The sequence below is a fragment of the Enterobacter sp. Lyrl_3 genome (assembly GCF_051948675.1).
Lineage (GTDB): Bacteria > Pseudomonadota > Gammaproteobacteria > Enterobacterales > Enterobacteriaceae > Enterobacter > Enterobacter cloacae.
The window spans coordinates 56,732-114,402 of sequence record NZ_JAYJLI010000009.1 but is presented as its reverse complement, the minus strand read 5'-3'; the positions used below and the strand labels follow the sequence as shown (position 1 = coordinate 114,402).

The window sequence follows — 57,671 nt, the reverse complement described above, 5'->3', positions numbered from 1 at the left end:
TGACAAACTCCTCGCCTCCCCAGCGGAACACGAAATCCTCTTTCCGGCTACAGGCCTCCAGGGTACGTGAAAGTGCGATGAGCACTTCATCCCCCTTCAGATGACCAAAAACGTCATTGATATTCTTAAAGTGATCGGTATCCACCAGCAGTAAACTGAATTGCTGCTGTAGAGGAAGGTGCGTAAGATTCATTTGCTCAGCGATAATATAGAACTGTCGCCGGTTGAGCAGGCCCGTCATGGCATCCTGTAACGCGGCATGTTCCAGCTCAAGCTCCAGCCTTTTTTGCTCGGTGATGTCATGGATAATGCACAACATCAGTTTATCCCCGTAGATCTCAATTGGTCCGGCATAGGTCTGAACATGGCGGGTTGAACCATCGGCAAGGCGGTGCACAAAGTTGAGTGGCTTATGCCCACCCGGCAGAGCGGCGATTTCGCTCATCACTGGGATCACATCGCGCCCCAGAGTGTTGATCTCCCAGGTATGCTTGCTGCACATCTCCTCGTGCGAGTAGCCATAAAAATTAAGCGCGGCGAGATTGGCATCAACAATTTGGCCGTCGCGAGCAGGGTCGATCAGTAACATCGGGGCGCTGTTTGTCAGAAAAAAGCGAGCATAGAATCCTTGCTTTTTTCGCTGGTAAGTAGCGGAGCGGCTCGCTTTAAGCCCGGTCGGTGCCGGATGTGAAATCCCTTCAAAAACGATAATGTCGCCGTACGGCGCATGTTGGGTCAGCGAAAGACGACAGCTCAACGCGGTTTCATGCCCGTCGCGCCAGACTGTCCAGATCTCGATAATCTCCTGGTCCGTTTTCAGCTCAGGGATATACATCGACAGCACGTCTTGCGCATTGGCTGAGAAAGCGCCTTTTCGCAGATCATCCAGCGTTTTATCCCCCATCACCTGAACCGCGGCCGTATTCGCAAAAATAATATGGCCAGAAACGGGGGAGATCAGCCACACGGGGGTTTTAATGACATTCAGCGCATCAAAATAATTTTGCGACATAAGGAATTCCTGTACATCGGCACAATATGCCTGACGATCACGACGGAATCGACTCGCGTGGACTCCTCTGAACCATACTCCAGTTAACCCTGTGTAGCATGATTTTTTTGTGAAACAAAAGCGGATTCCGAATGAATTTTACCAATTGGTATAATCTGTTTCTGTGAATTAATCTGCAGCAGTAGCCACGGGATCTGTTCGGCAGGCAAAGGTCTGGCGAACAGAAAACCCTGCAAATAATCACACCCGAGCTCTGTTAACACCGCTCGTTGCTCTTCTGTTTCGATCCCTTCGGCAACAACATACATCTCCATGGTCCGGGCAATATTAATAATGGTCTCCACCAGCTTGCGGCTTTTCTCATTTTCCAGCATTGACGTCACAAAGCTTTTGTCGATTTTGAGCTCTTTTGCCGGAAGCACGCTGAGCATAAGCAGATTAGAATAACCGGTGCCAAAATCATCAATAGAGACGGTGATCCCGGCCTGGTTGAATGCACTCAGTAATTCGATACTGCGGTCGAGATTTTTAAGGGCAGTGCTCTCCGTGACCTCAAGGATGAGCCGGGAAGGTGAAAGATTATATTTCTGCAACAGAGACGATATGGTCTGAAAGATATCCGGCTGTTCAAACTGAACAGGGGATAAGTTAAAAGACAACGTCCAGTGGGCAAAACCTTGTTCAGTCCAGAAATGCAGCTGACGGCATGCGGCCTCAATCGCCCAGTTACCCACGGGAATAATTAATCCCGTCTGTTCAAGCGAAGGTAAAAACAGATTCGGCAGTAGCACGCCTTGTTCGGGATGTCGCCAGCGAAGAAGCGCCTCAAAGCCGTGGATAGTTCTCTCTTCAGCGTGCCAGGTGGGTTGATACCACAGCTCAAACTGATCGCGCTCAAGCGCCTGCGTGAGTTCCTGCAAAAAACCGGGGTTAGCCGGGATCGCCGTCGACATCTCTGTCCGGTAGACCGCCCAGTCGTTTTGGCCTTGCTTTTTAACGTACTGCATTGCCGCATCTGCTTTTAGCTTTAACTCATGCAGCGTTTCGCCATCCTGCGGATAACGACTGACGCCTGCGCTGAGCGTTGTACTCAGCGTATGCCCGCATACGGAAAGCGGGCGGCGCACATCGTCGAGCAGCGTTGAGAGGAGGGACTGGAGTTTGTCGTCATCACATTCTGGAACCAGCAGAATAAAAGCATCGCCCCCCAATCTTGCCAGGGTCATCTCACGGGTAAGCCTCGCCGTGATGCGCTGCGCAATGGTGATTAACAACTCATCCCCGACGTTATGTCCCCAGGTGTCATTAACCTGTTTAAAGTGATCAACGTCGAGGAAGATCACGGCAAATTGTTTATTGCTAAGCAACGCGCTGCGCAGGCAATCCTGCATGCGTAGATCCATCTGGTGGCGATTAGCAAGGCCGGTAAGGGCATCAAACCGTGCCTGTAGTTCAAGCTGTCGATTGAGCGCCTGAAGGTTGTCCGTGAGCCGGTTGGTACGCCAGTGGGAATCAATGAGTGAGATAATCAACATCATGCCGAGCAGGCACAGCGTGGTGACCGACACCCCTATCGATAATCCCAGTTCGCTGATACCGCCGGGTAGGGTATGAGCCATATCACTGAACTGAGCGGCCCGCATGCCAGTGTAGTGCATGGCACAGATGGCAGCGCCCAGAACTAAAGCGGCGAGAATGCGATTGATAAAGATCCCTTTTCGCTGATGCCGCAGGTGAAAGGCCAACCAGAGCGCGGCACCGGAGGCCATTACGGCAATTAATATGGATAAACCGATGATGGGGTGATCCCAGATGATGGGGCTGTCCAGCATCAGTGCGGCCATACCGACATAGTGCATTGATACCACGCCTGCGCTCAGAATTAAGGTAGAGATAAGCAGTCTGATGGGCGAAAGGCGAGCGCCCGTCACGGCAATATTCATTGCCAGCATAGACGCCACCACCGCGACGCCCATTGAGGCGAGGGTTAACCAGAGGTTGTAGCTCATGATCATGGGCATTTTCATCGCTAACATACCAATGAAATGCATCGACCAGATCCCGACGCCCAGCGTAAGCCCTCCGGCAAAACGCCAGAACAGAGCGGCCTTCCCGCTGGAAAGCGGGATTTTCCCTGCATTCTCCAGGGCCACAAACGAGGCGATAAAGGCCACAAGATAAGAGATGGCTATTAACACTGGGTCCCACGATACATTGAGCATTATGCAATCCCACGCCAAAGGGGTTACTGATTTCGCCAACCGGGACAGATCTTTATCTGGCTGCGTGCAGGCGAGTTCAAACAATATTAGTTATAGGGTACGTAAAACGGCCCGCACTATTAAAACGCAAAACTGTATGCAATATAAAATATATTCTCAGTTCTAACTTGTTAAGCACAGCTAAACAAGGGCAGTTAATTGCAACAAATTCTCTAAAATAGGGTGGTGATTAACCCATTTAGCCGCAGGTGATGGTATCGCTTAAGTTCGTGTCAGACCAGTATCACAGTATCCATGGCACAATATTTCCCACAATACGCTTTTTTTATCTCACTTAAGTTAAATTGCAGGTTGCTAACTGCGAAACGACAAAGCACCGCTATTCGTGAGGACAAACGCCAGCATGGATGCTATAAACCTTAATGCCGACCAAAATATTAAGTTGTGGGAATAATCATGCTAAAAAATATTAGTGTCAGAACCTTCATTGTCTATTTCCTTTTGTCTCTTTTTTTGCTAAACGCAGCTGTCGTCTTTCTATTTACCGGCGCATCGTCACTCTTAATAACGCTCAATGTAATAAATGTGATTGCTCTTTTTTTACTCTGGATTTACATGACCCAATATCTTGTGACACCGATCAATACTGTGAAAAAAAGTATTGAAGAAGTCACGGCAGGGAATCTTGGCGTGACAATCCCCGAGTTTGGCAACAACTGCGCAGGGCGTTTAATTCCCGGGATTAACAGCCTTTCGGGCAATATTGCAACACTGGTCCGGGAAATCAGGGCGTCGTCACAAACCGCCATGACCTTATCGGATCAACTCTCCGCACGCAGCGCGCAGCTATCGGTGAAAACGGAGCAGCAATCGGCTTCGCTGGTGCAAACCGCAGCCAGCATGGAGCAGATGGCTGCGAGCACCAAAAACAATGCTGATAACACCCGACTCGCCAGTGAACAGGCCAATCAGGCAACGCTTCAGGCGCGTAAGGGGGGCGAGTTGATGGGGCAGGTTGCTCACAATATGCAATCGATCACCGAATGCGCACAGCAAATGACGGAAATCATCTCGATGATCGACGGCATTGCCTTCCAGACCAATATCCTTGCGCTTAACGCGGCCGTTGAGGCGGCAAGGGCGGGAGACCACGGAAAAGGCTTCTCTGTGGTCGCGGAGGAGGTGCGAAATCTGGCACACCGCAGCGCGGAAGCGGCGAAGAACATCAAAACGCTGATTGAAGTCACCAGCAATAACGTTACACAGGGCGTGACGGTAGTGTCAGAAGCGGAAAAAAACATGCATGAGATTGTGGCTGGCTCCGGCAATGTCAGCCGTCTGATGGATGAAATTTCCAGTTCCACATCCGAGCAGGAGAAGGGAATTTCACAGATTACGCTGGCATTATCAGAACTGGAAAGGGTTACACAAAGCAATGTGGCGATGGCGGAGGAACTTAACGGATCCTCTGACGTGCTGCGCAATCAGGTTATCGAACTGCAGTCACGGACACGCAATTTCCGGCTCGACGGGGGATACGCGGCTGATAGTTCGTTATCTACACCGGTTGTTCCGCTGGCGTTCCCGCAGCGACAAGGACATTCCGCCTGAAGGGACGCCGCCGTTATCCGTACAATTCCCGAGCGATTTCAGCGCCATGCGGAACATAGTGGTTGCGTAACCTCTGCCGAAAGCTAGACTGACAACGAAAAGCTAAAAGGTGGAGGCGTTGTGGAGAGCATAAAAGGGTCTGAACTGAACGTTCCTGACGCAGTGTTTGCGTGGGTGTTTGACGGTAAAGGCGGTGCCCGGCCGCTGGAAGACAACGACGTGATCGATCACGCGCATCCCTGCTGGTTACACCTGAACTATACCCATCCGGACAGCGCTGAATGGCTGGCATCCACCCCTTTACTGCCAAACAACGTGCGTGATGCGCTGGCAGGGGAAAGCCTGCGGCCACGCGTGAGCCGGATGGGGGACGGTACGTTGATCACGCTTCGCTGTATTAACGGCAGCACGGATGAACGTCCGGATCAGCTGGTGGCGATGCGCGTCTATATGGATGATGGGCTTATCGTTTCCACTCGCCAGCGTAAAGTACTGGCGCTGGATGACGTGGTAAACGATCTGAAAGAGGGCACCGGGCCGACCGACTGCGGAAGCTGGCTGGTGGATGTCTGCGATGCGCTTACCGATCACGCGAGCGAGTTTATCGAAGAGTTGCACGATAAAATTATCGATCTGGAAGATAACCTGCTCGATCAGCAGATACCGCCACGCGGTTTCCTGGCGTTACTGCGCAAGCAACTGATTGTGATGCGTCGCTACATGACGCCACAACGTGATGTATATGCCCGTCTGGCCAGCGAGCGTCTCAGCTGGATGAATGATGACCAGCGCCGTAGAATGCAGGACATTGCTGACAGGCTGGGGCGCGGGCTGGATGAAATTGATTCCTGTATTGCCAGAACCGCAGTAATGGCGGATGAGATAGCACAGGTGATGCAGGAGTCGCTGGCCAGAAGAACCTACACGATGTCGCTGATGGCAATGGTCTTTTTACCCAGTACCTTTCTGACCGGTCTGTTTGGCGTAAACCTGGGCGGCATTCCCGGCGGTGCTTATCGCTACGGCTTTACCGCGTTTTGCGTCATGTTAGCTGCTTTGATTGGCGGTGTTGCATGGTGGTTGCATCGTAGTAAATGGTTGTAAATTTACGCTTTTTCCATCTTTTACGCGGATCAAAACGCTCTTTTAATTGAGCAAAGTCAATAAACAGAAACCGTGTAAGGTGCATTATTACTCCCGCAGGTGAATGCAACGTCAAGCGATGGGCGTTGCGCTCCATATTGTCTTACTTCCTTTTTTGAATTACTGCATAGCACAATTGATTCGTACGACGCCGACTTTAATAGTCGGCTTTTTTTTGCCTCCCGTTTCTCAGGGTCTACCCTAAAAGGGTCAATCCAAAAAACTGGAGGGAAAGATGAACCATCTACTCGCGCTGCAACGACTGCATTCACGGCAGTCCGATCCGGTCCCGACCGACCCAACGCCCATGCCCGATCCCATTCCGCGTCCGCAGCCTATGCCCGACCCGCCGCCCGATGAAGAACCGATTAAATTGTCGCATCGAACCTTGAGATCTGCGAGGATACGCGCCATCTGACCGCAAAGATGACCACGAGAGACTATTGTGACCGCTTTTTCTACCCTGAATGTTCTGCCTGCCGCCCAACTCGATAACCTCAACGAGTTGGGATACCTCACGATGACGCCTGTTCAGGCGGCCGCATTACCCGCCATTCTTGAGGGGCGCGATGTTCGCGTACAGGCAAAAACCGGCAGTGGGAAAACGGCAGCGTTCGGTCTTGGACTGTTACAGCATATTGATGCCACTCTGTTCCAGACCCAGTCTCTGGTTCTGTGCCCGACCCGCGAACTGGCTGACCAGGTCGCGGGTGAGTTGCGTCGTCTGGCGCGCTTCCTGCCCAACACCAAGATCTTAACCCTCTGCGGCGGACAGCCGTTCGGGGCGCAGCGTGATTCGCTCCAGCATGCGCCTCATATTATTGTCGCGACACCTGGCCGTCTGCTGGATCATCTGCAAAAAGGCACCGTTTCACTGGATGCCCTGCAAACGCTGGTGATGGATGAAGCGGACCGTATGCTGGACATGGGCTTCAGCGACGCGATCGACGAAGTGATCCGCTTCGCGCCGGAAGATCGTCAGACATTGTTATTCTCTGCGACCTGGCCTGACGCTATCGCTGCGATCAGCGGTCGTGTACAAAAAAATCCGCTGACGATTGAAATCGACAGCGTGGATGCGCTGCCTGCCATCGAGCAGCAGTTCTTTGAAACCTCGCAGCAGGGCAAAATCCCGCTTCTGCAGAAATTGCTGAGCCAGCACCAGCCTGCCTCCTGCGTGGTGTTTTGTAATACCAAAAAAGATTGCCAGGCGGTGTGTGATGCCCTGAATGCCGCCGGGCAAAGCGCGCTGTCATTGCATGGCGATCTGGAACAGCGCGATCGTGACCAGACGCTGGTTCGCTTCGCGAACGGCAGCGCCCGTGTGCTGGTTGCAACCGATGTCGCCGCACGCGGGCTGGACATTAAATCGCTGGAGCTGGTTGTTAACTACGAACTGGCCTGGGATCCAGAAGTACACGTTCACCGCATTGGGCGCACCGCACGTGCCGGAAACAGCGGGCTGGCCATTAGCTTCTGCGCGCCGGAAGAGGCGCAGCGTGCCAATATCTTGTCTGAAATGCTGCAGATAAAGCTTAACTGGGTGAACACTCCGGGGAACGTTCGCGTTGTGCCACTCGAAGCCGAAATGGCGACGCTGTGCATTGATGGCGGTAAAAAAGCCAAGATGCGTCCAGGCGACGTATTAGGCGCGCTGACAGGGGACATGGGACTGGATGGCGCCGATATCGGCAAGATTACCGTTCATCCGGCACACGTATATGTGGCAATCCGCCAGGCGGTTGCGCATAAGGCATGGAAGCAGCTGCAAAACGGGAAAATTAAAGGCAAAACCTGCCGGGTCAGATTGCTGAAATAAGCGGCAGAAAAAACGCGTCTCAGACGGACTCTGAGACGCGACAGGATTATTTCACTTCAAGTACGTTCAGGCGCAGCTCGTCAAACTGATTATCATCCTCTTCCGGCTGCCAGCCCGCTGGCTGCATGGGGATCTCTTCCCGGTCAAACGCCAGATCGCCGCCATTCACCACCTCTGAATCATGGTTGATGCCTTTGAAGTCAAACAGCTCAACATCCGCAAGGTGAGAAGGCACCACGTTCTGCATTGCGCTGAACATGGTTTCGATGCGCCCTGGATAACGTTTATCCCAGTCACGCAGCATGTCACCAATGACCTGGCGCTGCAGGTTCGGCTGAGATCCACACAGGTTACATGGGATAATCGGGAAAGCTTTCGCCTGGGAGAAGCGTTCAATGTCCTTCTCGCGGCAATAGGCGAGAGGGCGGATGACAATGTGTTTGCCGTCATCGCTCATCAGCTTAGGCGGCATGCCTTTCATCTTCCCGCCGTAGAACATGTTCAGGAACAGCGTTTGCAGGATATCGTCGCGGTGATGACCCAGCGCAATTTTGGTGGCGCCCAGCTCCGTCGCGGTCCGGTACAGAATGCCACGACGCAGACGAGAGCAGAGAGAGCAGGTGGTTTTACCCTCCGGGATCTTCTCTTTTACGATACCGTAGGTATTTTCTTCGACGATTTTGTACTCAACACCCAGCTTATCGAGATATTCCGGCAGGATATGCTCAGGGAAACCCGGCTGTTTCTGGTCAAGGTTTACGGCCACCAGGGAGAATTTCACCGGCGCGCTCTGCTGAAGATTACGCAGGATCTCCAGCATGGTGTAGCTGTCTTTACCCCCTGACAGGCAAACCATGATGCGGTCGCCTTCTTCAATCATATTGAAGTCTGCAATGGCTTCGCCCACATTACGGCGCAGCCGCTTCTGCAGCTTGTTCAGGTTGTACTGTTCTTTCTTTGTATTTGATTGATTGTCTTGCATTTATTGCTACCTTCGGAGCCAGCAGGGGCAAAAGTTTTCAGCGTGCCGGCTAATCGTTAAGCATCAGCACCTGTTCGCCATTCATTTTCCACGCATTCTATGCCGCAACTGTCTGGCTATGAAAGATGGGTTAACGCCGGCAGTCAATGCCAGCGGGCAAAAGTATGTCGCGTATGGTACGGATTCCGGCGGCGAATACCAGCACGTTTTACAGCGATGAAGGATCTTGTGCCGGCTTGCGGTAAAACGTAATCGGCTTTCTGTTCGCCATCAGCGAGACGTGGTCGTTAAAACAGATAACATACGGTGGGTAAGGGCAGGCAAGCTCCGCTCAATAAAATGGCGGAGCCAGTAAAACGGAAGGACAGATCAGGTGGTTACTTTTCTACAATCTCTTTCACATCCGATTGATGGATCTGATGAATGCTGCCATCTGCATCTTTGTATGAAATTAAACCGGTGTCTTTATCTCGCTCTGGTTTTCCATGTGTGGTCATCATATGTCCATCTTTGGTCGATATAACATAATCACTTGAGCACCCTGTTATTGCTAACGCGACACCTAATGCCAAAAATGCAAAAATACCACCCTTCATATTAACCTCTAATTAACTTTATAGTTACAATCGTTTTAATACAGCATTATTTAACAACAGTGAATTGCAACGCTTCGTCAACGAAAGGGAATTTCCATTTTAAGCAAAAAAGAGCAATAAACGGCCACAGCGTACCCGTATATGTGGCGTTTAATCTTGTGCTTCTATTTGAAATCCGTTTTTTATAGATGTAATCCTTTATGACTATTTCACGTTGCTCTTCATTCGCATCAGTATTGATTTAACTTGTATCGCTGCTTATTATCTTGCGTTTTAGCGTATGGGAATGTGAAGCTCGCATGCGACTTTACTGACGTGCTGGCAGCTAGGATTAGACAATCACTGGCGAACGATTCCCTTAAGATGATATCCCACTGGAAGGGTTGAAAGTGTTTAATTTAAGTACTTTTGGTTTTATGATTTTATTGTGCTCAGGGTGTAGTTCTGATGTGGTTATCACTCCTCCGGAAAAACCGGTTTATAAGCCAATGCCTGATATAACGCAATCTGTAACACCGTCTCAGCAACGGGCGATCATGGCTGGTGAACGTCCCGACTGGACAGACAGAGCACCGGTCACCACGACCAGGCGTTATTGATTTCTGCTTATCATCTTCAGGCTGCATAGCGCAGCGATTTCATAAGTAGTAGATAACAACCCAGGACCTCACGATGGGGTCCTGCATGCTGATACGTAGTTTTAGCGTGACCTGCACGAATAGCCACTTAAACTGCACTGTGTTGAGAGTCTATTCATCTTCAGGCTATTAAGCTGTTTTCCCCGTACAAAGCAGGAGGGAAACGGTGATGGCTGTTTTAAAAGTATGTCTTTTAGTTGGGTGCTTCCTGGCGGGTTGTGTCTTATATCTTCATCTTTTTACATCAATGAAGGAAGCATGCATAAAAGATACGGCAGGAGAAGTGTTTCACGTGCGTCAGGTTGAAAATGCTACTGATTGTCAGTCTTTTAACTGGAGCACGTATATACAGTGTGGCTACTTTTAGTCGTAACTATAACAAATGTTCAACATGCACAAAGCGAAAACTTATATGCGTTGAAAGAAACTGCAATCAGTAAATATTAAGATTTATCTGCTTCTGTTTTATTCATTTCTTTGTGGGTTGGGATATGTTAACGGATGGTTGGATAACAGGGTGGAATAAAGTTAAAAATAAAATAAACATAATGAACGGAACAGGGCAAAAAAATATTTTTCGCGAGTGGTTAGATATTCGTTGAAGTAACACAACATACCCTTAATACCGTTGTGCAGTGGTTCCTTTAAAACTGTACGTTATGCTCAACGGCTCTCATTATTAAGGCTCCCGTATGCAAACTGACAAAGACCTTTCCACCTGGCTCACGTTTCGCCGTCTTTGGCCTATAATATCGCCTTTTAAGTAAGGGCTATTGGTTGCGGCATTAGCATTAATGATAAATGCCGCCTGCGATCCTTTTATGCTGTCTTTGCTAAAGCCGTTAATGGATGATGGCGTGGGCAAAATGGACCGCTCTGTCATGTTATGGATGCCGGTTGTGGTTATCGGATTGATGACGCTACGCGGTATTACCAGCTTCATCTCCAGCTATTGCGTTTCCTGGGTCTCGGGCAAAGTGGTGATGGATGTGCGCCGGAAATTGTTCCGCCATTTGATGGGCATGCCTGTGTCGTTTTTTGACAAACAGTCAACCGGGACGTTGCTGTCGCGTATTACCTATGATTCCGAACAAGTCGCATCTTCGTCATCAGGTACGCTGATAACGGTCATCCGTGAGGGCGCGTCAATTATCGGCTTGTTCGCCATGATGTTCTACTATAGCTGGCAGCTCTCAATCATCCTGATTGTACTGGCACCTGTTATATCCGTGACTATTCGTATGGTGTCCAAACGCTTTCGCACTATCAGTAAAAGCATGCAGAATACGATGGGGCAGGTCACGGCGAGTGCTGAGCAGATGCTTAAAGGCCATAAAGAAGTATTGATTTTCGGCGGTCAGGACGTTGAAACAAAACGCTTTGATAAGGTCAGCAATAAGATGCGTTTGCAGGGAATGAAAATGATGTCCGCATCGTCAATCTCCGATCCTGTTATTCAGCTTATTGCTTCCCTGGCACTTGCGTTTGTTCTTTATGCTGCCAGCTTCCCGAGTGTTATGGCGACCCTGACGGCGGGAACGATTAGCGTCGTTTTCACATCGATGATTGCATTGATGCGGCCTCTTAAATCCCTGACCAATGTGAACGCACAGTTCCAGCGCGGGATGGCCGCTTGCCAGACGCTGTTCACTATTCTTGATTCCGAACAGGAAAAAGATGAAGGTAAGCGTGTACTTGAACGCGCAAAAGCGGACGTGGCGTTTCGCAATGTGACGTTTACCTATCCGGGACGTGAGGCCCCAGCGCTACGCAATATCAGCCTGAACATACCTGCCGGTAAGACCGTTGCCCTTGTCGGACGTTCCGGCTCGGGTAAATCAACCATCGCCAGCCTGATGACGCGATTTTATGATATTGATGAAGGTGAAATTCTGCTGGACGGCCACGACCTGCGAGAATATACCCTTCAGTCGCTTCGTAACCAGGTGGCGCTGGTTTCGCAAAATGTCCACCTGTTCAACGACACGGTTGCCAACAACATCGCCTACGGTCGTAAGGAGCAGTACACCCGTGACCAGATCGAGAATGCCGCGCGTATGGCAAATGCGATGGACTTTATCAACAAGATGGATAACGGTCTTGATACCATCATCGGTGAAAACGGGGTACTGCTTTCTGGTGGGCAACGGCAACGTATCGCTATTGCACGCGCACTGTTGCGGGACAGTCCAATACTCATCCTTGATGAAGCAACGTCAGCCCTGGATACGGAATCGGAACGCGCTATACAGTCTGCACTCGAGGAACTGCAAAAGAACCGTACGTCACTGGTGATTGCGCATCGTCTGTCGACTGTCGAAAAAGCTGACGAAATCATTGTTGTTGAAGATGGCGTTATCGTTGAACGCGGAAGCCATGCGGAATTGGTGACTCACAATGGGGTGTACGCACAGCTTCACAAAATGCAATTCGGTGCGTCAAACAGTTAAGTCACATTCACGCTTTTACCCCGCTTGCAAAAGCGGGGTATCCCGTAATGTCACCCAAACCTGATTCATGCGCAAGATACCGTATAATGCCTTCTCTGAATACGCTTACATATCCTGTGATTGGACCTAACACATTGAATAAATTTTGTTTTTTTCTGCTGCTCTGTACTGCTATCGGCAGTCTCTTTTCCGCCTGGCCCGTAGCCATATGGTTCCTGCTCATTAACGTCCTGACTATGGTTATTTACGGCGCCGATAAAATGGCAGCACGGAAAGGAATGCGCAGAATACCTGAAGTAACCTTACTGGTCTTCGGCGTTGTGGGCGGGTGGCCCGGCGCCATTATGGGTCAACAGATCTTTCGCCATAAAACGCAAAAGCAGCCGTTCAAAACCTGGTTTTTGATGTCTGTGGTCGTGAGCATCTTGGCCACGTTGGCGCTGTATCATTTTGGTTTTGTTGTTCGCTATTGAGCATCATTACTGCCAATAGTAGTAGGCCAAATCCTGGTGGGTTGCTGTTTTTTGTCCGTTCTGAATAATACGTGCAACAACACGGACGACAGCATCTCATGAAAATAAAATGTATTATGCTGGCAGCGCTGATGTTTTATTCAGCGCCTGGCTGGTCGACGTTTCAGGAGCGGGAATATAATACCTGGTATATAAAAAATGCCGTTCTTTATGACATGACGCAGACGTCGGAAGGTTTTCCGGTAATGGTCAGCGTATCTCAGCCCGGGAAAAAATCCGCTAATCTGGTGGTTTCATACATCACCGAAGGTCAATGCGGAAAAAATACGCTGCCGCTTAATGTGAATGGTAAAGTGCTGCCCGCCAGATATTACTGTGTTCAGGTTGGGTCGAACAGAATTGAACATTTTTCAGTGGTCGATGCAACCAGCGTCAATGCCCTGGTGACGCATCTGAATTCAGATTTCACCCTTCTCCTGCAAAACGATATCAAGATTTGGGCCGCAAATATCAAATCGCCGAAATACGGTCTGACACCGCGTTTTTAAAATCCTGCTACGCTTGTTTGTGGTATCAGGAGCATGAACATGAAGAACAAAGATGAACAAACCGGGTTAGTTGGGCTGGCGATTGGTGCTGCCGTTATCGGGCTTGTTTCGGCACAGAAACCGATCGATCGTAACAGCATTGTTGATGAACTGCTAAGACTCGGCAGGCAAAAGGGTGACGGCGTGGAGGATGAGGTGTTCGTCAAGGCCGCTGAGCTGGTAAGAAAAGGGGTGTAAACGATGGCAGAAATCCGTCATGCCCGATGCCATTGTGGTGCAGTGGCATTCACCGTTGCGTTAACCGATGGGTTAAATACCGCCCGTCGCTGTAGCTGTTCTTTTTGTCGGATGAGAGGGGCGGTTGTGGTCTCTGCACCGTTAACCGGTATAACCGTCACCAAAGGCGAGGATAAACTTACGGAGTACCGCTTTAACACCGGTACAGCCCGGCATTTCTTCTGCTCGGTCTGCGGGATTTATACCTTCCATCAGCGGCGTTCTAATCCCAATGAATACGGTGTAAATGTCGCCTGTTTTGAAAACGTCTCTCCGTTCGATTTCCCGGAAGTGACGGTGATGGATGGGGTTAACCATCCTGCGGATGGCGAAAGTGGAGTCTTTGGCTATCTCTCTTTTCGCAAACGCGCGCCAACGCAAGCGTCCTAGCCGCCTGGCCACATTGTGCTAACGCTGGCTATAGTGGGAAGTGGGTATCTTAAAGAGGAGACATTATGCTTAGTGTTGAAAAAGACGACCCACGTGAGGCGCCTGAATCAGGGGATAAAAAGCCTCAGCCCGTGAAAAAATAGCATTCACGAAGGGTATCACGGCCACCGGCACTGCTGGTGGCTTTTTGTTTTCAAAGGCTCACTGTTAATGCCTGTCGAGATGATTTAAGAGCGTGCCGAGGTGCCCAACAATATCGCGGAAATCGAAAATTAACGCCATCCACAAACACGCTAAAAGAGCCAGTAGGGCAAGGGATACACGACCAAACAACACAGTTATCCTTAATGATGAGGGGGATATCTGCGCAGTCTAACCCGCAGTCTTTCAACTTATCCTCAACAATCTCGCGATAGCGTGCTGTTGTGCGACTAACCTCAAAAAAAGTGAGCCCGCATGATGCTGCGGGCTCTGATCATCAGAACTGGTAAACCAGGCCTAATGCAACGACATCATCGGTACCGATACCGTTGTTTTTGTAGAAGCTGTCATCTTCATCCAGCAGGTTGATTTTATAATCCACATAGGTGGACATGTTTTTGTTGAAGTAATAGGTTGCGCCTACGTCGGCATATTTAACCAGGTCCTGATCGCCCTGACCGTTGCCCAGGTCTTTACCTTTCGACTGCAGGTAGGAAATTGCCGGACGCAGACCAAAATCGAACTGGTATTGTGCGGTAACTTCGACGTTCTGGGTTTTATTCGCCACGGCGCTTTCATTGTCGCCGTAAGGGGTCATATTGCGGGTTTCAGAATACATGGCCGCCAGATAGATATTGTTGGCGTCATATTTCAGACCCGCGGTCCAGGCATCCGCTTTATCCCCGCCCGCGGTGGTATTTCTCACCTGATCGTTGGTACGGTCGGAAGAGGTATAGGCCGCCCCCGCTGAAATTCCCATACCGAAATCATAGGTGGTAGAAATACCGAAGCCGTCACCGTTCTCATGACGCGTGTCGCGACCATTATTGGTCCCTTCCTGGTTATTGCTGGCATCTTCGTTATTACCCTGATACTGCAGAGCAAAGTTCAGACCCGGCACCAGGCCATAGAAATCGGTGTTGCGGTAGGTTGCTACGCCATTGGCACGACCGGTCATAAAGTTATCGGCATAGGTGTAAGAGTCGCCGCCGAACTCTGGCAGCATATCGGTCCAGCCTTCCACGTCGTACAGAACGCCATAGTTACGGCCGTAGTCAAAGGAACCGTAGTCACCCACTTTCACACCGGCGAAGGCCAGACGTGTCCAGGACTGGTTGTCAGACCCTTCGGTGTTATTTGCCTGAATGTTGTATTCCCACTGTGCGTAGCCGGTCATCATGTCGTTGATCTGGGTTTCGCCCTTGAAACCCAAACGCATATAGGTCTGATCGCCGTCTTTAGACGTGTCATCAGAGAAGTAGTGCAAACCATCTACTTTTCCGTACAGATCTAATTTATTGCCATCCTTATTATAAATCTCTGCTGCATGCGCAGCGCCAGCCATTAACAGAGCCGGAATCATCAGGGCCAGTACTTTTCTTTGCATTATGGTATTCCTTTGCGGTTGTTTTTATTTAATTACCTGTTGAACTTTCCTTTGCGGAGAGTTGTCACATGCTAAATCACTCCGCTGAAAGAGTAATAAATTATAATTGTTACGAAGTGAGTAAAATCTAAAGGGAATTCTTCTGCGGTAATGTTAATTTGTTTGATGAATGTTTTAGTGAAAAACATAATAAATTAAAATTATTAATCATGCAGTAAATCAGGTAATGTCTGCCCCGTTATATGCCTTTAAGATTATTATCCATAATTCCCATGAATATCATTTATTCATTTAACGTGATGCTCAGGGATTATTTGGTCTGGCCCGGTGTGAATACACCGGGCTTTTTTTATGGCATAAAAATGCCCGGACAAGCCGGGCATGGGGATTATTCGCTGGTGGATTTTTCCGCTTTCCCGGCCATTTGCGCCAGGAAGTCGTACCGTTTTTGCAGATCGGCGGCGGCATCTTTCCACAACTGCTCAGCCACTTCTGGCTGTTGCGCATTGAGGCGACGGAAGCGTTGCTCCTGCAGCAGTGTCTCAGCCAGGGCATCTGACGGAGGGCGTGAATCGAGCGCCAGCGGCAGCTTGCCTTCCTCTGCCCGGCGAGGATCAAAGCGGTACAGCGGCCAGAAGCCCGTGGCGGTCAACTGACGCATCTGGTCGTGGCTGAGCGCCAGATCGTAACCATGCTCTTCGCAAGGGCTGTAGGCGATGATAAGCGATGGGCCCGGATACGCTTCCGCCTCCTGAATCGCTTTCACCGTCTGGTTAAGCTGCGCGCCGAGTGAGATTTGCGCAACGTACACGTGGCCATACATCATCATGCTGACGCCGAGATCTTTACGCGCCTTGCGTTTCCCGTGTTCGCCAAATTTTGTTACCGCTCCTAACGGCGTGGCTTTTGATGCTTGTCCGCCGGTATTGGAATAACACTGGGTATCCAGCACCAGGATGTTCACGTTCTCGGTCAGGCTCAACACATGATCCAGCCCGCCAAAGCCAATGTCATACGCCCAGCCATCGCCGCCAATCAGCCAGATCGATTTTTCAACCAGGGCGTCAGCGTCGGTCACCAGTTGTTCTGCGCCGTCAACGCCCTGAAGGGCATTACGAAGCGCCGTAACCTGTTCGCGACGAACCTCAGGGGTGGCTTCAGCGTGCAGCGCAGCGTGCAGGTCGGCAGGGATGTTATCGGCAAACTGATCCAGCAGGCGCATCACGCGTGCGCGGTGCTGATCCACCGTTAAGCGGAAGCCAAGACCAAATTCGGCGTTATCCTCAAACAGCGAATTCGCCCATGCCGGGCCGCGACCGTTGGCGTCGGTGGTGTATGGGGTGGACGGCAGGTTACCGCCATAAATAGACGAACAGCCGGTCGCGTTGGCGATCAGCATCCGGTCACCGTACAGCTGCGTCAGCAGTTTGATGTACGGTGTTTCCCCGCAGCCGGAGCAGGCGCCAGAGTATTCGAACAGCGGCGTGATCAGCTGTGAGGTACGGATATCAATACGTTCCAGCTTGCTCCGATCGATTTCCGGCAGGTTCAGGAAGAAGTCATAATTCACTTTCTCTTCTTCCACGTGTTCCAGCCGCGACATCATATTGATGGCTTTGATATCCGGGTTCTGTCGGTCTTTGGCCGGGCAGACCTCAACGCAGAGGTTACAGCCGGTGCAATCTTCTGGTGCAACCTGCAGAACGTATTTCTGTCCGCGCATATCCCGGGATTTTACATCCAGCGAATGCAGGCTGGATGGGGCCGATTCCATCGCGTCCGGAGAAACGACTTTGGCCCGGATGGCAGAGTGCGGGCACGCTGCCACACAGTGATTGCACTGGGTACACAGCTCTTCCTTCCAGATTGGGATCTCTTCGGCGATGTTGCGTTTTTCCCAGCGGGTGGTGCCCATCGGCCAGGTGCCATCCGGCGGCAGGGCGGAGACGGGAAGGGCATCGCCCAGCCCCGCCAGCATGGCCGCCGTTACGGTTTTAACAAAATCTGGAGCCGCATCAGAAACCACCGGAGGACGGTTCGGGCTACTGGCATTCACCGGCTGGAGCGGTACTTCAGACAGCGACTCGCGCGCCAGCGCCAGTGCCTGCCAGTTGCGTTCAACCAATTCCTGGCCTTTACTGCTGTAACTTTTGGCGATCGCGCCCTGCAGTTCCATTAAGGCGCTGTCGCCCGGCAGAATGTTTGTCAGGTGGAAGAACGCCATCTGCATGACGGTGTTGATGCGCGCGGCAAGACCACATTCGCGGGCAATCTTCGCCGCGTTAATGACAAAAAGCCGCGCTTTTTTCTGATTAAGCACCGCCTGCACTTCCTGCGGCAGGCGCGCCCAGACTTCATCCGCACTGTACGGTGTGTTGAGCAGGAAAATACCGCCAGGTTTGAGACGTTCGGCCATCTGGTATTTATCGATAAACTGCAGCTGGTGACAGCCGACAAAATCAGCCTGCGAAATGAGATACGCCGAGCGGATAGGGTGTTCGCTGACGCGCAGATGGGACACGGTCAGCCCGCCGGCTTTCTTGGAGTCATAGACGAAATAACCCTGTGCATACCACGGTGTGGAATTACCGATGATCTTGATGTTATTCTTGGTTGCCGAAACGCTGCCGTCGCTGCCCAGACCGTAGAACAACGCCTCAAGTTTCGCGCCGGAGGGCAGGGTGTTTTCCGGCAAGGCCAGTGAGAGATGAGTGACATCGTCATAAATACCGACCGTAAAGCGAGGCTTCGGCTTCGTTTCATTCAGCTCATTAAACACCGCCAGCACGCAATCCGGACCGAACTCTTTGGATGACAAACCATAACGTCCGCCAATGACACGCGGCAGCGTTTCGCGCTCGCCGTTACTGAAGGCTTCCGCCAGTGCGGTCATGACGTCCAGATACAGCGGTTCTGCGTGTGCGCCAGGCTCTTTGGTACGATCGAGCACGGCCACGCTTCGTGCGCTCTCCGGCAGCGCAGAGAGCAGATGTTTCGCTGAGAACGGGCGGAAGAGGCGAACTTTCAACACCCCAACTTTCTCGCCGCGCGTCAGCAGTTCATCCACGACTTCTTCACAGGTGCCAATGGCTGAACCCATCAGCACAATCACGCGTTCCGCCTGTGGATGGCCATAATATTCAAACGGTTTATATTCCCGTCCGGTGGCGGCAGCGAAATCGTTCATCGCCTGTTCCACATGGTTGTACACCGCGTTGTACCACGGGTTCGTCGCCTCGCGGGACTGGAAGTAAGTATCCGGGTTGGCCGATGTCCCGCGGATCACCGGATGTTCCGGGTTGAGTGCGCGGGCGCGATGGGCATCAATGTCCGCCTGCGGCAGAAGCGAGAGAAGGGTGTCGTCTGCCAGCGGCACGATTTTGTTGATTTCGTGGGAGGTGCGGAAACCATCAAAGAAGTGAATAAACGGCACGCGGCTTTTCAGCGTCGCGATATGGGAAATTAACGCGAAATCCTGGGCCTCCTGGACGCTGCTGGCGCACAGCATCGCGCAGCCGGTCTGACGCACGGCCATCACGTCGGAGTGATCGCCAAAAATGGAGAGCGCGTGGGTAGCAACGGTTCGTGCCGCGACGTGCAGGACAAACGGGGTAAGTTGACCGGCCAGTTTGTACAGCGTCGGGATCATCAGCAGCAATCCCTGCGAGGAGGTGAACGATGTGGAGAGCGCCCCCGTCTGTAGCGCACCATGCACCGCGGCAATCGCACCCGCTTCGGACTGCATTTCGACGACTCTCGGGACATCGCCCCAGACATTTTTTAACCCGTTTCCTGCCCAGGCATCTGCCTGTTCGGCCATTGTAGAACTTGGCGTAATCGGGTAGATGGCGATAACTTCGCTGGTGCGAAACGCGACTGACGCGACTGCACCATTACCGTCAATAGTTTGCATAGGACGACACCCTTATATTGCGCAAAAAAAGAGGGGTCCGTAAACCTGGTCAGACCCTGAATATTATTCCCTTATTTTAGCAAAGGCCGGATTTTGCGATTTTCGCATTTGTGTCCTCGGTATTCTCACCATCAATGAGTAGATCAAACTTTAGGTGAAAAAATTGCGAGAAATTGTTTCAGCAGCGCATAAATACGCACTTCCGCTCTCGACGGCACGGGATGTGATGCCTATTATGCATAGGTTTCGCATTATTCATGGGGGAGAGAGAGCATGCGTTCAGCGTTTTGGGTAGGGTGTGCCGCGTTATTGCTGTCGGCCTGTAGTAACGAACCTGTTCAGCAGGCCACGGCGGCACACGTGACACCGGGAATGAAAGCCGCGATGTCCAGTTCTGGACAAGCCAACTGCGCGATGATTGGTGGCTCACTGTCGGTTGCCCGCCAGCTCGATGGCTCTGCGATCGGGATGTGCGCCTTGCCAAACGGCAAACGCTGTAGTGAACAGTCGCTTGCCGTTGGATCCTGCGGTAGCTACTGATTATTCAGCGCGTTTAAACATCAGCGTTTTGTCGGCTGTCGCCAGCGTTAACTGGTCTTCAGTCAGGTCGACCTGCGCTCCTTTGCGCAGCATGTCGCCGATGGCCTGATCCAGCTCGTTCAATTGTGGTTCGGTACAGAGTTTGCGCGTCATCGCCAGCCCTTTAACCTTAAGTTCCCCTTCGGACAATTTTCCCTGTCCGTTGAAGCGGTTACACATCACGCCGGAAATGCTGATGTTATTAACCAGGCTGATATCGGGCAACGCGCTAAAACTGATCTCAGGTTGCGTTGTCGTGGCCTTCACGGCTTTCCCGTCCACATTTTCCAGCACAAAGCGGTGGTTCTTAAGCTGCTCCGGCTGAACAGACGCTTTACCCGGATTAACGCAGCCGGAGAGGACAAGACTGATAACACTTAACGCAATGAGTTTTTTCATTTTTCTTCTCGAACTATAAATACTGTGAATCATTTACCAGTGTAACGATACGCTGGCGTGCGTTAATGGGGTTTATCTGAAAGTGCGGGAAGAAGACCGGGCAACGCAGCGGTTGCCCGGGACAAGATCAGTGAGATTTAAACCCGGCGGCCGTCATCAGCATGCGGAAGAACATACTGACAGCCGCCAGCGCCAGTACGCTGCTGCCCCAGATAATGGCCAGCCACAGCAATCGTTTCCAGACAGGCTGTTGCATCAGTGATAACCCTCCCCATGCTGTACTTTTCCGCGAAATACGTAGTAACTCCAGAAGGTGTAGACCAGAATCACGGGAATGATCAACAACGCACCTACCAGCATAAAGCCCTGACTTTGTGTCGGCGCGGCCGCCTGCCACAGGGTGATCGACGGTGGAATAATATGCGGCCAGATGCTGATCCCAAGCCCGCTAAAGCCGAGAAAAATAAGCCCCAGCGTCAGGATAAATGGCCGGTTATGGCTTTGCCGATTATTCAGGCAGCGCCACAGATACAGGCTCAGCAGGACGACCAGAGCCGGAACCGGCAACAGGTAAAACAAATTAGGTAGCGTAAACCAGCGCGCGGCGATGGCCGGGTGCGCCAGCGGGGTCCAGAGACTGATCGCCGCGATAACGGCCAGCAGCACAATTAAGAGCGTTTTAGAAACTTCGCGCATCCGCTGTTGCAGGGCATTTTCACTTTTCATCACCAGCCAGGTGGCGCCCAGCAGCGCATAGGCCACCACCAGACCCGCGCCACAGAACAGGTTAAACGCGGTAAACCAGTCAAAGGGACCGCCGGTATAGGCACGCCCGGTGACGGCAAACCCGTTTATGACGGCACCCACCGTCACGCCCTGGGTAAACGTCGCCAGAAGTGAACCGCCAATAAAGGCTTTATCCCAGAACGGACGGTGCGCTGGCGTTGCTTTAAAACGAAACTCAAACGCCACGCCACGAAAAATAAGACCGATCAGCATTAATGTCAGCGGAATGGTGAGGGCATCGATAATCACCGCGTAGGCCAGCGGAAAGGCACCGAAGAGGGCAGCGCCACCCAGCACCAGCCAGGTTTCATTCCCGTCCCAGACCGGGGCGACGCTGTTGACCATCACATCGCGATCGTCCGGGTTTTGCGTCATCGGGAACAGAATGCCGATCCCCAGATCAAAACCGTCCATCACGATATACATTAGCGTCGCGAAGACGATGATGACAAACCAGATAATGGAAAGATCGATACCCATTATGGCTGCTCCTTATTGCCAGTGGTAACTGCGGAAAGCGGGCGTGCCGGACGTCCATCGGCCTCGGTGGCGAACGATTCGTGAGGCTGAGGTCCTTTTTTAATCAGGCGCACCATATAGCTGTAACCGACGCCGAAGACCGAGGTGTAAACGACGAAGAAAGCCAGCAAACTGACGCTCATATGCAGATCGCCATGGGCGGATACCGCATCCCGGGTACGTTGAAGCCCATAGACGACCCACGGCTGGCGTCCTACTTCGGTGGTCACCCATCCGGCCAGTATGGCGATCAACCCTGAAGGCCCCATCAGCAAAGCAAACCACAGGAAGGGGCGCGAGGTGTAAACGCGCTTTTTATAACGCAACCAGAGCGCCACCACGCCGAGCAGCAGCATCAGCATGCCTAAGCCCGCCATAATGCGGAACGACCAGAAGACAATGGTGGAATTTGGACGATCTTCCTTCGGGAACTCCTTGAGCGCCGGAACCTGTTTATCCAGACTGTGCGTCAGGATAAGGCTGCCAAGAGCGGGGATCTCCAGGCCAAAACGGGTGCGCTCCAGTTCCATATCTGGCCAGCCAAACAGCAGTAGCGGGGTAGGTTCCCCCGGTGGGTTTTCCCAGTGCCCCTCAATGGCGGCGATTTTGGCAGGCTGATGCTTTAAGGTGTTCAGCCCGTGCATATCACCGACCATTGCCTGGATGGGGGCCACAATCAGGGTCATCCACAGCGCCATAGAAAACATAGCGCGGATGGCAGGCGTATTGTTTCCGCGCAGCAGATGCCATGCCGCCGATGCGCCAACAAACAGGGCGCTACTGAGGAAGGCGGCTATCGACATATGCAGCAGACGATAAGGGAAGGAGGGGTTAAAGACCACGGCAAACCAGTCTACCGGAACGACCTGCCCGTTGACGATCTCATAGCCCTGTGGGGTCTGCATCCAGCTGTTGGAGGAGAGGATCCAGAAGGTGGAGATAATTGTCCCCAGCGCTACCATACAGGTGGCGAAAAAGTGCAGCCCAGGTCCGACTTTATTCCAGCCGAACAGCATCACGCCGAGGAATCCGGCCTCAAGGAAAAAGGCGGTTAGCACTTCATAGGTCAGAAGTGGGCCGGTAATGCTGCCCGCAAACTGCGAAAATCCACTCCAGTTAGTGCCAAACTGATACGCCATCACCAGCCCGGAGACCACGCCCATGCCAAAGTTAACGGCAAAAATCCTGGACCAGAAGTGGTACAGCGAGCGCCAGATCGGATTTTTTGTTTTCAGCCACAGCCCTTCAAGCACAGCAAGATAGCTTGCCAGGCCGATAGTGATTGCCGGGAAAATAATGTGGAAGGATACGGTAAAGGCAAACTGTATCCGTGCAAGGTGAAAAGCATCTAAACCAAACATGCACAGCCTCAATGTCAAACGGTGTGCTGTTATGGTACAGAGGCGCAGATCAGACTATCAGACGCAGAAACGCGAAATTTAACCATAACAGTTGGCAAAAAGCTCCCGATTTTGCCATCTGATATACTTACTTATAGGGCATAAAAATATTTTTTTAATGAATTTTATGCATTAAACCGCTTGCTTTGTCGTCGGCACCGTGCGTTAATGGTCTTCTGGTTTTGAGTCCAAATAAATATCTGACGTAGTTTTATAAAGCAGTTCTCATCACGTTGTGCCTCTCCGCAGCCTCTCTTGGGTCTTTATCTACATTCCGATTAGTTTTGTTTCAAACCATTATCGCCTGATCGGCTCATGAGTAATTTACGTTTTTACGTTTACAGGAGAATCCTATGACTTCTTATATCCATTTTCGCTGCCCATGCTGTCATGGCTCGCAGTACCGTACTTCAGCCTTTGATGTGTCTGAGAAAAATCCCTTCGGCGCAAAATGCATCTTTTGCAAATCGCCAATGATTACACTCGACCATCTGGCCGCGGCGCGTCTCGCACACAATCATGTGACCGAGTACCGTAAGTAATTCATTTCTTAAACCATAACAGTTAGCAAAATCTTCTCTTTTTCTCCTGCTGATATACACTGTCGGCATTAAGGAGAATCTGATGAAAAAATACCAGCGTCTGGCGCAACAAATTATCTCGCAGATTGAGCTTGGCGTATGGTTGCCGGGCGATAAGCTGCCTTCTCTGCGAGAGCAGGTGGCGAGCAGCGGCATGAGTTTTATGACCGTGGGCCACGCGTATCAGATGCTGGAAAGTCAGGGGCGCATTGTCGCCAGACCGCAGTCGGGCTATTACGTTGCCTCGCGCCCGACCGCACAACAGCCAGCGCCACCTGCACAGGTCATGCGCGACGAAGCGGTGGACATCAACACTTATATCTTCGACGTTCTGCAGGCCAGCCGCGACCCGTCGGTTGTTCCTTTCGCTTCCGCTTTTCCCGACCCGCGTCTTTTCCCGCTTCAGCAACTCAACCGCTCGCTGGCGAACGTCAGCAAAACCGCGACGGCGATGAGCGTGATTGAAAACCTGCCGCCGGGTAATGTCGATTTGCGCCACGCCATTGCCCGCCGCTATGCACAGCAGGGGATGAATATCTCACCGGAGGAGATCGTGATCACCGCAGGCGCGCTCGAAGCGCTGAACTTGAGTCTCCAGGCGGTGACCGAGCCGGGGGACTGGGTGATTGTTGAAAACCCCTGTTTCTACGGCGCGCTGCAGGCGCTGGAACGCCTGAAGTTGAAGGCCCTGTCGATTGCGACGGACGTGCGCGAGGGGATCGATCTCAATGCGCTTGAACAGGCGCTGAATGACTACCCGGTCAAGGCCTGCTGGATAATGACCAACAGTCAAAATCCGCTTGGCTTTACGCTCAGCCCGGAGAAAAAAGCGCAGCTTGTGGCGCTGCTGACGAGGCACAACGTCACGCTGATTGAAGATGATGTCTACAGCGAGCTCTATTTTGGCCGTGAAAAGCCGCTCCCGGCGAAAGCATGGGATCGTCAGGACATGACGCTGCACTGCTCCTCGTTTTCGAAATGTCTGGTGGCCGGTTTTCGTATCGGCTGGGTAGCGGCGGGTAAGCATGCGCGGCGCATTCAGCAGCTTCAGTTGATGAGCACGCTCTCTACCAGCTCCCCGATGCAGCTGGCGCTGGTGGATTACCTGGCGACCAAACGCTACGACGCCCATCTTCGCCGCCTGCGACGCACGCTGGCCGAGCGTAAACAGCAGGCGTGGCAGTCACTTTTGCGCCATATGCCGCCGGGCGTCAAAATCCATCATAACGACAGCGGCTACTTTTTGTGGCTGGAGCTTCCGGCGCAGCTGGATGCAGGACTGTTAAGCGAACAGGCGTTACGCCATCACATCAGTATTGCCCCAGGTAAGATGTTTTCCACCTCTGATGTCTGGACACCTTTTTTCCGTTTTAATACCTCCTGGGCATGGGGGGAGCGGGAAGAGCAAGCCGTTATTCAGTTAGGGAAATTAATCAGCAGCATGTTGAAATAACGATTCCGGTCTCTCGCTAAATAATCATTGCTTATCTATTTGCCGCCGCGGCGACCATTTTGCCGCGTCGCATCATACGAAATCTGCATACCACCTCTCACGCCTAACCCCTTGTCTATAATCCAGTTAACGGGGAATGCGCCCTCGGTCACACCTTGATGAAATTTCCTTAAGCCGCACGGTGCGGGGCATTTGCGCGGTCTACGTTTAATGAGGGAGATATTTTTACGGCACGGCTGCCGCTAAATTTTCATTGCGACTGGAGTAATGTTTATGAGCAAAAAATTTGCCCGCAGCAGCCTGTGTGCGCTTGGTATGGCCATAATGACCGCGCAAGCCGCCGAGCCACCGAAAGCGATTAGCGACGGAGAGGGTCGGCTGGATATTATTGCCTGGCCGGGTTACATCGAGCGGGGACAAACGGATAAAAACTATGACTGGGTAACCCAGTTTGAAAAAGAGACCGGCTGTGCGGTAAACGTCAAAACCGCCGCCACGTCGGACGAGATGGTGAGCCTGATGGCGAAAGGCGGGTATGACCTGGTCACCGCGTCAGGAGATGCGTCGCTCCGTCTGATTATGGGCAAACGCGTTCAGCCGATTAACCCGGAACTCATCCCCAACTGGAAAACCCTCGACCCGCGCCTCGTTAAAGGTGAATGGTTTAACGTGGGCGGCAGCGTCTACGGCACGCCGTATCAGTGGGGGCCAAACCTGCTGATGTACAACACCAAAACCTTCCCGACACCGCCGGACAGCTGGAGCGTGGTGTTTGTAAAACAGGACTTACCGGACGGTAAAACCAACCAGGGACGCGTGCAGGCCTATGATGGTCCGATTTACATTGCCGATGCGGCGCTGTTTGTGAAGGCCACTCAACCCCAGTTGGGTATTAACGACCCCTACCAGCTGACGGAAGAACAGTACGCTGCGGTTCTGAAAGTGCTACGCGATCAGCACACCCTGATCCACCGCTACTGGCATGACACCACCGTACAGATGAGTGACTTTAAGAATGAAGGCGTGGTGGCGTCCAGCGCCTGGCCATACCAGGCGAATGCCCTGAAAGCCGAAAACCAGCCGATCGCGACCGTCTTCCCGAAAGAGGGCGTCACGGGCTGGGCAGACACCACTATGCTTCACGCGCAGGCAAAACACCCGATGTGTGCTTACAAATGGATGAACTGGTCGCTGACGCCAAAAGTGCAGGGCGATCTGGCGGCGTGGTTTGGCTCTCTGCCGGTGGTGGCGCAAGGGTGTAAGGCCAGTACGCTGCTGGGTGAGAAAGGCTGTGAAACCAACGGTTACGACGCCTTTGACAAAATCAAGTTCTGGAAAACCCCGATCGCCGAAGGCGGCAAATATGTGCCTTACAGCCGCTGGACGCAGGATTACATCGCCATCATGGGTGGCCGTTAATCATCCGGGAGCAGAACATGACGTACGCGGTAGAGTTTAATGACGTTTCCCGTCTGTACGGCGACGTACGGGCGGTGGATGGGGTGAGCATTGCCATTCGTGACGGGGAGTTTTTCTCCATGCTGGGGCCGTCGGGCTCCGGCAAAACCACCTGTCTGCGGCTGATCGCCGGTTTTGAACAACTCTCCGGCGGGGCGATCACAATCTTCGGTAAAGAAGCGAGTGAGCTTCCTCCGTGGGAGCGAGACGTCAATACGGTGTTCCAGGACTACGCGCTGTTTCCGCATATGTCGATTCTCGATAACGTCGCTTACGGGCTGATGGTCAAAGGCATCGACAAGAAAAAACGCCATGCACTGGCGCAGGTGGCGCTGGAAAAGGTCGGGCTGAGCTTTGCCATTGCGCGCAAGCCGTCGCAGCTTTCCGGGGGCCAGCGTCAGCGCGTTGCCATTGCGCGTGCGCTGGTCAATGAACCCCGCGTGCTGTTGCTGGATGAACCGCTGGGGGCGCTCGATCTGAAACTGCGTGAACAGATGCAGGTCGAGCTGAAAAAACTTCAACAGGCACTCGGGATCACCTTTATTTTTGTGACCCACGATCAGGGGGAAGCCCTGTCAATGTCCGACCGGGTCGCCGTTTTCAACAACGGACGCATTGAGCAGGTGGATACCCCGCGTGAGCTATACATGCGGCCACGTACGCCGTTCGTGGCCAGCTTTGTCGGCACCTCGAACGTTTTCGATGCGGCACTGGCGCAGAAAGTGTGCGGCATGCAGGGCGCTTATTCGCTTCGACCGGAACATATCCGACTCAATGAGAGCGGTGAGGTACAGGTTGAAGGCGTGGTGCAGGCTGTCCAGTATCAGGGTGCGGCAACGCGCCTGGAGCTGAAACTTGCCGGGGGGGCAAAACTGCTGGTGAGCCAGGCCAATCTCAGCGCGGACACACTGCACACTGGCGTTGAGCCGGGGCAGGCGGTGCTGGCGTCATGGTCGCGCGACGCCATGATCCGCCTGCATGAGGAAGGGTGAAATGGCGATGAGCGTCTTACATCCTCCCGCACCGCGCGGTACCCTAAGCCGCATTACCGCGTATTTCTGGCGCAAACCGTCGCTGGGGATATTCCTGCTTCTGCTGGCACCGCTAATGTGGTTTGGCATCGTCTATCTGGGATCGCTCCTTACGCTGCTGTGGCAGGGCTTTTATACCTTTGATGACTTCACCATGTCGGTTACGCCGGACCTGACGCTGGCGAACATTCAGGCACTTTTTAACCCGGCAAACTACGACATTATTATCCGTACGCTGGTGATGGCGATTGCGGTCACCCTCGCCAGCGCCATTCTGGCCTTCCCGATGGCCTGGTATATGGCGCGTTACACCAGCGGCAAATGGAAAGCGTTCTTCTATATTGCCGTTATGCTGCCGATGTGGGCGAGCTATATCGTCAAAGCGTACGCGTGGACGCTACTGCTGGCGAAAGATGGCGTGGCGCAGTGGTTTCTCAGCCATCTGGGGCTGGAGCCGATCCTGGTCTCTGTTCTGACGCTCCCGGCGATTGGCGGGAACACGTTATCGACCTCCGGGCTGGGGCGGTTTCTGGTCTTTGTCTACATCTGGCTGCCGTTTATGATCCTGCCCGTGCAGGCGGCGCTGGAACGGCTGCCTGCCTCGTTGTTGCAGGCCTCTGCCGATCTCGGCGCGCGTCCGCGTCAGACCTTTCGTTATGTTGTTCTGCCGCTGGCGATCCCGGGTATCGCGGCGGGCTCGATATTTACCTTCTCTCTGACGCTCGGTGATTTTATCGTGCCACAGCTGGTAGGGCCGCCGGGCTATTTCATTGGCAATATGGTCTATGCCCAGCAGGGGGCCATCGGCAATATGCCCATGGCTGCCGCCTTCACCCTGGTGCCGATTGTGCTTATCTCGCTTTATCTGGCGTTCGTGAAACGTCTGGGAGCATTCGATGCACTCTGAACACGCACCGTTGTTCCTGAAAGTGGCCGCCTGGGGCGGGGTGATCTTCCTCCATTTCCCCCTGCTGATTATTGCCATCTACGCTTTTAATACTGAGGACGCGGCCTTCAGCTTCCCGCCGCAGGGGCTGACGTTGAAGTGGTTTAGCGTGGCGGCGGGGCGTGGCGACATCATCGATTCCGTGACGTTGTCACTTAAAATTGCGACGTTAGCGACGGCTATTGCTCTGGTACTTGGCACGCTTGCTGCAGCGGCGCTGTGGCGTAGCGCGTTTTTTGGCAAAAACGCCATTTCGCTGTTGCTGCTGTTACCGATAGCGCTGCCGGGCATCATCACCGGTCTGGCGCTGCTGACCGCTTTCAAAACCATCAATCTGGAGCCTGGTTTTTTTACCATCGTTGTCGGGCACGCCACGTTCTGCGTGGTGATGGTGTTTAACAATGTGATTGCCCGGTTCCGACGCACCTCCTGGAGCCTGGTTGAAGCGTCGATGGATTTAGGGGCCGATGGCTGGCAAACCTTCCGTTACGTGGTCCTGCCCAATCTTGGGTCGGCGCTGCTGGCCGGGGGCATGCTGGCGTTTGCTCTGTCGTTTGACGAAATTATCGTCACAACCTTTACCGCGGGACACGAGCGCACGTTACCGCTGTGGTTGCTTAACCAGCTCGGACGTCCGCGTGACGTGCCGGTCACCAACGTGGTCGCACTGCTGGTGATGCTGGTGACAACCTTCCCCATTCTGGGAGCCTGGTGGCTAACCCGCGACGGCGAGAACAGCGCCGGGAGCGGGAAATAACATTGATTTCAACGGGACAATGCTATGCAAAAACGACTGCTGATTAATGGTGAACTGGTGAGTGGCGAGGGGGAAAAACAGCCGGTCTATAACCCTGCCACCGGAGAGGTTCTGCTGGAGATTGCTGAAGCATCTGCCGCGCAGGTCGACGCGGCCGTGCAGGCAGCCGATCGGGCGTTCGCACAGTGGGGGCAAACCACGCCCAAAACGCGTGCCGAATGCCTGCTGAAACTGGCTGACGTTATTGAAGCGCATGCCGACGAGTTTGCCAGACTCGAATCCCTGAACTGCGGTAAGCCGCTGCACTGCGCGCTGGGCGATGAGATCCCCGCGGTGGTCGATGTGTTTCGGTTCTTTGCTGGCGCGGCCCGCTGCCTGAACGGACTGGCGGCGGGTGAGTATCTGGACGGCCATACCTCGATGATCCGCCGCGATCCGGTTGGGGTTGTCGCCTCCATCGCCCCCTGGAACTACCCGCTGATGATGGCGGCGTGGAAGCTGGCACCGGCGCTGGCCGCCGGGAACTGCGTGGTCATCAAGCCTTCTGAGATTACGCCGCTGACCGCCTTAAAACTGGCCGAACTGGCGAAGGATATTTTCCCGGCTGGCGTGCTGAACGTGCTGTTCGGGCGCGGAAAAACGGTAGGCGATCCGCTGACCGGGCATGAGAAAGTGCGCATGGTGTCACTCACCGGCTCAATTGCAACCGGGGAGCACATCATTGGCCATACCGCCTCATCCATAAAACGTACCCACATGGAGCTGGGCGGCAAGGCACCGGTTATCGTCTTTGATGACGCCGATCTGGATGCGGTCGTCGAGGGTGTGCGGACGTTTGGTTTCTACAATGCCGGGCAGGACTGCACTGCGGCCTGCCGAATTTATGCCCAGAAGGGCATTTATGCTGCGCTGGTGGAAAAACTGGGCGCAGCGGTGTCCAGCCTGAAGATGGGGGCGCCGGAAGAGGCCTCTACCGAGCTGGGGCCGCTGAGCTCGCAAGCGCATCTGTCGCGCGTCTGCCAGGCTGTGGAGGAGGCCAAAGCGCTCAGCCATATCCGCGTGGTGACGGGCGGCAGTAAAAAAGAGGGAGCGGGTTATTACTTCCAGCCAACCCTGCTGGCCGGGGCAAAACAGGAAGATGCCATTGTGCAACGTGAAGTCTTTGGCCCGGTGGTGAGCGTCACTGAATTTGACGACGAAGACCAGGTGCTGGCCTGGGCTAACGATTCACAATATGGCCTGGCCTCGTCCGTCTGGACTCAGGATGTGGGGCGCGCTCACCGGCTGAGTGCGCGTCTGCAATACGGCTGCACCTGGGTGAATACCCATTTTATGCTGGTAAGCGAAATGCCACACGGCGGCATGAAGTTATCCGGTTATGGGAAAGATATGTCGGTGTACGGGCTTGAGGATTATACCGTAGTCCGGCATGTGATGATTAAACACTAATATGCAGCTAAGTGGCTGTAATATATTGAAAATATATTGCAGTCGCTTGCTTGTGGACCATTGACGTTAAAATTAGTGCTCAGCAGAGCTGCCTGGTTGATGATTATGCCATCCTGACTGGAATTGGATAAACATGTGTAATAATGGCCCCAAACGGCAACTGGAATGACAGGTAATGGGATTTCAATATTGGTTCACGGTATGTGCAATTTTTCTGACCTGCCCCTTTATGCTTGTTCAGTCGATTATCTTTTTGCGACGAGGTGTCTACACTAAAACCTTCAAGGGAACGATGCGAAAGGAATATATCCACAAAGACACTAAACCTATTGAATACTGGTTTAACGTTATTGCTCAAATGATGATGAGTGCTGCAGTACTTGGTTTAGGTTTCTGGTTATTAGATGACCTACCTGCCTTTCATAGTTGGCACACTGAAATCCGCGCAATGCTTCCTTTTTAATTCACCATTGAAAAGATGCCAAACCTCGCTCAAGCGGGGTTTTTTGTTACCTGAAGATAACCACGGGGCATCGAAGCCAGAGGGATTAAAGAGTCAACTACAATCTTGATCTTGTCATGCATGGTTTTCGAAGACGGATCCTTGTCAGGGCATAGTTGTAACGCAATATACTCATTTGTTATTAGCCTTAATATTTAAGTGGTTATTGTGTAACGAAAAAACTTGATCTGTATCAACATATGACGCATATTGCGTGCGGTTATTTTTTCGGCTCTGGAATACAGAATGACGTTGTATCAAAAGATGTTGGTTTTTTACGCAATCATGGCTTCTATCTGCGCATTAATCACCTGGTTCCTGTCTAAAGATCGTAAACGCATCCGCCTGCTCAGCGCGTTTCTGGTAGGGTCGACGTGGCCGATGAGCTTCCCCGTTGCGCTGCTGGTCTCGCTTTTCTGAAGCACGCTTCCATTTTTAAACGATGAACATGGCATTCCCGCTACGATAACTGTATAAATAAACAGTGCATCGTAAAAGGAGTGCTTATGAACAGTTTTTACTCGCAACATGCGGGTTGCACCGTCCGCTGGCATGATTTGCCCGGCACCGGCGATCCCGTTGTCTTCATCCACGGATTGGGCTGCGCCTCGTCCTATGAATATCCCCGCGTCGTTCGAGACCCTCAGTTTGGCGGGTGCAGAACGATTCTCATCGATTTACCCGGCAGCGGTTACAGCGATAAGCCTGAGCACTACAGCTACAAAACTACCGATCAGGCCCGCGTTGTGGCTGAACTGATGGATCATCTCAAGCTCGATGCCTTCTGGCTGTACGGTCACAGCATGGGCGGTAGCATCGCCATTGAAGCGGCGGGGCTGCTGGCATCGCGTGTTAAAGGGCTGATGGTGTCGGAACCCAATTTTCATGCCGGGGGTGGGATGTTCAGCCGCTCGATTGCCGCACAAACGGAACAGCAGTTTCTGGAACAGGGATATCAGGCCATGCTCTGTGCAGAAAAAACGGCGTGGGCCGGGTGCCTCCAAAGTAATGCACCTTATGCTGTCTGGCGCGGCGCATCGAGCCTGGTGGCGGGCGTTGAGCCAGACTGGGAAACGCAATTTCTGTCGCTGCCTTGCCCGGTGACGTTGATTTTCGGCGAGCTCTCTTTGCCGGATGACGATGTGGAGCGCCTGAAGCAGAAGGGCGTTGAGGTCAAAATCATCCCTGCTGCGGGGCACTCCATGTCGTGGGAAAACCCGTCGGCACTGGCGCAGACGTTAGCGGAGTGTATGTCGGCGTGATTATCGTTGCGAAATGTTGGCCGGGTAAGCGCAGCACCACCCGGCAACAAAGACTGCTACATGATTAAAGCCTGTAATGCCCGACGTGCGTCAGGCTGAACATCATGCGGGTGCTGATAATCAATGTTCTCTATTGCCCGGCTATAGAGGGCAACCAGCCAGTCGTAAACGTACGCGGTGGCCGCATGGACAGGCTGTTCCTCCAGGCGCGTCAGGCGCGGCGCGGCGCTGCTAACCACGGGCGTAACAAAGATTGCCTGCCCCTTACGGATGCGGCTTGCCGGACGTTCAGCAACAGGCGTCTGGTCGTAACCCAGCCAGCCAACGAAATTGCCCATCACCGCATGCAGCTGTGCGGCACTGCTCTTGTCGGTTTCGACAATACGCTGAAGCTGCTGAGGCAGGTTAAGACGGTAGCTGGCGACCACCAGAACCTCGGCAATTTGCTGTAACACCGCAGGCTCAAGACCCAGGCGTGTGGCCGCTGCGTCATTGCGACTCCACTGGCGCAAATGGTTCATCCACACTTTATGCGCCAGGCGCGCTTTATCTTTTGTCTGGAACGTGCTGGCACTTTCCTGCGCATTATCGGCAAACAGATCGATGGTATCCGTAAACAGACCGTTGACCTGCTCCTCGCGCGGTTGCTGGACGGCCAGAAGCGTTTCGAAGGCTTTGAGCGGAGGCAGAAGCCCTTCGAGCAACTCACCGTGGCGGGCGGCGCTGCTTTGCAGGGTGCGAACCATGTTCTCGGCCTGAGTTCGTCTTGCTGCAGGCTCCTCAACCAGCGGTGCCAGATAACTGTGCATCAAAGCCGACAGCTCCTGGCGCAGCGCCGTTTTCAGCGTGTTAAGACGTTTCTGTCGCTGGGCAGGTAACGTGGCCTGTGACAGCCACTCGATGACGCGCTGCATGCTGTGGCTGTCCAGCGCCTGCAGCGTGCCCCAGCGCAGGCCCGGTTTACCCAGCAGATGCTGGACTGCTTCATCGAGATTCTGCCGGGTGGTAAAACGCGCGTCGTGAGGCGTAATCGCCCACACCAGACCCGGCAGGGCTGATTCCTCCGCAGGCTGCGTCTCTTTGACCCAGTTCATCAGTACCTTTGCTTTTTTTGCCGTCTGGTCGTGCTGCGCGGTCGCATTGCAGATCACAAGCACATCTGGCTGCAGCTGCTGGCGATAGTGTTCCAGCAGCCACTGACATTTGGCCTGGCTTAGCGGATCGGCGCTGTTGTCTGCAAAGACCGGGATATCAATAATATCGACGTTATCCAGCGCGCTGCTCTCGACAGGCAGTACCAGTTCACGCGTCAGGAATGCCAGTACATCGACGGGCAGGCTAATGGCATTAAGCATCTCGCCGTTGTTCAGGGGATGCAGCAGCGTCTCCTGAGCGTCCGGAAGGGTAAAGGTGCCATGGGTCAGGAAGCCTTCGCCAGGCAGACCAAAGTTATCCACCAGCAGGCTGAGCGGGGCGGCAAGTTCGCTGGCGTGGCTGGTCTGGTGCAGAACATGGGCGAGCTTTAACCACTGCTGGGTCAGTTCCTGTTGCTCACCCCATAAAAGCGACCAGACGCTGGCCCGGGTGGTGAGGTCAAGCGATGGCACCAGTTGCGCAAACTGATGCCACAGCACATCATCAATTTGCTGTCTGGCGGCAGGTACCGTGCTCTGCCAGAAGCGGGCAATCGCGCCCACTTCCTCCGCCGTTATGCCCGGTACACCCTGCGGCTGACGCAGGCCGCGCCACTTCTCAAGGCGCGTCTCGATAACGGCCTTATCCACGGCGCGGATCTGCGGGTGTAAGGTGGTGCGGGCAATAAACAGCTGCACCAGCTCGGCCTCGGTGACCAGGCTCAGACGTAGCGGGAAAGCCTCATCGTCCACCGCTGTGCTTTCAGTGCTGAAGCGCAGTGCCATGTTGGTCAGGGCATGTCCCGGGTTGATATGTGAAAAGTAGTCGAACGTGCGTTGCCCGGGAATAACGTTCAGCCGCCCGTTACCGTTGCCGCACAGGGACAACAGCAGATGCGCTTTGGCGCTTTGGGAGTGGCCATACAGACCAATGCTGCTCCGCCGGGTCAGCGCCTGTTCAATGGCCTGCTCCCGCGCCTGCGCCGCATTGATACGTGCCAGCAGGGCGTCGGCATCGTTATCCAGCACCGGGGCGTGCAGGCGCGTCTCGTTAATCCACCCGATTAAGGCCTGCGTGGTGGTCATCGTTGCACTCATTTCAGGTATACACTCCCGCTGTCGATCCAGTAGTGGCTACCGCTATGACGGCGATCGGCCAGGGTATTCAGTTTGAAGGTTAAGGCGTCTGGTGGGACAGGGGTTCCATCCTGCAGCCAGGCGTCGCTCAGCTCGAAAGATTCCGGGCCTTCGTGCTTGCTGCCTCCGCAGAGCTTAAGCCGCACGTTCAGCACGCCGTCGCCAGCAATCGCTTTGGCCAGTTCCGCCGAGTTGATACTCAGGGTGTACAGCGGCGTCGCTGGCCAGCGTGCGTTCGCCAGCTGGCGGAAGCCAAGCGTGACGTTCCCACGCAGCGGGAAATGCAGGCGGGCATCAAGTTTTGCGCCAGGTTTATCCAGGTCGATATCCTGATACCAGACGTTCTCCTCACGCAGCGTGTTAACGGTGTTATCCAGCACGCCCAGATAGCGCACGGTGGAGTAGGCGCCAATATCGGCCGCCTTAAAGTTAAAGCGCGGCAGACGCAAATCGAGCGCCAGGCTGCAGAGCATGGCCCCCACGGCGGCGGTCGATTTCGGGTTGCCGATGCGACCCTGCTGGCTGAACGGATACCACTCATGAACCTGGTATTTATCCAGCCATACGATACGATTGACTGGCACGGGCTGGAGATGGCGGATCAGCGCCTGCACGCCCGGCAGGCACCCCGGACGACCGGTGATCAGCAAAATATCGCAGCTGTAATGAGAGATCGCTTCGCATACCGCATGGAGCGGAGAGGCCAGCGTGAACTGACCCGCCAGCATCGCATCCTGCATTTCGCGAAAATTCACATGCAGCGGCACGGCAAACAGGTCGAAGGCTTCAGAGCCAGCAGGCAGGGCATGGTCGACAGCCTGCTGCAGGTAGTTCATCACGTTGCGGGTCGGCTTCTGCGGCAGCAGATCGCCAAAGGTGGCATGCAAACCGGCCAGCGGATCGTCAATGTCGCTGGATTCCCACGCGGCAAGGATCGCATGACCGATCGGCATAAAGAGCTGAAGTGCGGTCTGCTGGCGCAATACCGCCTGGGTATCAATACGCCCGGAGTCACCGAACAACGACGCCATCAGCAGAGACGCGTCCGCAATGCCGGACTTCTGCAACTGCGTTTGCAGGGCTGGCAACACATAACGCTGGATAACGTCCAGCAGCGTGTCGTCGCCGGCCACTTTAAACCCTTCGCGGAAGAGAAGCTGTGGCGTGATTTTGACGTTATTCCCGGAGCCGTCATCCAGCTGATAGTGGGTGATCGCCATATCTGTGGTGCCGCCGCCAATATCGATAGAAGCAACGCGCAGCGCGCGACCCGGCTGGACACCAGGCTCGGGTTCACGATCCGGGCGGGCGAGGGAGGCGAAGAAGGCTTCCGTCTGACCACCAAAACGGGAGATCGCTTCGTTGTAAAGCCAGACCAGTTGCCCGCAGCTCGCTTCATCCCACTCCATCTGGATCTCAGGCACCGGCACCACGCTTTTATCCTGCTGCTTGCGGGTGGCAAAGTCTTCATCCTGCGGATGCCATCCCATCGCTTTCCAGACGATGGCAATCGCTTCAAACATGCGGCGACGGAAGATCTCGCGCTCCTGCTTCGGCATCGCCGAGGGCAGTGTGAGGATCAGCGTGCGCAGCTGGCGCGGAGACGCCGGGAAGCCCAGACGCAAGCGCGTGGCGACGCTGTTGATCTGGCCCAGCGCCTGTGCCAGCAGCTCGCACAGCATATGGGTCATCAGGGTGCTGCGGCTGTACTGCGGGGAGAAAACCGGCAGACGCTCGTCCTGGGGCAGCGTAAACAGCGGTTCGCCGTCATCATTCATCAGGTTCATCAGCGGGAACGCGGTCGCCAGCGGCTCGCGTTGGGTTTTGCTGTTCATCTGGCTGAAACGCCAGTCCTGCACCACCGGCGTCTCATCCCACAGGTAGCGACGCGGGCTGGAGATACCGCTGTTACCTTCAGTTCCCAGACGCTGCATGGCCAGCTTACGCGCCTCATCGCCAACCCGGACAATAGAAGGCCAGACGAAGGCATCCTCGCGACCGCTTTCAACCGAGAAGTGCTGTTTGCCAAAGCGTGCTTCCGAGAACTCCAGGCGGCTGGTAAACAGGGGCTCATTGAGGAACTGCGGCTCGCTTAAAGAGCGCACCTGCAACTCGGCCGTCTGGCGCAGACCGTCGTTGGCGTCGCCGTGATCTTCAATAATCACGCCGCAGGTATGGGTGTTGCCCACGTCGAGGATCAAATCGACCGGAATGGCAGGCGTGCTGAGCGTATGGGTGACAAATTTGACTTCCGGCACGGTGAGCTGTTCACCAAGCATGGTCAGCACATTCAGCCAGTGTGCCTGATACTCAAAGCTGCGCATGGCCTGTTGCAGATCGCGTTCTGAACGGTGTTCGACGTCCGAGGCGTACTGCGTGAACGCTTCGCGCAACCAGCCGTCTATCCACGTCTGGTCGAGGAAATTTTCTACTTCGGCATCGCGCCAGGCCAGCGCGAAGCGGGTCCCGTTGAGGATGTCGTTTTCCACCGGCGACAGCGCGGAGGTGGCATGCTCCGCAATCTGGCTGTCGAGGGCGAGGGTGACGCGATGGGTGTTGCCTGCGGTGTCCGGCGTCTCCAGCTTGCGGACCTGAACGCGCGCCCAGTTGTCCGGGCCGTCAACAAAGGTTCGCGGCGGGTTGAAACGCAGGAACGGAACGGGGAGCCAGACGCCATCCAGCACGGCCAGGGACTGATGCAGCGCGATGGTTGTCTCAGGCTTGACTACCTCAGGCTGGCCGCCGTCCGTGCCGGGCAAAGTGTAACGCCCGTTAACCAGGTCGAAATCAAGGCGCAAAAGCGGGCCGTTCGCGGTTTTACGCACGAAACGCCCGTTGCTGGCGGTGTCCTGCGGGGTCAGACCGAAATCGAGGAACTGTACACCGCTGTTGGCAATAAGCGTAACGCTCTGTTTATAGTCGCAAAGATTTACCAGCATAGGATCAGACACCTGCTTTCTTAAACGTCAGTGGAACGACGGTTTTTGCATCATAACGGGCATTGCATTCGGCGACATCGCTGGTGCCTGCTTTACAGGAGACTTCCGGCATCGGGTAGCGGGAACCGTCTGTGCAGCGTGCATTGCCGCGACTCTTAATCATCAGCTCGCCATTGCTGTGCAGGCCGGAGAAAACCTCTACGCGGCACACAACGTTATCGCCATGCACAACACGGGCGAAGCCTTTGTTGTTCTGGATCTGATAGCGCAGTGACGGCGGTTTGCCGGTCACCGGATCTTTTACGTCAAGAATGGCGCGCCAGGTGCCGTTCAGGAAACGCGTCGAGCCCGCTTTGACCTGACCGGCCTCCATGACCATGGCATCTTTCGGTATCGCGGCAATCACCACCGGGGCAGACACCGGAGCGGGATCGGGTTCCTTCGCTTTATTCTCTACCACCTCAGCCTGATGCAGCGGCAGGTTCATCGCCAGTGGTTCAACCGCTTTAATTGGTTTTGGGGCAATCGCCACGGGTTGCGGTGCCGGGGCGGCGGCTGGCGCGGGCTCTGCCGAAGGGGCCTGTTTTGGCCACAGCAGCGGGGCGGCAATGGCGGCAACGATCACAGCGGCAACCGGCAGCGACCATAAGGGAACGCGACGCTTTTTCACGACGGGCGCAGGAACAGGCTCTTCAACAGGCGGCGCAACGGCGGGGGCGGGCTCGGGCTCATACAGCGCTTCCGGCGTAATGCGCACAACCGTGGCCGGGGCGATCAAAGGTTCGTCAGCGTGTTCAAAGGTGACGGCCGGGGTCGGTTCTGGTTCCGGTTCAGGATCTTCAATCACCACCGGCGCGGGCTCAGGGATCAGCGATTCGCGCAGGCAGTCGAGTACGTCATCGCGTGCATTTTCGTTCAGGTTTACAAATCCCCAGAACGCAATGACCGGTTTACCGTCGACCAGATAAAGGAAATTTTCGCTCGGGAACTGGAAGGCTTTCGACAGCAAGGAGCCAAAAAGCTGTTGTGCGGTTTTAGGCGACTGGAGGCATTTCTTACTCAGCGATTCGACGCTGGCAAGGGTATTTTCCAGATAGCGTAGGGCGCGAAAACGGTCATCTTCATTGGCCGTTTTCCAGCTGGTGACGCTACCTTCCACCGGGGAGTACCAGTCCACGCGGTCACCGCCGTCGTTGACCTGCGGAATGGCCAGACAGTCGACAATGGCCTGCTGTTTGCGCAACCGGAGTGCTTCACGTATTTGCAACGCTGATTCAAAAACGGCTTGTCCGCCGCCGCCAACGGCCTGAAAATCATCCAGATTACCGCTGCGTAAAAGAGTTTTTGCCACGATTTGATCCCATATACTTCTTCACACCGTTACTTTAACGAAACCGGAAAGCAAACAAACGGAGGAAGAGACGCTAAAAGCGCCGATTTCTTGCGGCATAGATCGTGACGGTTGTGCTTGACGGATAATGGAACTTAAGACAAATCACCTTTTTCGGCACTGGCTGTAAAACCAGCGAAAAACGCGGCTTTAGAATAACCTGATAGTGTTTCGTTATTTGCCAGCTTATAGCGGCTGTGCTGTTATTACTGTCCTATATAATAAAACTGTCAGGGTTATAACCATGTCTACAGGGAAAACACTGCTCGCCCTTGCGCTGAGCGCTATTTTACCAGCCGGTGCCGCATGGGCGGCAAACAACGACACCCTTATTTACTGTTCTGAAGCGTCCCCCGAGTCGTTCAACCCGCAAATTGCCAGCTCAGGCCCGTCATTCGTCGCCAGCTCTCAGGTACTCTATAACCGCCTGATCAATTTCGACCCGGTGAAAAACACCCCGGTTCCGTCTCTGGCGGAATCCTGGACGATTTCACCGGACGGCAAGACCTATACCTTTACGCTGCGTAAAGGGGTGAAGTTCAACAGCAACAAATACTTCAAACCGACGCGCGACTTTAATGCCGATGACGTTATTTTCTCGGTCATGCGTCAGAAAGACCCTAAACACCCGTATCACAATGTGTCGCAGGGCAATTACGAATACTTTAACGACGTCGGCCTCGATAAGCTGATCCAGGACGTTAAAAAAGTCGATGATTATCATGTTCAGTTCACCCTCAGTGAACCGAACGCCGCTTTCCTGGCCGACTGGGGCATGGATTTTGCCTCCATTTTGTCTGCCGAATATGCGGATGCGATGCTGAAAAAAGGCACGCCTGAGAACGTCGACACCTGGCCAATCGGAACCGGCCCCTATGTACTCCAGCAGTACAAAGTGGATTCTCTGATCCGCTATGTGGCTAACCCGAACTACTGGGAAGGCCCGGTCCCGACCAAACACCTGATCTTCTCCATTACGCCAAACGTGGAGACTCGTCTGGCGAAACTGCAAACCAATGAGTGCCAGATCATTCCTGCGCCATCTCCGGTGCAGTTTGACGTCATTAAGAACAACAAAAACCTGACGCTGCACTCCGTCGATGCGCTGAACGTGGGGTATCTGGCATTCAATACCGAGAAAAAACCGTTTGATAACGTGCTGGTGCGCCAGGCGCTGAACTACGCCACCGACAAAAAGGCCATCGTTAACGCCGTCTTTATGGGCTCCGGTACGGTCGCGAAATCCCCAATTCCGCCAAATATGATGGGCTTTAATAAAGATCTGAAGGATTACAGCTACGACCCGGAAAAAGCGAAAGCCCTGCTGAAACAGGCCGGACTGGAGAAGGGCGCGGAGGTCACGCTGTGGTCAATGCCGGTACAGCGTCCGTACAACCCGAACTCCCGCCGTATTGCCGAGATGGTCCAGAGCGACTGGGCGAAAGTGGGCGTGAAGGCCAAAATCGTCTCTTACGAGTGGGGAGAGTATCTTTCCGGAATGCGTAAAGGCGAGCACGACTCCGCGCTGTTCGGCTGGATGTCGGATAACGGCGACCCGGATAACTTTGCCGATGTCCTGCTGGGCTGCAATAGCATCAAAACCGGCTCCAACGCTGCACGCTGGTGTAATAAGGATTATGATGCCCTGGTGCAGAAAGCCAAACTGACCAGCAACCCGGACGATCGTGCGAAGCTGTATAGCCAGGCGCAGGAGATTTTCTATCAGCAGGCGCCGTGGATTGCGCTGGCAAACGGCAAAACGTTCTATGCAACCCGCAGCAACGTCACGGGTTACAGCGTGAGCCTGATGGGCAGTGATTTCTCAAAAGCGAAGCTGAACTAAGCATTTTATCGCCGGGTGGCGGCTACGCCTTACCCGGCCTACTCATGCCTCGTAGGCCCGGTAAGCGCAGCGCCACCGGGCAAATGAAAAGGAGTGACAATGTCACATTTAAACGAAGTTATCGCCCGTGTGGATGCCGCGATTGACGAAAGCGTCATTGCGCATATGAACGAACTGCTGATTGAACTGAGCGATGATGCTGAGCTGAGCCGCGAAGAACGCTATACCCAGCAGCAGCGCCTGCGTACCGCGATATCGCACCACGGTAAGCAACATAAAGAAGAGATGGAGGCGCGCCAGGAGCAGCTCACCAAAGGCGGCGTTATTCTGTAATGTTCAAAACTGGCGTCGGGCCACCAGCCACGCGCCCACCACCAGCATCACTGCACCGCACACCGGGCCGATCAGCGCCCGCAGCGGGATGCCATGGCTTTTTAGCACGTCCATTATCAGTCCGCCGATAAGCTGGCTTGCCACCAGCACGGCGATGGTTGTCGCCGCGCCAACGTTCTGGTAACCACTAATGCTGGCAAAAACAAAAAAAGAGCCCAGCAACCCGGGGATCAACGTCCACCAGCGCAGCGTGGATGCTAGCTCGCTAAACCCCGCGACCCCTTGTTTAAACAGCAGAATGCTGACAAACAACACAATGCCGACCAGCGAGTTCAGCAGCATCGCAATGAGTATGGTGGAAGAGGACTGGGTGATGCGCACCATCAGGGTATTTTGCACCACCAGGCCAATGCCCGCCGCCACCAGAAAAGCCAGCGTCAGTGATTGGTTCATTTAATCGCATCCGGATCGCTGCGCTCATCAAGCTGCAGCTGCATAAAGGTTAAGTCCAGCCAGCGGCCAAATTTGGTGCCCACCTGCGGCATCTGACCCGTTATAACAAAGCCAAGCGTCTGATGAAGATGGATAGAGGCGTGGTTCTGCGCTTCAATCCCCGCCACCATCACGTGTTTGCCGATGTCACGGGCTTCAATAATCAACGCCTTCATCAGCATACGGCCAATGCCTTTGCCCTGGTGATCCGGGTGGACGTAAACCGAGTGCTCTACCGTATGACGAAAACCTTCAAAGGCGCGCCAGTCACCGAAGGAGGCGTAGCCGGTGATGATGCCATTCTCTTCGCTTACCAGTACCGGATAACCTGCGAGGGTGCGGGCCTCAAACCATGCGATACGGTTATCTGTATCGACCGTGGTATCGTTCCAGATTGCGGCGGTGTGCAGCACCGCGTGGTTGTAAATTTCACCAATAGCGGCGCAGTCTTCTTTGCAGGCATGACGAACGATCATGATGGAACCCCTGAATGTGTTGTTTACTATATTATTACGTTGTTGCTACGATATTACACAACAACCCGGACAGATGGCTACGGTATAAGCCCGATTTTTTTGTTATTAAAACCTCATTGAAATACCGTTCATACACTATAGTATGACGTCATGAACACCATAACAGACACGATGAATCAACGGATTAGCGCAAGAATTCGCCTTGAACGCGAATCACGCGGATGGTCGCTGAGCGAACTCGCCGATCGGGCAGGCGTCTCGCGCGCCATGATCCACAAAATTGAGCGCGGCGACAGCAGCCCGACGGCAACGCTGCTTGCGCGCTTATCCGGCGCGTTCGGTATCAGCATGTCAACGCTGATAGCAAGAGCGGAGATGCAGGAGGGTAAACTGCTGCGCCTTGCTAACCAGCCCGTCTGGCGCGATCCGCAAACCCATTATCTGCGCCGCCACGTTTCACCGCGTACCGATCTGCCCATCGATCTTGTCCAGGTTGAACTGCCCGCCGGAAGCGATGTGCCGATGCCCGCATCGTCCTATGCGCTGGCCCGCCAACTGATCTGGCTGCAGTCCGGGGAGCTTGTCTTTCAGGAAGGCGACACCCGCCACGAAATGCAGGCCGGGGATTGTCTGGAGCTCGGGCCGCCCAATGACTGTCGGTTCATTAACGAAACCAATGAACCCTGCGTCTATCTGGTGGTTCGGCTTAACCAGTCTGGCTCGTAATGTTAAGGCGCTCAGGCGGATCATGAGCCAGGATCAATGGACATCTGTACCATAAGGAGTCTCTGATGAATCAATCTGTTTCGCAAAATCGTCGCTGGGTACTGGCTTCGCGTCCACACGGCGCGCCGGTCGCGGATAACTTTCGTCTCGAAGAGCAGCCGGTTCCGGTACCGGCGGCAGGACAAGTTCTGCTGCGTACGATCTGGCTTTCGCTTGACCCGTACATGCGCGGCCGCATGAGCGATGCGCCATCCTATTCACCGCCGGTTGAAATTGGTGCGGTGATGGTCGGCGGAACGGTCAGCCGCGTTGAGCAGTCCAGTCATCCGGATTTTAAAGCAGGGGAATGGGTGCTGGGATACAGCGGCTGGCAGGAGTACGACCTTTCTGACGGCAGTGGTCTGGTCAAACTGGGCGAAAATCCCTCCCATCCTTCCTGGGCGCTGGGCGTTCTTGGGATGCCGGGCTTTACCGCCTACATGGGGCTGCTGGATATCGGGCAACCCAAAGCGGGTGAGACCCTGGTGGTTGCCGCGGCAACGGGGCCCGTAGGTGCGACGGTTGGGCAAATCGGTAAAATCAAAGGCTGCCGGGTCATCGGTGTGGCCGGAGGCGCAGAGAAATGCCGCCATGTCGTGGAGGTGCTGGGCTTTGACCAGTGTCTGGATCATCATGCCGATGATTTTGCCACGCAGCTTCAGAACGCCTGCCCGAACGGTATTGATATCTATTATGAAAACGTTGGCGGTAAGGTCTTTGACGCCGTGCTCCCGCTGCTCAATACCTCCGCGCGGGTGCCGGTATGTGGTCTGGTGAGCGGCTACAATGCCACCGGTCTGCCTGAGGGGCCGGATCGTTTGCCGCTGTTAATGGGCACCATCCTGAAAAAACGCATTCGTATGCAGGGTTTTATCATCGGCCAGGATTACGGACACCGCATCAAAGAGTTCCAGGAAGAGATGGGGCGCTGGGTGCAGGAGGGTAAAATCCACTATCGTGAACAGGTGACCGACGGGCTGGAAAACGCACCGGATGCGCTGATTGGCCTTCTGGAAGGCAAAAACTTTGGCAAAGTCGTGATTCGCGTCGCGGCAGACAATAAATAAACAAGATTATGGCGGGGTAACCCGCCATATTTATTTGTGAAGATACGATATATTGTCTTTAATTAAACCTACACAGCTTTCGTGCCCTCCTTGCGGATGAGCCAAAGAGCGATAAAAAACCGTGTTTGTACTTTTTGATGTTTATACGCATTTCCCACCACCAGGCATGACGATACAGGATATATCGGACCAACGTCGTTTATTTAAACTGACGTTAATAAATAGCATTAAGTTTTAGCTACAGGAATTGAACATGCTTGATTTGGATCATTTAGAGAAAGCGCAAAGAATCAGTCTTACCATGCAAGTTGAAATCAGTTTGAAAGGGGCATTAATTACAGGCTCGTTGAAACCTGGCGCTCGACTGATTACCAAAGAGATTGCCGATAAATTAGGAACCAGTATCACACCGGTTCGTGAGGCACTTTTGCGTCTGGTCTCCTCAGGGGCGCTGCAGGCCACACCGGCGCAGGCGTTTCTGGTGCCGGAGGTCACGCTGGAACGCTATAACGAGATCACCGCTATCAGGAAACAACTGGAACCAATGGCGGTAGCGGCCGCCTGTCAGCATATGACGCCAGCTAAGCTTGAGACGTTGCGCAAAATGTCGGATGCCTTTCATGAGGCGATGCGCAACGGCAATGTTCAGCAGGCGCTGCACGCGAATCGCGTGTTTCGGTTCACCCTTTATCAGTATGCGGAGATGCCAACGCTCAGCGCATTAATTGAGCAGCTATGGATACGCATCGGGCCCTGTATTAACTATCTGCATCAGGAGCTCAACGACATCAAAGCGTCGGCGTATCACAACGAGGAGTTACTTGCGGCACTGGAAAGAGGGGATGTTGAAGCCAGCCAGAAAGCGGTGGATAAACTGATTGATGAAGCTAATTCACTTTTACAGCGTCAATATTTTAGCTGAGGAATTATTTAGTAGCCAATCTATATTTCCGTCGTAAAACATTCGCTCCATGAATAAGTCCTGATGGCTCTACGCCATCAGGAACGATATTTAAGATTACGAAAGAGAAAAACAGGCAATAAAATGCCTGTTTTAGTCCTACTCGAAACGATAAGCAACCGACAGGCCAACGCCGTAGTTACGACCCGGAGCAGGTTCGTAATAACGTCCGTTGGATTCGTTGACAATCACCGAGCCGGCATACGTTTTGTCGAACAGGTTATCAACGCGACCAAAGAGATCCAGGCCCCAGTTGCCATAGTTGAACTTATACCCGGTATTCAGACCGACCACCGTGTAAGACGGAGCCTTTGCCGTGTTTTCGTCGTCGGCCATGATATCGCTCATGTAACGCACGTCGGTACCCGCGTACCAGCCTTCTTCAGGCTGCCAGCCAAACGAGGCAAAGCCCATATTGCGGGCAATACCCGGCATCCGGTTGCCGTTACAGTTGTCATCACCGCAGACGTTGGTGCGGTAGGTGGCGTCCAGATATGTCCATGCCATTTTCAGCTTCCAGTTTTCAGCAAACTGCTGATCGAGGGAAACTTCCACCCCCTGACGACGGGTTTTACCGGCGTTTTTGTAGCTGGTACGTCCGCCAGAGCTGGCATCCACCACAATTTCATCGTCGGTGTCGGTGCGGAACAGGGCCGCGGTCAGCAGGCCATTGCCGATGCGGGTTTTGCTACCCACTTCATAAGTATTGTTGGTGGACGGTTTCAGGCCAATGTTCAGCCCACCCTGGTTATCCGCGCGGTAGGAGAGTTCATTGATGGTGGGGGTTTCAAATCCACGACCCGCCGCAGCGTAAAGGTTCCACGCGTCCGTCACGGCATACTTCACCGCCCCGGCCGGGAGCCACTTGTGATAGCTCGCGTCGCCGCTGTCGTCACCGTTGCCTGGCGTAACGTAATGATCGTTGGAATCAAACCAGACGGAGCTGTAACGCACCCCGGCATCAACAGAGAGTTTCTGGGTTAACTGCCAGCGGGTTTGCAGGTAAGGATCAACGTTCCACATCAGGTTACGTTCGTTGCGGCGCTTGTCGCCTTTTACGCCATACTCCGGTACGCCGTTGTTCATCACGAAGTTCTCATACCCGCGACGATCTTCGCTCATGTTTTCGTAGTTCAGGCCGGTGGTAAAGGTCACCGGCACCAGCAGTTCGCCGCGGTGCGTCCAGCGTGTATCGATGCCCTGATAGTGACGCTGCATATCAATCACGCCGCCAGAGTGGGAGGGGCGCAGCTGTGGCTGATAAGGGATCGACTGGTACTGGGTCATTTCGCGCTCGCCAGCGTACATCATGACGCTGAGATCGTCCTGCGCGCTGAGCTGGCGGTCATAGCGCAGCCCGGCCTGGGTCTGCTTGATGGTTTTGCGCGTGTTGTACTGATCGCCACGCGGAGACTGGCGCGGGTTATCCTGCCACTCCTGGTAATTCAGTCCACCCGGATCGTTGGCTTTCATGTCCACGCTGTTAAAGATCAGCGTCAGCTTGCTGGCATCGTCAATCCGCACGCCCAGTTTGGCATTGGCGAGATTCTTCCGCGCACCGCTGTGATCGCGGTAGCCTTTGGTGGTGAATCGGGTGGTGGATATGGTGTAATCCACATCGCCCGCGTGTGTGCCGTCGCCCATCGCGCCGGTGGCTTTCATCCCGTAGCGCCAGGTACCGTAACTGCCGTAATAGCTGCTGGCCTCAATGGTCGGCGGCTGTTGACCGGTCTGGGTGTTGATGTTGATCACGCCGCCGGAGGCGTTGCCATACAGGGCAGAGAAGGGGCCGCGCAGCACTTCCACGCTCTCCACGCTGGAGAGATCGATGTTAGAGGTCTGGCCCTGGCCGTCTGGCATGGTCGCCGGGATCCCGTCCACGTACATTCGAATACCGCGCACCCCGAAGGTGGAGCGGGCACCAAAGCCACGCATCGACAGCTGCAGATCCTGGGCGTAGTTCTGGCGGTTCTGAATTTGCAGGCCCGGGACACTACCAAGCGATTCCGAGAGGTTAATGCGTGGCGCGGCGTGACGCATATTATCGCCGTTCACGACACTGACCGCCGCCGGGGTATCAAGCTCCGATACCGTTTGTGGGGTGGCGCTGACGATCAGGGTCTGTTCATCCGCGCCCATTGCGGTGAGGGGCGAAAAGATAACAGGAGCCAGCAGCAGTGGAAGCGTAGCCCTATGGGCAGAAATGATTTTCATGAAATAAACCGGTTAAGGATAAGAAACGTACCAAATGGAACATGTGCATATATGTTAAAACTTTTGTAAATGCTTTGAAAACTATAACCGCACATTGCGTTAAGGAAAGGCGAAACGGAAAAGAAAAACTCCACATTTTGCTGATTAATGATTACTATTCTCATTAACAAAACGGCAATGCCATGACGTTGCCGACCGGAAGTGATGTCAGCAGTACACCCCCTCTTGTGAAAAAGGAATTGTTATGTCTTTACGTCATCTGTGCTCGCCGCGTCTGCGTCGTTCTCTGTTGTGTAGCGCTTTACTGCTTGCCGGTACCTTCCAGGTGCATGCTGGCGAAGAGATGTTGCGCAAAGCGGTAGGCAAAGGCGCGTATGAAATGGCCGTGAGCCAGCAGGAGAATGCGCTGTGGGTTGCGACATCACAAAGCCGTAAAATGGATAAAGGCGGGATTGTGTATCGCCTCGATCCGGTCACACTGGACGTGACGCAGGTTATTCATAACGATCTTAAACCGTTTGGCGCCACCCTGGATTCGGCCTCCCAGACGCTGTGGTTGGGCAACACCATCAACGGTGCCGTGACCGCCATTGATGCCAAAACGGGCGAGGTGAAAGGGCGCCTGGTTCTGGACGACCGCAAACGCAGTGACACGTTCAAACCGCTGCAGCCACGCCAGCTGGTGGCGGATGATGCCACCCACACCGTGTACATCACCGGGGTCGGTAAAGAGAGCGTGATCTGGGTGGTGGATGGCACAACGCTGAAGCTGAAGGATACCATCGCCAATACCGGTACTTACGGCACCGGCCTGGCGCTGGATGCGCAGGCGAAACGCCTCTATACCACCAACGCCGACGGCGAACTGGTGACAATTGATACCGCCAGCAACAAAATCATCAGCCGCAAAAAGGTGCAGGATGATGGTAAAGAGCACTTCTACCTGAACCTGAGTCTGGATACGGCCGGGCAGCGTGCCTTCCTGACCGATTCAAAACAGCCGGAAGTGCTGGTGGTGAGCCTGAAGGATGGCAGCGTGATTGAGAAGATCGCGACGCCAGAGTCGCTGGCGGTGCTCTTTAACCCGACGCGCAACGAAGCGTACGTGACGCATCGTGAAGCCGGAAAGGTGAGCGTGATTGACACCAAAACCTACAAAGTGACGAAAACCTTCGACACGCCGGTCTATCCAAACAGCCTGGCGCTCTCTGCCGATGGCAAAACGCTGTATGTGACGGTGAAACAGAAATCCACCCGTCAGCAGGAAGCGACCCAGCCTGACGATGTGGTACGTATCGCGCTCTAATGCGGGCTTTGCCCGGTGGCGCTGTGCTTACCGGGCCTACAAAACCCTGAAATGTAGGCCGGGTAAGGCGAAGCCGCCACCCGGCTTTTTTTATTAACGCGAGGTCTCTTCCACCAGCGGGCCGTCGTGTTTTTCATTGTCATGATGAACCGGCGCGTTGCTGTGGATTTCATGCACGCGCTTACGCACGCCAAACCAGCCGGCAATCAGCAGAACGGCCAGCAGCGGAATGGTGGCGATGGTATAGGTGCCGTTCGGGTAGTCGAACGCCATCAGTACCAGCACGCTGAACAGGAACAGCAGGGTAAGCCATGAGGTCACCGGAGCACCCGGCATCTTGAAGCTCACGTCAGCCGCTTTGCCCTCTTTAATGGCTTTGCGCAGACGCATCTGGCAGACCACGATAAAGGCCCAGGAGGCGATAATCCCCAGTGCGGCCACGTTCAGCACGATCTCGAACACGCGGGACGGCACCAGGTAGTTCAGGAACACGCCAAACACGTAGACCACCAGCGTCGCCAGGATACCGGCATATGGCACCTGCTGCTTGCTCATCTTCGACATAAACTTCGGCGCAGAGCCGCCCATCGACATGGAGCGCAGAATACGGCCGGTAGAATAGAGGCCAGAGTTGAGGCTGGAGAGCGCCGCGGTCAGCACTACGATGTTCATGATACTGCCCACGTATGGCACGCCGAGCTTAGAGAAGAAGGTCACAAACGGGCTCTGACCCGCCTGGTAGGCGTTCCATGGCAGCAGCAGAACCAGCAGCACCACAGAACCCACATAGAACAGACCGATACGCCAGATCACGCTATTAATGGCTTTTGGCACCATGGTCTGCGGGTCTTTACATTCGCCTGCCGCCGTACCCACCAGTTCGATAGAGGCAAAGGCAAACACCACGCCCTGCACCAGAACCAGCGCCGGCAGCAGACCGTGCGGGAAGAAGCCGCCGTTATCGGTTATCAGATGGAAGCCGGTTGCATTGCCGTCCAGCGGCTTACCGCTGCCAAGGAAGACGGTACCGACGACCAGGAAAATCACAATCGCCAGCACTTTTACCAGTGCAAACCAGAACTCCATCTCGGCGAACCACTTCACGCCGATCATGTTCATGGTGCCGACAATCGCCAGGGCGCCAAGCGCAAAGACCCACTGCGGGATATCGCCAAACGCGCCCCAGTAGTGCATATACAGCGCAACGGCAGTGATATCGACGATACCGGTCATCGCCCAGTTAACGAAGTACATCCAGCCAGCGACGTAGGCGGCTTTTTCACCGAGAAATTCGCGGGCGTAAGAGACAAAGCTGCCGCTGGAAGGGCGATGCAGTACCAGTTCGCCCAGCGCGCGAAGAATGAAGAAGGAGAAGATCCCGCACACCAGATAGACGAGGGCGAGAGCCGGGCCAGCCATCTGCAGACGTGCACCAGCACCTAAAAACAGACCTGTACCGATAGCGCCGCCGATGGCGATCATTTGAACCTGACGGTTGCCCATCGCTTTGTGGTAGCCCTCTTCATGGGAGTTTAACCAGCGACGTTTAGCAGCATGATGATCGGCTGCGCTTTTATTGCTTGTTTTCATTGAGTTACCTGTTTGCCTGTCTGAACCATTATCGTGATAGTCCTGCCTGGCAGATAGCATACAAACGATTGCTTCTGCGCAAACACATGTCGCCTTCCCAGTCATTCTGCGTATGGATAAGGCGAAACATGGCGAGGCATCCTACCTGCAATTGATAAGCGACGCAAAATATAACCGTGCCGAAAGTGATGCACGTCGAAGGAAATCGTGTGGTCAGAGCAGACGGGGATCACAACGCGCTGAATCGTGGTGAGTTTTTAGACAAAAGATTCGCGGATTGATGATTTAAACATCAGTGGTGCTTATCAGTTGCTCAGTGGAACTAGCGGAAGGTAAACGCTATGATCGGTTTGGTTTTTATTCTGCCAGAACGAGGCTAACGGTGAAAATTAATGTAATCGGCACCAGCGGAAGTGGAAAAACCACGCTGGCAAGACGGATCGCTGATGAGCTGGCTATTCCTTATATTGAGATGGACAGGCTTTACTGGCGCCCGAACTGGCAGGGCACAGCAGATGATGCGTTTCTGGAAAAACTTGAGCATGCATTAAGCGCTTCTCAAAACTGGGTGCTCGATGGCAACTATAACCGCACGCGCCCCGTTAAATGGCGCAATGTGGATCTGGTCGTCTGGGTGGACTATGGATTTGTTCGTACGCTGTATCAGGCCGTTATCCGGGCGATCAAGCGGGCCTGGCATCAACACGAACTCTGGCCGGGAACGGGCAATAAAGAGAGTTTCCGGCGCGCCTTCCTCAGCAGAGAGTCCATTATCATCTGGACGATTAAAACCTGGCGCAACAACCGCAGGCGTTATCAGGTCGATATGCAAAACCCGGACTACGCACACATACGCTTTATCCGTATTACCCGCCGCGCTCAGGCGGAAACGCTGATTTCCTCCCTAAAGTCTTATTCTTAACAGGGTTTTATATATCTGATTTCCGGCAAACCAAATGTAAATTAATTGTTTCTCAGCGGTGAAATACGCCTTTATTAATAACGACATGTTAAGTCAAACGAGAACGCAACATGTCCTGGCGAATCAGCATTCTGGATAAAAGCCCCATCGCTGAAAATGAAACAGCCGCCGATGCGCTGGCGCGAACCCTGGCGCTGGCGCAACAGGCGGAAACTCTCGGTTATCACCGTTTCTGGATTGCCGAACACCACAACACCCCACAGTTGGCCAGCCCCTCGCCGGAGTTATTGATTGCCTGGATCCTCGGGCAGACGACGCGTATCCGGGTGGGATCGGGCGGTGTCATGCTGCAACACTACAGCCCGTATAAAGTTGCAGAAAATTTCAATCTCCTGGCTGCCCTGGCTCCCGGACGCGTGGATCTGGGCGTTGGAAAAGCGCCTGGCGGTCTGCCGCTCTCCACCCGCGCGTTGCAACTCGGTCTGAATCAGCAGGAAAAGGGCAGCTTTGCCGAACAGCTGGCGCAGCTCGATAGCTGGATCCGTCCTGAAAATCAGTCGGCGGAGGAGGCGGTGCGCGCCACGCCTTTGCCGCCGGTTCCGGCGCAGGGATTTCTGCTGGGAGCGAGTGTCGAAAGTGCTCTGCTGGCCGCAAAGCTCAACTGGCATTTTGTCTTTGCCGCTCACCTGAATGGCGATCCCGACCTGCTGCGCGAGGTCATCACCACCTGGCGGGAACACAGCGCCCGGGAGGTGATTGTGGCGGTTCAGGTCATTGTGGCGGACTCTCAGGCCCAGGCGCACTCGCTGGCACAAAAGGTTGAAGTCTGGGGCGTGGAGCTGGCAAACGGCCAGCGCGTTACGGTGGCCAGCGAAGAGCAAGCCTATGCGTTTGCGCGTCAGGCAGGCAGCGAGCCGCTGCGTATAGCGCGTCGCGCGCAGTCGCTGGTGGCCGGGACCGCTGAGTCGGTACTGGCACAACTGGACGCTCTGCATCACCAGTGGGGGATTGACGAATTCATTATCGACACACCGGTTGCGGACGGCGCCGCGCGCGTGCAGTCCCTGCGTCTGCTGGCGCAGGCGCGACTTAACAGGGAGGTTAACGTATGCGTTTTGGCGAACAACTGATTGCCTGGCGTCGTGAGCTGCACCAGCACCCGGAACTGTCGGGCCAGGAGGTGGAAACAACCGCCCGTTTGCACCAGTGGCTGACCCATGCCGGTATTACACCGCTGCCTTATGACTTGCCTACCGGGCTGGTGGCGGAGATCGGCACCGGCAACAAACTGATTGCCCTGCGGGCGGACATTGATGCCTTACCGATCGAAGAGCGCAGCGGGGTGGCGTTTAGCTCGCAGCGTGCGGGAGTCATGCACGCCTGCGGTCACGACATCCACACCAGCGTGATCCTCGGGGCGGCATTAAAACTAAAAGAACGTGAAGCGTTGCTCAACGGCCGCGTGCGGATCCTGTTCCAGCCTGCCGAAGAGAACTTTGGCGGTGCGAAGAGCATGGTGCGGGCCGGGGCGTTACGTGATGTCAGCGCCATCTTCGGTATGCACAACGAGCCGGGGTTGCCGGTGGGTGAATTTGCCACCCGCGGCGGGCCGTTCTATGCCAACGTCGATCGGTTTGTGATCCGCATTACCGGCAAAGGTGCTCATGCCGCACGGCCTCATGAAGGCAACGACGCGATTGTGCTGGCAAGCCAGCTTGTTACCGCGTTGCAGAGCGTCGCCAGTCGCAACGTGAATACGCTGGACTCCGTTGTGCTGAGCGTAACGCGCATTGCGGGCGGCAATACATGGAACGTCCTGCCGGAAAGCGTTGAGCTGGAAGGGACGCTGCGCACGCATCGCACGGAAGTTCAACAGAACGTCAAAGCGCGTGTCGGTGAAATCGCTGCCGGATTCGCCAGCGCCTTCAGTGCCCGGATTGATATCACCTGGTATGCCGGACCGACTGCGCTGGTCAATGACGAGCATTGGGCGGCGTTTGCCACGTCGGTCGCCCGGGAAGCGGGTTATGAAACGCAGCATGCCGAGTTGCATATGGGCGGAGAGGATTTTGCAGTCTATCTGCAGCAGATCCCCGGCGCGTTTGTCAGCATTGGCAGCAATAGCCCTTATGGTTTACATCACCCGGCCTTTAATCCGGACGAAGCATTAATTGAGCCGGCTGCCCGTTATTTTGCACAGCTTGCGGAAAAAGCCCTGCAACACGTTTAATTCAGAAGAGGTGAATATGTCTGCAACCCGACAATTGCGGCTGGGGACCATTTTGCACGGTGCTTCCGGGAATATGTCCGCCTGGCGCCATCCTGCGGCGGTGGCCGATGCCAGTATTAATTTTGATTTCGTCAAAGCGACGGCGTTAAAAGCAGAGGAGGGCAAGCTCGACTTTTTATTCGTAGCCGATGGCCTCTACATTAATGAGAAGTCGATCCCGCATTTTTTAAATCGCTTTGAGCCGTTAACGGTGCTCTCCGCGCTGGCGAGCATTACCTCGCGTCTGGGGCTGGTGGGCACGTTATCCACCTCCTACAGCGAACCTTTTACCGTGGCGCGCCAGTTTGCCAGCCTGGATCATTTCAGCAACGGCCGTGCGGGCTGGAACGTCGTGACCTCGCCGCTGGAAGGGTCGGCCAGGAACTTCTCGCGTGAAAAACACCCCGAGCACGCGCTGCGCTACCGCATTGCGGATGAGTATCTCGATGTGGTGAAAGGGCTGTGGGACTCGTGGGAAGGCGATGCCTTTGTGCGCAACAAAGAGAGTGGTCAGTTTTTTGACCCCGCCAAACTGCATACCCTGGATCACCGGGGTGATTTCTTCCAGGTTGCCGGGCCGCTCAATATTGGTCGCACGCCGCAGGGACGTCCGATTGTGTTCCAGGCGGGCGCATCGGACGACGGTAAAAAGCTGGCTGCGAAGCATGCCGATGCGATCTTCACCCACCATGAAACTCTCGAAGAAGCACAAGCGTTCTATCGTGATGTGAAGCAGCAGCTGGAAAACAACGGTCGTCGTGCCTCTGATTTGCACATCTTCCAGGGCGTGAGCGTGATTGTCGGAAAAGATGCCGAAGATGTGGAAAACCAGTACCAGACCACCGCGGCGCTGGTGTCGGTTAAGGATGCCCTCAATTATCTCGGACGCTATTTCGAACATCACGATTTCAGTCAGTATCCGCTCGACGAGCCGTTCCCGGACCTCGGCGATCTGGGGAAAAACAGCTTCCGCAGCACCACGGATGAGATAAAGCGTAATGCCCGCGAACGTCAGCTGACGCTGCGTCAGGTCGCGCTGGAAGCGGCCTCACCACGCCCCCGTTTTTCCGGTACGCCGGAGCAGGTGGCGGACGGCCTGCAGGCGTGGTTCGACGGCTATGCAGCCGACGGCTTCATCATCCAGGGCGGGACACCCGATACCTTCCCGCGCTTTGTTGACCAGGTGGTGCCGGTGCTACAGGCCCGCGGCCTGTTTCGCACTGACTACCCCGGGACCACGCTGCGCGACAGCCTGGGCCTGGACGAACCCAAAAATAAGTTCACACAACAATAAAAGAGAACCCGCTATGCAGAAACCATCGCTTATTCTGGCGCTCGCGCTGGCCTTTACCCCTGCCGTCTGGGCAGAGAATGTGAACATTAACGGCACCGGCGTGAGCATTGAGGCCAACAAAACGCCGATCAATACCGCCAAAAACGGCGATGCCATCGCGCAGTTGCCGAAAGATTATCGCTTTGCCGTGCCGGGGAAATTTACCGTCGCGGTGGCGGGCCTCAATCAACCGCCGCTGACGGTTTTCTCGGATGACAACAAAACGCTTCTGGGAAGCGAAGTTGACGTGGCCCGTCTGGTGGCGGATAGCCTCGGGCTGGAGCTGAACGTGGTGCCAACCTCCTGGGAGGACTGGCCGCTGGGGGTGGCCTCCGGGAAATACGATGCGGCGATCAGCAACATCACCGTGACTAAAGCGCGTAAGGAGAAGTTTGATTTCGCCACCTACCGTAAGGATTCGCTCGGTTTCTATGTGAAATCAACCAGTCCAATCACATCCCTGCAGAAGGCGGAGGACATTGCCGGGCTGCGGATTATTGTGGGCTCAGGCACTAACCAGGAGGCCATCCTGCTGGCATGGAATGCCGAAAACCTTAAGAAGGGACTGAAACCGTTTACCCCGGTCTACACCAAAGATGACGCGGCACAAACGCTGGCGCTCCAGTCCGGGCGTGCGGATGCGTATTTTGGCCCAAACGTGATTGGCGCGTGGAAAGCGGCGCTGACCGGTAAAACCAAACTGGTGGGAAGCGTTGACGGCGGCTGGCCGAAGGCGGCGCATATCGCGGTGACGCTGAAAAAAGGCAGCGGCCTGGTGGAACCGGTGCAGACCGCGCTTAATGGCGTGATCAAAAACGGCGATTACGACAAAGTGCTGAACCGCTGGGGAGAAGGGGTGGAACGCATCCCGCAGTCGGAAGTCAACCCGGCCGGTCTGGGTGATTAAGGAGGCGTTATGAGCGAACAATTTCGTGACGTTTCGCCGGAAGATGCCGATCTTCAGCCCATCATAAATGGGCTGTTCGGTGAATACGCTGCCCGCTACGGTGACTATTTTTCGAAAGATGCTGAGGTCGAGCTCACCGAGTGGTATCTGGCGCCGCAGGGGCTGTTTATCGTCCTGGAGCGTGACGGGAAGATTATTGCCACCGGGGCGTACAAACCCTTCGACGAACGCACCGCAGAAATCAAACGCATCTGGACGGACAAAAGCCTGCGTCAGCAGGGGCTTGCGGGGCGCGTGGTGCAGGAGCTGGAGCGCCGGGCGGTGCTGGCAGGCTACAGCCAGATCTACCTGACCACCGGTTTTCGCCAGCCGGAAGCGGTACGGCTCTATCTTAGCCAGGGTTACCAGCCGCAGTTCGATCTCAACCGCGATCCGGAAGAGTACAGCCAGCCCCCGTTTGATGGTCGGTTGCGTTTCACCAAAACGCTGGTTCGTGAAGCGTTAAGTAAAACCGCATGAGGTACGATGATGAGCAACGTTGAAACCATAAAAGTGGTCCCGGCGCGTTATCCGCTACGGGCCGTCGGTGCCGTGGTGGCGCTGTTTGTCCTGGCGGTCGTTGTCCAGTCCGTCGCCTTTAACCCGCGCTGGGAGTGGTCTGTGTTTGCCCGCTGGTTCTTCGACCCGGTGATCCTTGAAGGCGTCGGCCAGACATTACTGCTGACGCTGATCGGCACCGCGCTGAGCGTGATTTTGGGCGGTATGCTGGCGCTGGCGAGACTCTCGTCATCCTGGCTGCTGAGCAGCCTGGCCTGGGGCTATATCTGGCTGTTTCGCTCGCTGCCCCTGATTGTAGTGCTGATCATCCTTTATAACTTTTCCTATCTCTACGACACGCTCTCGCTCGGGGTGCCGTTCACCGGCATGACCTGGGGCAGCTTTGAAACCATCAATGTGCTGGGGCAATTCTCTACCGCCGTTGTCGGGCTAACGCTGGTGCAGAGCGCCTATACCGCGGAGATCATTCGCGGGGGCTTCCTCGGCGTGGATCATGGTCAGTATGAAGCGGCCGCTGCGCTGGGGCTACCGGCCTGGCGTCGTACGGTGCGGATCATTCTGCCGCAGGCACTGCGCACCATACTGCCGTCCGGGTTTAACGAAATCATCAGTCTCGCGAAGGGGACGGCGATGGTTTACGTGCTGGCCATGCCGGAGCTGTTCTACACCATCCAGATGATTTACAACCGCACGCAGGAGGTGATCCCGCTGCTGATGGTAGGTGCCGCCTGGTACCTGGTGATTACCACCGTGTTGTCCGCTATCCAGTATGGTGTTGAGCGGGGACTGGCCCGCAGCGAACGTCGCTCGGCGGTGAATCAGAACCGTACCCTCAGCCGTACCCGTTCCCGTTCCGTCACCACCACGCCCGCACAGGAGCCCGTCCATGCAAGCCCCTCATGAAGGACATATTTCCATTACCGGCGTCAGTAAATTCTTTGGTCGCCATAAAGCGCTCGATAACGTGTCGCTTGAGATCCCACCGGGATCCGTCACGGTGATCCTCGGACCGTCCGGCTCCGGTAAATCGACCCTGCTGCGTACCATCAACCACCTTGAGCGCGTCGACGAAGGGTTTATTCAGATTGACGGGGATTACATCGGCTATCGCCGTCGGGGTGACAAACTCTACGAGTTAAAAGAGAAAGAGATCCTCAAACAGCGCGTCAATGTGGGTTATGTGTTCCAGAACTTTAATCTCTTCCCGCATCTCACGGTGCTGGAAAACCTGATTGAAGCGCCTGTCGCCCATA

49 protein-coding genes and 3 pseudogenes (2 of these 52 running past the window's edge) are annotated in these 57,671 nt (G+C 54.5%); 34 read left to right on the top strand and 18 right to left on the bottom strand.

The features are described from left to right. Together VF709_RS16725 and VF709_RS16720 are read right to left on the bottom strand one after the other, a co-directional pair. Positions 1-1,012, bottom strand: partial view of a sensor domain-containing diguanylate cyclase gene (locus tag VF709_RS16725; protein WP_149896727.1) — the 5' portion only. It extends 221 nt beyond the left edge of the window; the window shows 1,012 of its 1,233 coding nt (coding positions 1-1,012); its start codon is at positions 1,010-1,012; its stop codon lies off the left edge, out of view. A gap of 83 nt (positions 1,013-1,095) precedes the next feature. After that, positions 1,096-3,234: a putative bifunctional diguanylate cyclase/phosphodiesterase gene (locus tag VF709_RS16720; RefSeq protein WP_187170736.1), complete on the bottom strand. Its 2,139-nt coding sequence runs from the start codon at positions 3,232-3,234 to the stop codon at positions 1,096-1,098. 456 nt (positions 3,235-3,690) lie between these two features. Here VF709_RS16720 and VF709_RS16715 point away from each other — a divergent pair, with 456 nt between their 5' ends. From VF709_RS16715 to dbpA, 4 genes are all read left to right on the top strand, one after another. Continuing rightward, positions 3,691-4,845 carry a methyl-accepting chemotaxis protein gene (locus VF709_RS16715; protein WP_095439517.1) on the top strand — a complete coding sequence of 385 codons (1,155 nt, stop codon included), beginning with the start codon at positions 3,691-3,693 and terminating at the stop codon, positions 4,843-4,845. A 120-nt stretch (positions 4,846-4,965) separates the two neighbouring features. Then, positions 4,966-5,949, top strand: coding sequence for a zinc transporter ZntB (zntB, locus tag VF709_RS16710; RefSeq protein ID WP_029882921.1), 984 nt, complete (start codon positions 4,966-4,968; stop codon positions 5,947-5,949). A gap of 274 nt (positions 5,950-6,223) precedes the next feature. Continuing rightward, entirely contained in the window at positions 6,224-6,406 is a 183-nt protein-coding gene (ynaL, locus tag VF709_RS16705) for a proline-rich small protein YnaL (protein WP_072207602.1), read from the top strand. Between the two features lie 27 nt (positions 6,407-6,433). Continuing rightward, positions 6,434-7,807, top strand: coding sequence for an ATP-dependent RNA helicase DbpA (dbpA, locus tag VF709_RS16700; RefSeq protein ID WP_045903055.1), 1,374 nt, complete (start codon positions 6,434-6,436; stop codon positions 7,805-7,807). A gap of 46 nt (positions 7,808-7,853) precedes the next feature. On the opposite strand, the gene ttcA is transcribed toward dbpA, so the two are convergent. The 3 genes and pseudogenes from ttcA to VF709_RS16685 form a co-directional block, all read right to left on the bottom strand. Further along, entirely contained in the window at positions 7,854-8,789 is a 936-nt protein-coding gene (ttcA, locus tag VF709_RS16695) for a tRNA 2-thiocytidine(32) synthetase TtcA (RefSeq protein ID WP_013096454.1), read from the bottom strand. A gap of 49 nt (positions 8,790-8,838) precedes the next feature. After that, positions 8,839-9,073 (bottom strand): annotated as a pseudogene (locus VF709_RS16690) (site-specific integrase); the annotation flags it as partial. A gap of 93 nt (positions 9,074-9,166) precedes the next feature. Beyond that, positions 9,167-9,385 carry a YgdI/YgdR family lipoprotein gene (locus tag VF709_RS16685; RefSeq protein ID WP_032618552.1) on the bottom strand — a complete coding sequence of 73 codons (219 nt, stop codon included), beginning with the start codon at positions 9,383-9,385 and terminating at the stop codon, positions 9,167-9,169. A 1,330-nt stretch (positions 9,386-10,715) separates the two neighbouring features. On the opposite strand from VF709_RS16685, the pseudogene msbA reads away from it, so the two are divergent. The 6 genes and pseudogenes from msbA (at position 10,716) to VF709_RS16655 (ending at position 14,303) form a co-directional block, all read left to right on the top strand. Next, a pseudogene (gene msbA, locus VF709_RS16680) lies at positions 10,716-12,473 on the top strand (lipid A ABC transporter ATP-binding protein/permease MsbA). Positions 12,474-12,559: 86 nt separating this feature from the next. Then, positions 12,560-12,946: a DUF1294 domain-containing protein gene (locus tag VF709_RS16675; RefSeq protein WP_048972250.1), complete on the top strand. Its 387-nt coding sequence runs from the start codon at positions 12,560-12,562 to the stop codon at positions 12,944-12,946. 98 nt (positions 12,947-13,044) lie between these two features. Continuing rightward, entirely contained in the window at positions 13,045-13,494 is a 450-nt protein-coding gene (locus tag VF709_RS16670) for a hypothetical protein (protein WP_048972251.1), read from the top strand. A gap of 39 nt (positions 13,495-13,533) precedes the next feature. Further along, positions 13,534-13,731, top strand: a complete 198-nt coding sequence (locus VF709_RS16665; RefSeq protein ID WP_013096459.1) for a hypothetical protein — start codon at positions 13,534-13,536, stop codon at positions 13,729-13,731. Between the two features lie 3 nt (positions 13,732-13,734). Further along, positions 13,735-14,160, top strand: coding sequence for a GFA family protein (locus VF709_RS16660; protein ID WP_045294236.1), 426 nt, complete (start codon positions 13,735-13,737; stop codon positions 14,158-14,160). Positions 14,161-14,225: 65 nt separating this feature from the next. Then, complete coding sequence (locus VF709_RS16655; protein WP_223232805.1) at positions 14,226-14,303, top strand: hypothetical protein; 78 nt, start codon at positions 14,226-14,228, stop codon at positions 14,301-14,303. A gap of 335 nt (positions 14,304-14,638) precedes the next feature. On the opposite strand, the gene ompC is transcribed toward VF709_RS16655, so the two are convergent. Together ompC and nifJ are read right to left on the bottom strand one after the other, a co-directional pair. Continuing rightward, entirely contained in the window at positions 14,639-15,748 is a 1,110-nt protein-coding gene (ompC, locus tag VF709_RS16650; RefSeq protein WP_127869036.1) for a porin OmpC, read from the bottom strand. A 388-nt stretch (positions 15,749-16,136) separates the two neighbouring features. Then, positions 16,137-19,661, bottom strand: coding sequence for a pyruvate:ferredoxin (flavodoxin) oxidoreductase (nifJ, locus tag VF709_RS16645; RefSeq protein ID WP_038419541.1), 3,525 nt, complete (start codon positions 19,659-19,661; stop codon positions 16,137-16,139). Positions 19,662-19,934: 273 nt separating this feature from the next. Here nifJ and VF709_RS16640 point away from each other — a divergent pair, with 273 nt between their 5' ends. Continuing rightward, positions 19,935-20,201, top strand: a complete 267-nt coding sequence (locus tag VF709_RS16640; protein WP_013096465.1) for a putative hemolysin — start codon at positions 19,935-19,937, stop codon at positions 20,199-20,201. On the opposite strand, the gene hslJ is transcribed toward VF709_RS16640, so the two are convergent. The 4 genes from hslJ to VF709_RS16620 form a co-directional block, all read right to left on the bottom strand. Further along, the gene (hslJ, locus tag VF709_RS16635; protein WP_013096466.1) at positions 20,202-20,639 is read right to left on the bottom strand and encodes a heat shock protein HslJ; all 438 of its coding nucleotides are present in this window, start codon (positions 20,637-20,639) and stop codon (positions 20,202-20,204) included. It abuts the gene before it with no gap. Positions 20,640-20,766: 127 nt separating this feature from the next. Next, on the bottom strand, positions 20,767-20,895 hold the full coding sequence (locus VF709_RS16630) for a DUF2474 domain-containing protein (RefSeq protein ID WP_038419540.1): 129 nt from the start codon (positions 20,893-20,895) through the stop codon (positions 20,767-20,769). Next, positions 20,895-21,905: a cytochrome d ubiquinol oxidase subunit II gene (gene cydB, locus VF709_RS16625; RefSeq protein ID WP_020689186.1), complete on the bottom strand. Its 1,011-nt coding sequence runs from the start codon at positions 21,903-21,905 to the stop codon at positions 20,895-20,897. Before cydB ends, VF709_RS16630 begins: the two co-directional genes overlap by 1 nt. Next, positions 21,905-23,305, bottom strand: coding sequence for a cytochrome ubiquinol oxidase subunit I (locus tag VF709_RS16620; protein WP_045903047.1), 1,401 nt, complete (start codon positions 23,303-23,305; stop codon positions 21,905-21,907). Before VF709_RS16620 ends, cydB begins: the two co-directional genes overlap by 1 nt. Before the next feature lie 392 nt (positions 23,306-23,697). On the opposite strand from VF709_RS16620, the gene ymcF reads away from it, so the two are divergent. The 10 genes from ymcF (at position 23,698) to VF709_RS16570 (ending at position 32,783) form a co-directional block, all read left to right on the top strand. Further along, the gene (gene ymcF / locus VF709_RS16615) at positions 23,698-23,886 is read left to right on the top strand and encodes a cold shock small protein YmcF (protein WP_020689184.1); all 189 of its coding nucleotides are present in this window, start codon (positions 23,698-23,700) and stop codon (positions 23,884-23,886) included. 82 nt (positions 23,887-23,968) lie between these two features. Further along, positions 23,969-25,378, top strand: a complete 1,410-nt coding sequence (locus VF709_RS16610; RefSeq protein WP_020689183.1) for an aminotransferase-like domain-containing protein — start codon at positions 23,969-23,971, stop codon at positions 25,376-25,378. Positions 25,379-25,651: 273 nt separating this feature from the next. Further along, positions 25,652-26,797 (top strand): putative ABC transporter substrate-binding protein YdcS, encoded by a 1,146-nt coding sequence (gene ydcS / locus VF709_RS16605; protein ID WP_149896724.1) that lies wholly within the window; start codon positions 25,652-25,654, stop codon positions 26,795-26,797. A gap of 17 nt (positions 26,798-26,814) precedes the next feature. Continuing rightward, a complete protein-coding gene (locus VF709_RS16600; RefSeq protein WP_149896723.1) occupies positions 26,815-27,828 on the top strand; it encodes an ABC transporter ATP-binding protein in 1,014 nt (337 codons plus the stop codon). 1 nt (position 27,829) lies between these two features. After that, positions 27,830-28,774 carry an ABC transporter permease gene (locus tag VF709_RS16595; RefSeq protein WP_023621159.1) on the top strand — a complete coding sequence of 315 codons (945 nt, stop codon included), beginning with the start codon at positions 27,830-27,832 and terminating at the stop codon, positions 28,772-28,774. Continuing rightward, the gene (locus VF709_RS16590) at positions 28,764-29,570 is read left to right on the top strand and encodes an ABC transporter permease (RefSeq protein WP_440231961.1); all 807 of its coding nucleotides are present in this window, start codon (positions 28,764-28,766) and stop codon (positions 29,568-29,570) included. The genes VF709_RS16595 and VF709_RS16590 overlap by 11 nt, the downstream gene beginning before the upstream one ends. Positions 29,571-29,594: 24 nt before the next feature. After that, a complete protein-coding gene (patD, locus tag VF709_RS16585) occupies positions 29,595-31,019 on the top strand; it encodes an aminobutyraldehyde dehydrogenase (RefSeq protein ID WP_029882933.1) in 1,425 nt (474 codons plus the stop codon). A gap of 175 nt (positions 31,020-31,194) precedes the next feature. Then, positions 31,195-31,482 (top strand): hypothetical protein, encoded by a 288-nt coding sequence (locus VF709_RS16580; RefSeq protein WP_029882934.1) that lies wholly within the window; start codon positions 31,195-31,197, stop codon positions 31,480-31,482. 285 nt (positions 31,483-31,767) lie between these two features. Next, a complete protein-coding gene (locus tag VF709_RS16575; RefSeq protein WP_013096478.1) occupies positions 31,768-31,941 on the top strand; it encodes a GhoT/OrtT family toxin in 174 nt (57 codons plus the stop codon). Between the two features lie 86 nt (positions 31,942-32,027). Continuing rightward, on the top strand, positions 32,028-32,783 hold the full coding sequence (locus VF709_RS16570) for an alpha/beta fold hydrolase (RefSeq protein WP_029882935.1): 756 nt from the start codon (positions 32,028-32,030) through the stop codon (positions 32,781-32,783). Positions 32,784-32,839: 56 nt separating this feature from the next. Here VF709_RS16570 and VF709_RS16565 read toward each other — a convergent pair whose 3' ends face one another. Genes VF709_RS16565 through VF709_RS16555 form a run of 3 tightly spaced genes read right to left on the bottom strand, consistent with a single transcriptional unit; the run spans position 32,840 to position 39,343 of the window. After that, positions 32,840-35,014 carry a virulence factor SrfC family protein gene (locus VF709_RS16565; protein ID WP_029882936.1) on the bottom strand — a complete coding sequence of 725 codons (2,175 nt, stop codon included), beginning with the start codon at positions 35,012-35,014 and terminating at the stop codon, positions 32,840-32,842. Beyond that, positions 35,011-37,992 carry a virulence factor SrfB gene (locus tag VF709_RS16560; RefSeq protein WP_029882937.1) on the bottom strand — a complete coding sequence of 994 codons (2,982 nt, stop codon included), beginning with the start codon at positions 37,990-37,992 and terminating at the stop codon, positions 35,011-35,013. Before VF709_RS16560 ends, VF709_RS16565 begins: the two co-directional genes overlap by 4 nt. A 4-nt stretch (positions 37,993-37,996) precedes the next feature. Continuing rightward, positions 37,997-39,343 carry an SrfA family protein gene (locus VF709_RS16555; RefSeq protein ID WP_149896722.1) on the bottom strand — a complete coding sequence of 449 codons (1,347 nt, stop codon included), beginning with the start codon at positions 39,341-39,343 and terminating at the stop codon, positions 37,997-37,999. Positions 39,344-39,626: 283 nt separating this feature from the next. Between VF709_RS16555 and VF709_RS16550 the strand changes: the two genes are divergently transcribed. Further along, a complete protein-coding gene (locus tag VF709_RS16550) occupies positions 39,627-41,225 on the top strand; it encodes an ABC transporter substrate-binding protein (RefSeq protein ID WP_149896721.1) in 1,599 nt (532 codons plus the stop codon). Between the two features lie 99 nt (positions 41,226-41,324). Next, positions 41,325-41,558, top strand: coding sequence for a YdcY family protein (locus VF709_RS16545; RefSeq protein ID WP_013096483.1), 234 nt, complete (start codon positions 41,325-41,327; stop codon positions 41,556-41,558). A gap of 3 nt (positions 41,559-41,561) precedes the next feature. Here VF709_RS16545 and VF709_RS16540 read toward each other — a convergent pair whose 3' ends face one another. After that, positions 41,562-42,011, bottom strand: coding sequence for a DMT family transporter (locus VF709_RS16540; protein ID WP_149896720.1), 450 nt, complete (start codon positions 42,009-42,011; stop codon positions 41,562-41,564). Continuing rightward, the gene (locus VF709_RS16535; RefSeq protein WP_149896719.1) at positions 42,008-42,526 is read right to left on the bottom strand and encodes a GNAT family N-acetyltransferase; all 519 of its coding nucleotides are present in this window, start codon (positions 42,524-42,526) and stop codon (positions 42,008-42,010) included. The genes VF709_RS16540 and VF709_RS16535 overlap by 4 nt, the downstream gene beginning before the upstream one ends. A gap of 150 nt (positions 42,527-42,676) precedes the next feature. On the opposite strand from VF709_RS16535, the gene VF709_RS16530 reads away from it, so the two are divergent. The 3 genes from VF709_RS16530 (at position 42,677) to VF709_RS16520 (ending at position 45,280) form a co-directional block, all read left to right on the top strand. Then, entirely contained in the window at positions 42,677-43,252 is a 576-nt protein-coding gene (locus VF709_RS16530) for a helix-turn-helix domain-containing protein (protein WP_013096486.1), read from the top strand. A gap of 65 nt (positions 43,253-43,317) precedes the next feature. After that, positions 43,318-44,358 (top strand): NADP-dependent oxidoreductase, encoded by a 1,041-nt coding sequence (locus tag VF709_RS16525; protein WP_149896718.1) that lies wholly within the window; start codon positions 43,318-43,320, stop codon positions 44,356-44,358. A 253-nt stretch (positions 44,359-44,611) separates the two neighbouring features. After that, positions 44,612-45,280: a GntR family transcriptional regulator gene (locus VF709_RS16520; RefSeq protein ID WP_013096488.1), complete on the top strand. Its 669-nt coding sequence runs from the start codon at positions 44,612-44,614 to the stop codon at positions 45,278-45,280. A gap of 138 nt (positions 45,281-45,418) precedes the next feature. Here VF709_RS16520 and pqqU read toward each other — a convergent pair whose 3' ends face one another. Then, a complete protein-coding gene (gene pqqU / locus VF709_RS16515) occupies positions 45,419-47,533 on the bottom strand; it encodes a TonB-dependent receptor PqqU (protein ID WP_149896716.1) in 2,115 nt (704 codons plus the stop codon). A gap of 244 nt (positions 47,534-47,777) precedes the next feature. Between pqqU and yncE the strand changes: the two genes are divergently transcribed. Continuing rightward, positions 47,778-48,839: a 7-bladed beta-propeller protein YncE gene (yncE, locus tag VF709_RS16510; protein WP_149896715.1), complete on the top strand. Its 1,062-nt coding sequence runs from the start codon at positions 47,778-47,780 to the stop codon at positions 48,837-48,839. A 93-nt stretch (positions 48,840-48,932) separates the two neighbouring features. On the opposite strand, the gene ansP is transcribed toward yncE, so the two are convergent. Continuing rightward, the gene (ansP, locus tag VF709_RS16505) at positions 48,933-50,429 is read right to left on the bottom strand and encodes an L-asparagine permease (RefSeq protein WP_149896714.1); all 1,497 of its coding nucleotides are present in this window, start codon (positions 50,427-50,429) and stop codon (positions 48,933-48,935) included. 382 nt (positions 50,430-50,811) lie between these two features. Here ansP and VF709_RS16500 point away from each other — a divergent pair, with 382 nt between their 5' ends. The 7 genes and pseudogenes from VF709_RS16500 to VF709_RS16470 all read left to right on the top strand — a co-directional run. Continuing rightward, a complete protein-coding gene (locus VF709_RS16500; RefSeq protein ID WP_020684771.1) occupies positions 50,812-51,351 on the top strand; it encodes an AAA family ATPase in 540 nt (179 codons plus the stop codon). A gap of 110 nt (positions 51,352-51,461) precedes the next feature. After that, positions 51,462-52,481: an LLM class flavin-dependent oxidoreductase gene (locus VF709_RS16495; protein WP_038981846.1), complete on the top strand. Its 1,020-nt coding sequence runs from the start codon at positions 51,462-51,464 to the stop codon at positions 52,479-52,481. Beyond that, complete coding sequence (locus VF709_RS16490) at positions 52,460-53,581, top strand: amidohydrolase (RefSeq protein ID WP_038981844.1); 1,122 nt, start codon at positions 52,460-52,462, stop codon at positions 53,579-53,581. The genes VF709_RS16495 and VF709_RS16490 overlap by 22 nt, the downstream gene beginning before the upstream one ends. Positions 53,582-53,597: 16 nt before the next feature. Next, positions 53,598-55,860: pseudogene (locus tag VF709_RS16485) on the top strand (NtaA/DmoA family FMN-dependent monooxygenase). 9 nt (positions 55,861-55,869) lie between these two features. Continuing rightward, positions 55,870-56,379: a GNAT family N-acetyltransferase gene (locus tag VF709_RS16480; protein WP_013096497.1), complete on the top strand. Its 510-nt coding sequence runs from the start codon at positions 55,870-55,872 to the stop codon at positions 56,377-56,379. A 9-nt stretch (positions 56,380-56,388) separates the two neighbouring features. Then, positions 56,389-57,321 carry an amino acid ABC transporter permease gene (locus VF709_RS16475; RefSeq protein WP_440231983.1) on the top strand — a complete coding sequence of 311 codons (933 nt, stop codon included), beginning with the start codon at positions 56,389-56,391 and terminating at the stop codon, positions 57,319-57,321. Continuing rightward, on the top strand, positions 57,305-57,671 hold the start of the coding sequence (locus VF709_RS16470) for an amino acid ABC transporter ATP-binding protein (RefSeq protein ID WP_440231955.1). 407 nt of this gene lie beyond the right edge of the window; only the first 367 of its 774 coding nucleotides appear in the window; its start codon is at positions 57,305-57,307; its stop codon lies off the right edge, out of view. The genes VF709_RS16475 and VF709_RS16470 overlap by 17 nt, the downstream gene beginning before the upstream one ends.

Coding starts and splice junctions, on each gene's coding strand:
- ydcS (WP_149896724.1), top strand. CDS start 25,652: ATGAGCAAAAAATTTGCCCGCAGCAGCCTGTGTGCGCTTGGTATGGCC.
- cydB (WP_020689186.1), bottom strand. CDS start 21,905: ATGGGTATCGATCTTTCCATTATCTGGTTTGTCATCATCGTCTTCGCG.
- VF709_RS16480 (WP_013096497.1), top strand. CDS start 55,870: ATGAGCGAACAATTTCGTGACGTTTCGCCGGAAGATGCCGATCTTCAG.
- VF709_RS16495 (WP_038981846.1), top strand. CDS start 51,462: ATGTCCTGGCGAATCAGCATTCTGGATAAAAGCCCCATCGCTGAAAAT.
- pqqU (WP_149896716.1), bottom strand. CDS start 47,533: ATGAAAATCATTTCTGCCCATAGGGCTACGCTTCCACTGCTGCTGGCT.
- VF709_RS16655 (WP_223232805.1), top strand. CDS start 14,226: ATGCTTAGTGTTGAAAAAGACGACCCACGTGAGGCGCCTGAATCAGGG.
- VF709_RS16530 (WP_013096486.1), top strand. CDS start 42,677: ATGAACACCATAACAGACACGATGAATCAACGGATTAGCGCAAGAATT.
- VF709_RS16675 (WP_048972250.1), top strand. CDS start 12,560: ATGCCTTCTCTGAATACGCTTACATATCCTGTGATTGGACCTAACACA.
- ansP (WP_149896714.1), bottom strand. CDS start 50,429: ATGAAAACAAGCAATAAAAGCGCAGCCGATCATCATGCTGCTAAACGT.
- VF709_RS16665 (WP_013096459.1), top strand. CDS start 13,534: ATGAAGAACAAAGATGAACAAACCGGGTTAGTTGGGCTGGCGATTGGT.
- yncE (WP_149896715.1), top strand. CDS start 47,778: ATGTCTTTACGTCATCTGTGCTCGCCGCGTCTGCGTCGTTCTCTGTTG.
- ynaL (WP_072207602.1), top strand. CDS start 6,224: ATGAACCATCTACTCGCGCTGCAACGACTGCATTCACGGCAGTCCGAT.
- VF709_RS16720 (WP_187170736.1), bottom strand. CDS start 3,234: ATGCTCAATGTATCGTGGGACCCAGTGTTAATAGCCATCTCTTATCTT.
- VF709_RS16685 (WP_032618552.1), bottom strand. CDS start 9,385: ATGAAGGGTGGTATTTTTGCATTTTTGGCATTAGGTGTCGCGTTAGCA.
- VF709_RS16590 (WP_440231961.1), top strand. CDS start 28,764: ATGCACTCTGAACACGCACCGTTGTTCCTGAAAGTGGCCGCCTGGGGC.
- nifJ (WP_038419541.1), bottom strand. CDS start 19,661: ATGCAAACTATTGACGGTAATGGTGCAGTCGCGTCAGTCGCGTTTCGC.
- VF709_RS16540 (WP_149896720.1), bottom strand. CDS start 42,011: ATGAACCAATCACTGACGCTGGCTTTTCTGGTGGCGGCGGGCATTGGC.
- ymcF (WP_020689184.1), top strand. CDS start 23,698: ATGACTTCTTATATCCATTTTCGCTGCCCATGCTGTCATGGCTCGCAG.
- hslJ (WP_013096466.1), bottom strand. CDS start 20,639: ATGAAAAAACTCATTGCGTTAAGTGTTATCAGTCTTGTCCTCTCCGGC.
- VF709_RS16595 (WP_023621159.1), top strand. CDS start 27,830: ATGGCGATGAGCGTCTTACATCCTCCCGCACCGCGCGGTACCCTAAGC.
- VF709_RS16660 (WP_045294236.1), top strand. CDS start 13,735: ATGGCAGAAATCCGTCATGCCCGATGCCATTGTGGTGCAGTGGCATTC.
- VF709_RS16490 (WP_038981844.1), top strand. CDS start 52,460: ATGCGTTTTGGCGAACAACTGATTGCCTGGCGTCGTGAGCTGCACCAG.
- VF709_RS16610 (WP_020689183.1), top strand. CDS start 23,969: ATGAAAAAATACCAGCGTCTGGCGCAACAAATTATCTCGCAGATTGAG.
- VF709_RS16560 (WP_029882937.1), bottom strand. CDS start 37,992: ATGCTGGTAAATCTTTGCGACTATAAACAGAGCGTTACGCTTATTGCC.
- patD (WP_029882933.1), top strand. CDS start 29,595: ATGCAAAAACGACTGCTGATTAATGGTGAACTGGTGAGTGGCGAGGGG.
- VF709_RS16670 (WP_048972251.1), top strand. CDS start 13,045: ATGAAAATAAAATGTATTATGCTGGCAGCGCTGATGTTTTATTCAGCG.
- VF709_RS16715 (WP_095439517.1), top strand. CDS start 3,691: ATGCTAAAAAATATTAGTGTCAGAACCTTCATTGTCTATTTCCTTTTG.
- VF709_RS16630 (WP_038419540.1), bottom strand. CDS start 20,895: ATGCAACAGCCTGTCTGGAAACGATTGCTGTGGCTGGCCATTATCTGG.
- VF709_RS16580 (WP_029882934.1), top strand. CDS start 31,195: ATGGGATTTCAATATTGGTTCACGGTATGTGCAATTTTTCTGACCTGC.
- VF709_RS16475 (WP_440231983.1), top strand. CDS start 56,389: ATGAGCAACGTTGAAACCATAAAAGTGGTCCCGGCGCGTTATCCGCTA.
- VF709_RS16525 (WP_149896718.1), top strand. CDS start 43,318: ATGAATCAATCTGTTTCGCAAAATCGTCGCTGGGTACTGGCTTCGCGT.
- VF709_RS16535 (WP_149896719.1), bottom strand. CDS start 42,526: ATGATCGTTCGTCATGCCTGCAAAGAAGACTGCGCCGCTATTGGTGAA.
- VF709_RS16565 (WP_029882936.1), bottom strand. CDS start 35,014: ATGAGTGCAACGATGACCACCACGCAGGCCTTAATCGGGTGGATTAAC.
- VF709_RS16640 (WP_013096465.1), top strand. CDS start 19,935: ATGCGTTCAGCGTTTTGGGTAGGGTGTGCCGCGTTATTGCTGTCGGCC.
- VF709_RS16575 (WP_013096478.1), top strand. CDS start 31,768: ATGACGTTGTATCAAAAGATGTTGGTTTTTTACGCAATCATGGCTTCT.
- VF709_RS16620 (WP_045903047.1), bottom strand. CDS start 23,305: ATGTTTGGTTTAGATGCTTTTCACCTTGCACGGATACAGTTTGCCTTT.
- VF709_RS16600 (WP_149896723.1), top strand. CDS start 26,815: ATGACGTACGCGGTAGAGTTTAATGACGTTTCCCGTCTGTACGGCGAC.
- VF709_RS16570 (WP_029882935.1), top strand. CDS start 32,028: ATGAACAGTTTTTACTCGCAACATGCGGGTTGCACCGTCCGCTGGCAT.
- VF709_RS16545 (WP_013096483.1), top strand. CDS start 41,325: ATGTCACATTTAAACGAAGTTATCGCCCGTGTGGATGCCGCGATTGAC.
- ttcA (WP_013096454.1), bottom strand. CDS start 8,789: ATGCAAGACAATCAATCAAATACAAAGAAAGAACAGTACAACCTGAAC.
- ompC (WP_127869036.1), bottom strand. CDS start 15,748: ATGCAAAGAAAAGTACTGGCCCTGATGATTCCGGCTCTGTTAATGGCT.
- VF709_RS16550 (WP_149896721.1), top strand. CDS start 39,627: ATGTCTACAGGGAAAACACTGCTCGCCCTTGCGCTGAGCGCTATTTTA.
- VF709_RS16520 (WP_013096488.1), top strand. CDS start 44,612: ATGCTTGATTTGGATCATTTAGAGAAAGCGCAAAGAATCAGTCTTACC.